The sequence below is a fragment of the Cohnella zeiphila genome (assembly GCF_014212055.1).
Classification (GTDB): domain Bacteria; phylum Bacillota; class Bacilli; order Paenibacillales; family Paenibacillaceae; genus Cohnella; species Cohnella zeiphila.
This window is the reverse complement of record NZ_JACJVO010000046.1, coordinates 1-57,671: the sequence shown is the minus strand read 5'-3', so window position 1 is coordinate 57,671 and position 57,671 is coordinate 1. Positions and strand designations below refer to the sequence as shown.

The following is a 57,671-nucleotide window of genomic DNA, read 5'->3' as shown; positions in this document are numbered from 1 at the left end:
CCGGTGATAGCCGTCTTCGAGCCTGCCGACGATCGCCACGTCGTCCAGGGCGTCGCGGCTTCCGCTTAAATCTTTAAGGGCGAACGTTCCGTTATCTTTCATCGCGTACGTATTCATTCCCACGCCCGCCAGCAACGCGATCGCCCCCGCCAGGACGGGAAGAGCCGCGTGCCTTTTCAACTTCGTCCACATCGCGAATCCTCCTCTCTTAGGCGATCGATCCTTTTCTCATGATTCGAAGACTGTGCCAGACAAACCAGCCGCTGAACGCCAGAAGCGCCAAGCTGCTCGGGTACAGGCTTCTGGGCAAGGTTGTGTAGGCGACTTCGTCCAGGCGGAAGGAGACCGCTCTGTACAGAACGAACGCGGCGACCGCGATCAAGGCGAAGCCTCCGAATTTCCGGCTTCGCTCGCATAGGGCGCCGTAGTAGAAGCCGGTGGCGATCGCCAGAAGCATGCTGCAGGACGATAGGATCCGGCTGAAGTTCAGAGGCAGCAGCAGGCGGAAAAATTCCGAACGCGCAAAAGCCAGGAACAAGCCGTTGCGCATGGCAAGCGAGCCGGCGGGATACGCCTTCGCTTTGGCCGCCACGAGCTCGTATCCGAGCCGAATGCTGACGATCTGCGCGGCGATCAGAAGCAGCAGGCACGTCGCGAAAACGATCAGCTTGCTGAAGTAAAGCGATTCCCGCCGGACCGGCAGCGTCAGATACGTATAGACGCTTTTGCTTCCCCAATAGCCGGCATATACGGATTTCAGGAAATAGGCGCATAAAAGAGCCAGCAGCAGGAGGAATAGAAGAGGGCAGCCCGAGGCCGCGTACAAATCTTCGTAACGCGCATGATTCGCGAAGGAGCCCGCGTCTCCCGCCGCCGAATTCAGCAGAAGAAGCGGAACGAGAACGGCGCCGGCGCACAGCAGGGCGACGAAAGCCATCCACCTTCCGAATTCCGCGTTGAGAAGACGATACAAGCCGCTCAAACGAATCCCCCCAATTGTATGAATAGGATAGTACAAGGCAGTCGCAGCGAATCCGCATCATCTGTCTTTATCGCCGTCCGCCGGGCCGTCAGTCCCAGAACTCGCTGATCAGCTCGACGACCGATTTGAACGACAGCTGAATCTCTTTGGCGGATTCGACGAACGACTTGACGAGTTCACGCGTCAGTTCGGCTTCGATCCGGCCGAAGATCTCGTCGTCCACGTAGATGACGCTGCCCTGCGTGCTGCTCGTGCGCACGAACCCTTCGTCCTCCATGAGCTTGAACGCTTTCTGCACCGTATTCGGGTTAATGTTCAGCTGCGACGCGACTTCCCGCCGGGATGGCAGTCTGTCTCCGGACTCCGCCCGGCGGAGCAGGATTTGCCTTTTCACGTACAAGACCGCCTGCAAATAAACCGGGTCCCGGTTGTTCAGCTTCAGTTCATGGAAGCTCAGCATGCGCACAATCACCCGCCTTCCCGCATGATTGTATTATGCATATAGTACAATGAAGCTGTCAATGGTCCATTATACATGCGGCCCCTTGCGCTCCGCTCCATTATGGCGCGATGGCCCTAACCGTCTTGAGGTCAAATATGCTATACTTCTTCGTCGCCGAGAGCGATAATGGAAATAAAACCGTTCACGTCAAAGGAGGATTCGACGATGTCCGCAAGCAGCCATAAGCCTGCCGGCTACCAAAGCGTTACGCCTTATTTTACGGTTCGGGACGCCGAGGGGATGATCGCTTTTCTGCGGCAAGTGTTCGAGGCGGAGGAAATAAGCCGCCATGCGGATGAAGACGGCCAAATCGTACATGCCGAAGTCCGCGTCGGCGATACGATCGTGGAAGTGTCGGCCGGCAACGAGCGGTTTCCGCCGCGCGGCAATTCGCTTCACGTGTTCGTCGAAGATACGGATGCCTGCTGCCGGCGGGCGATCGAGGCGGGGGCTTCCTCGCTCTACGAGCCGGAGGACATGCCTTATGGGGAAAGAAGCGGCGGCGTAGAGGATCCGTACGGCAATCAATGGTTCATCGCGACTTTCCTCAAGGGAGAGGGTCAGGGATACTGACCTCCGAAGTCCGCTCGTTCGGCAGAGAGACTGCGATCCGTCGGGAATGCGTTCTCTTTTTCTTGCGATCGATCCAATCGTCAACAAAGAGTGTATAATCGAAGGCAGACCACCCGAGCGGAACGGAGGAGCGCGAGTGAGGACGAGCGGTGAGAACGCGACGATCGGCCGGCGGCTGGCCGCCTTCCTGTGGGATTACGCGCTGATATCCGGCTATCTGGTCTGCCTGGTCGGACTCTCTTATGCGGCGAAGCCGCTGCTGGTCCCGTTGTTCGCGGGCAGCCCGCTGAAGGCGGAGGCCGTCGGCTTCGCGTTTATTACGCTGCCGGTGTTTCTATATTTCGCGATCTGCGAAGCATCCAGAGCGCATGCGTCCTGGGGCAAGCGGAAGACGGGCATTCAGGTGGCCGGCTCGGACGGAGGGCCGATCGGCCTCGGGCGTTCCCTGGGAAGGTCGGCGCTCAAATTCGCTCCTTGGGAGCTGGCCCATTTTACCGTCTGGCACCTGACCCGCCCCTCCGCGGTTCCCGATGCCGTCGTGAACGGCTTGCTCATCGTTGTCTACATCCTCGTTTTTGCCTACTTGCTAAGTCCCCTTTGGAGCCGGAAAAGGCAGACGATCTACGACCGGATCGCCGGAACCGTCGTCGTCACGCATGGCGCCCCTTCGAATCGAAAATACAAACGTCCTTGAAATTGACGAGCCGCGAGAGAAGACCGAGCAATTGGTCGCGCGCTTCCTGCGGCAGCGGCTCGATCAGTGCGTCCTTCACGGTCTTCGCGGCGGCGCGCGCCTGCTTGACGAGCGGCGGCGCGTGCTCCGTCAGCCGTACGATCGTGGCGCGGCGGTCGTTCGGGTCCGGCACCCGTTCCAGCATGCGTTCCTTCTCCAGCGCGTCGACGAACTGGGTGACGGTAATCGCCTTGATGCCCATCGCCGCGGCCAGATCGCTCATTCGCATCGGGCCCGAATCGGAGACGGCGATCAGGAGATGCAGCCGCGGTCCGGTTAGAAAAGAAGGGATATCCATAGACGAAAGCCGCGTCTCGAATTCCCGCTTCAGATAGTGGGAAGTGCGCAAAAGCGCGTCCAGCACGTCGATCTCGCCGTCTCCGGCCGGAACATCGGAAATAGACATGTCAATTCCTCCTTGACGTGCGCTTATATACTACGTATACTTACAATCAGTAATATTTTAATAAGGTTGCTTAATTTAAACATCCTGCACAACCTTGATTGTACACCACGTCAGGATCGTTGGAAAGCGACAAAGGGAGGGACCCACGTGTCCAAAGGCTCAAGCAGGCTTCCGCTCGCGGTGGCCGGGCTGATGCTCGGCATCCTGATCTCCTCGATGGACAACACGATCGTCGCGACGTCGATGGGAACGATCGTATCGGATCTGGGCGGGCTCGACCGCTTCGTCTGGGCGACGTCCGCCTACATGGCGACGTCGATGGCCGGCACGCCGATTTTCGGCAAGCTGTCGGATATGTACGGGCGCAAACGGTTTTTCGTGTTCGGAGCGGCTGTGTTTCTCATCGGCTCGATTCTGTGCGGGCTCTCGGGCGACATGGTTCAGCTCTGCCTTTACCGCGCGCTGCAGGGCGTCGGGGGCGGGGCCATTACGCCGATCGCGCTGACGATTCTGTTCGATCTGTTTCCGGCGGAGAAGCGGGGGAAGGTGTCGGGCTTGACGGGGGCCGTATTCGGGGCGTCGAGCATTTTCGGCCCCATGCTCGGCGCCTTCGTCACGGATTCCCTCGGATGGCGCTGGATCTTCTACCTCAACGTGCCGCTCGGCGTCATGGCGTGCCTGTTGGCCGTCCTTTTCTATAAAGAATCGGTGGAGCGCGCCAGGCAAAAGATCGATTGGCTCGGCGCGGGAACATTGATCGGGGCGGTCGTCAGCCTCCTGTTCGCGCTGGAGCTGGGCGGCGGAACGTATGCATGGAACTCCGTCTTCATTCTCGGCCTATTCGTCCTGTTCGCCGTCCTGCTGGCCGCCTTCCTGCTCGCCGAGAAGAGAGCGGAAGCGCCGATCGTCTCGTTCCGGATGTTCCGCGATCGTCTGTTCGCGGCGAGCAACGCGGCGGCATTGTTTTACGGCGCCGGCTTCGTGATCGCCACGGTCTATATTCCGCTCTTCGTTCAAGGCGTCTTCGGCGGATCGGCGACCCGATCCGGCGTCATTCTGATGCCGATGCTGGTAAGCGGCGTCTTGTTCAGCCAGCTCGGAGGCCGGCTGACGGCGAGAATGAGCTACCGGAGCCTGATGCTCGGGTCCGCGCTTCTCTACTGCGGCGGCATTTGCGCGCTCGGCACGCTGGGGCCCGATACGCCCCGGCTGACGGTTACGGCCTATATGATCGTGACCGGCATGGGGGTCGGCTTATCGATGTCGGTCCTGGCGCAGTCGGCCATTCATTCCTTCGACATGCGCCGGCGGGGCGCCGCCACCTCTTCCGTCATGTTCCTGCGCTCGCTCGGCATGACGGTCGGCGTAACCGTCTTCGGCATCGTACAGCGCAACGAATTCGCGGGCAGGCTGGCGCAGACGTTCGGAGGCGCGAACTCCGTACCGGACGGTACCTCGCTCGATCCGCGAGCGGCGCTGACGCCGGACAAACGAGCGCTGCTCCCGCCGCAAACGCTGGACGGCATCGTTCAGGCGCTCTCCTCGTCGATCGCGCGCACGTTCCTCTGGGCGCTGATCCCGGCCGCGCTCGCGCTCGCCGCCGTTCTGCTCATGCCGGGCGATCGGGTTCGGGCCGCGCGGGAAAAGACGGTCGACTCCCGCGGATAAGCCATCTCCTTGGGATAGCGAAGCTTATCCGATCGGCGGTTCGGCAAGAGCCGGACGGCAAGCCGTCTCATCCGGCGTCATCGACGCGGACGAGACGGCTTTTTTGGCATGCACGGGCCTTGATCTTTGGGATTTGCCGCAAATTATACGCAACTGACCGCGATTCGAAGAATGCTGGAAGCAAGCGCCACAGTTTGTAACCAAGCCATAATGAGCGGCCGATATTTTTCGTAAATCCGCGGAATTATTTCAGACTATTTGCGCAAAACGGATTGACCGTTTGCTTATTTTTGCGTATATTATGCTTATCATTTGCCGCAAATTGCATTCATTTTTACGATGGTGGGGGAGACAACTTGAACAAACGAATTCGAGTGGCGCTCGTCGGTTTGGGAGATATGGGGGCCGGACACCTGTACGGCTTCGATAGAATTCCGGAGTGCGAGATTACGTGGGTGGCCGATTCGCACGAGGCCAACCTCGCGCGGGCAATGGGATATCTGAAGCACAACAAGCCGCAGGTGTGCGGCACGCACGAGGAGCTTCTGGCACATGCCGACGATTACGACGCGGTCGTCATCTCCGTTCCGAACTACTTGCACCGCGACGTTGCGCTTCCTTTTATCGCTTTGGGCAAGCCGGTGTTTCTGGAAAAGCCGGTTGCGCCGACGCTGGCCCAATGCGACGAAATCATCAAGGCGGCGGACGAGCGCGGCGTTCCCGTGCAGATCGGGCTCGTCTACCGTTACTCCAACGTGTATGTCCGCATGGCCAAGGAATTGGAGCAGGGCCGGTTGGACGACGTGACGATGATGTGGTGCAAGGAGTTCCGCGATCCGTTCCCGCCCGTGGACTGGTTCTACGACGAGACCAAATCGGGCGGAGCGCTGGTCGAGAAGGACTGCCATCACTTCGATATCTTCAACTGGATGATTCGGGCGAAGCCCGTCCGGGTGTTCGCGTCGGGCGGTCAGCATGTCATCCGCAAAGGCGAAGACGCGGTCATCACGAACCATTACACGCACTACTCGCCCCGCACGATGAACGCCAGCACGATCGTCGATCACGCCTGGGTGACCGTCGATTACGACAACGGAAGCAAAGCGATGCTCGGCCTCTGCATGTACCTGAAGCCTTACAACCTGATGGACGAAGGGCTCGAGATCGGCTTGATCGGCCGCAACGGCGCCCAGATGGTGGCCAAGAAGGACAAGACGCTCGACATCTTCGGCGGCGCCGACTTCACCCGGGAGCATATCGACCTGGACATCGTGAGCGATTCCGTGGACGGAGGCCATACCGGGAGCCAGAAGCAGCGCTACGCTTTTCTGAATACCGTCCGGACCGGAGAACGTCCGTTTGCGGACCTTCAGGTCGGCCGCGACGCGCTGCTGATCGCCCTAGCGGCCGAACGTTCGGTCAAGGAAGAACGCTACGTTTATTTGAACGAACTGCGGTAATGCCCGAGGAATAAGGGGGGAGGGGAAAAGAGTGATTAAAAGGTGGAGGGAAGAAGGGGCGTTCCTGCTGTTCATCTCGCCGTGGATCGTCGGCTTTCTGGCCTTCTTCGTCGGTCCCGCGTTTACGAGCCTGATCTACAGCTTCGCGGATTACAATGCGATCACGGCGCCCCACTGGATCGGATTCGGCAATTACGAGAAGCTTTGGTCCGACGAAGTGTACCTGCACAGCTTGCGCAACACGCTGTACTTCGTGTTCATCGGGGTTCCCGTCACCGTCGGCTTTCAGATTCTGCTGTCGCTTCTGCTCAACATCGAACTGCCGGGAATCCGCACTTTTCGCACGCTGTATTATTTGCCCTACCTGGTTCCGCCCGTCGCGACCGTCGTCATCTGGCTCATCCTGTTCGGCTCCGGGGACGGCGTCGTCAACTCCATCCTCCTTTGGTTCCAGGGGGCCCGGATCGACTGGATGGGCAGCGAAGGCTTGATCAAGCCGGTCATCATCACGATCGGCATGTGGATGTCCGGCGGTTCGGTGCTCGTCTTCCTGGCCGGGCTCAAGGGGATTCCGAAGCCGCTGTACGAAGCGGCGAGAATCGACGGCTCGGGGCCGATCCGGACGTTCTTCAACATTACGCTGCCGATGCTGACGCCGACCATCCTGTTTACCGTCGTCATGCAGATGATCTACTACTTCCAGATGTTCACGGAAGCGATGCTGCTCAGCAAGGGCGGACCGGACTACGCTTCGCAAACCTACATGATGAATACATACCAAGTCGCGTTCCGCGATCTCGACTTCGGCTATGCGATGGCTCAGTCGTGGGTTTTGTTTTTTATCATTCTCATCATTACGGTCGCCCTGATGAAGTCCTCGAATCGCTGGGTCTATTATGAAGGCGACGAGAAAGGGGGCGGCAACAGCTGATGCGCACGGCCAAAATCGTCAATCGCTCCACGCAATACCTGTTTCTGCTCATCGGCCTTCTCCTCTTTATCGGTCCGCTCCTTTGGCTGATCTCCACGATGCTGAAGACGCAGGACCAGACATACGTTTTCCCGCCGAAGCTGTTTCCCCATCCGTTCACGCTCAGCGCTTTCTCCCGGCTGTTCGAGACGATGACGCTGATGCCGAGATGGATTCTGAACTCGTTCATCGTGTCCGGCATCAACGGGATCGGTACCGTTCTGTCGAGCTCGCTGATCGCTTTCGGGTTCGCCCGGACGAAGTCGCGGATGCGCCCGGCGCTGTTCGTCATCGTGATGGCGACGCTCATGATCCCGTCCCAGGTGACGCTCATCCCGATGTACATCATGTTCAGCAAGATCGGATGGTACGACACCTGGCTGCCGCTTACGGTTCCCGTTCTGCTGGCGAGCCCGTACTTCATCTTCCTGTTCCGCCAATATTTCCTCACGCTGCCGCGAGAGCTCGACGAAGCGACTTACGTGGACGGAGGCGGTTACTGGACGATCTACCGAAAGGTCATTTTTCCGCTGTCCGGTCCCATTCTCATCACGGGCTTCATCTTCTCCTTTGTCTTCACGTGGACCGACTACTTCACGCCGCTTATCTTCATCCAGTCCGAGAAGCTGCAGATGATGAGCGTCGGCTTGCAGCTCATCATGGGCAAAAACTCGCAGGATCTTCCGATGATGGCCGCGGGCTCGTTCCTTGCTCTGCTGCCGATCGCCGTTATTTATTTCACAGCCCAGAAGTACTTCGTCGAAGGCGTCGTCATGTCGGGAATCAAATAAGAAAAAGGGGAGAGTGCATCCATGGCGTCCAGAGGATTCGCAATCCGAGCGAAGTGGTTGTTCCCGCTGCTCGGAGCCAGCCTGGCATTGACCGCTTGCGGAGGGAACAACGACAAGGGCGCGGCGACGGGCTCGCCGTCAGCTCCTTCCGCATCGTCCGCTTCCGAATCCGCGGGTTCGGGCGATCCCACGTCGCTGAAAGCCAAGCTTACGTTCATGCAGTGGGGGACGCAGGAGGAGGTCAATCAGACCAAAGAGCTGCTCAAGCTGTTTAACGCGAAGTACCCGGACATTCAGGTCGACGTCGTGTCCAAGGATTGGGAGACGTACTGGACTGCCATTACCGCCCAAGCGGCGTCCCAATCGCTGCCGGACGTATTCAAGATGGATGAAGCGTATCTCGACAAGTACGCCAAGCTGGGCGCGATGAAGGATCTCACGGATCTGATGGCCCGCAACTCCTTCGATGCGTCCGAGTTCGAGCCGAACGTCATGAAGAAGCTTCAATCGGGCGGCAAGCAATATGCGCTCCCCCGCGACGCGAATACGATCGTCGTGTTCTACAACAAGAAGCTGTTCGCCGACCCGAAGACGAATCCGCAGGGCGCCCCGGTGCCGACGGGCGAGATGACGTGGGACCAGATGACGGACATCGCGAAGAAGATGACGCTCGACAAATCCGGCAGAACGGCCGCGGATCCCGGCTTCGACGCTTCGAGCATTTCCCAGTGGGGGCTGATGATGGACGCCGCGGGCTCGGCCGACTCCGTTCTCGAATCCCAGCTCTGGTCGAACGGCGCCAAGCTGGTGAACGACGACGAATCGTTCGCGATGAACAGTCCCGAAGCGCTTGAGGTGCTGACCCGTTTCCGCGACCTGATCACGCAGCAGCACGTCGTGCCTACTTTCGGCCAGGCTCAATCGCTGTCCAAGGATCCGTTCCTCTCGCTCACCACGGGCAAAGTCGCCGTCAGCTTCGGCGGAAGCTGGAACACGAGCGAATACAAGACGGCCGGCATCGATTTCGAAGCGATTCTGCCGCCCAAATTCAAAGAAGAGAAGACCGTCGTGCAGGAGACCGGCTACGCGATCGGACCGACGACGAAGGAAGAGCAAGCGGCGTGGACGCTCGTCAATTGGCTGTCCGGTCCGGAAGGCCAGATCGCGCTGGCCGAGCAAGGCCAATCCGTTCCCGCCAACAAGAAAGCGTCGGACGCGTTCCTGGCGAAAGACGAAGGCTACGACAAGCAAGTATTCATCGATTCCCAGAAGTACGCGATCCCCGTGCCGTTCTTCGACGGAAAGGAGAAGCTGCTGTGGGACATCATCCCGCAGAAGCTGGCGAATCCGTTGTCCGGCAAGGGCGATCTTCAGAAAGCCATAGAGGACATCCAGAAAGCGTACGGCAAGTAATGCGTGTTTTTAAACGATCAGGGGAGGTTGCAACCATGCAACAGAAGACAGTCGTCAAGGCCATGATTCCGCTCGCTGCACTGGGACTCATCTTATCCGCATGCTCCGGCAATAACTCGAATTCGAACTCCGGCTCGTCCGCTTCGTCGTCGCCGCCCGCATCCGGCAGTTCCGGTCCGTCCGCAAGTTCGTCATCAAGCCCGTCCGGCAGCCCGTCCGCCAGCCCTTCGGCATCGGCCGACGAGCCGTCCGGCAAAGTGACGTACATGATGTGGGGGACCGAGGAGGAGGTCAACCAGACGAAGGATCTGCTCAAGAAGTTCAACGAGAAGTATCCGAAGGTTCAGGTGGACGTCGTCTCCAAGGACTGGGGAACCTATTGGACCGCCATCACCGCGCAGGCCGCTTCAAAGAGCTTGCCGGACGTCTATAAGATGAGCTACGCTTATGTAGACAAGTACGCCAAGCTCGGGGCCATGAAAGATTTGACCGATCTCATCGCCAGCTCCGGGTTCAACCTGAACGATTTCGAACCGGGCGTGCTCGCCGCCCATCAATCCGGAGGCAAGCAGGTGTCGCTGCCGCGGGATTCGAACACGATCGTTCTCTATTACAATAAGAAGATGTTCGCGGATCCGAAGACGAATCCGCTCGGGGCGCCGGTTCCGACGAACGACATGACCTGGGACCAGCTGATCGACATCGCGAAGAAGATGACGATCGACAAGAGCGGCAAGACGGCGGCCGATTCCGGCTTCAAGCCGGATCAGACGACCCAGTGGGGCTTCGTCATGGACGCGGCCGGTTCCGCCGATTCCGTGCTGGAGCCAGAGCTGTGGTCGAACGGGGCCAAGATGGTGAACGACGACGAGTCGCTGGCGCTGAATACGCCGGAGGCGAAGGAAGTGCTGCAGAAGTTCGCCGATCTCGTCGCCGTCGATCACGTGACGCCGTCGTTCAGCCAGAGCCAGACGCTGTCCAAGGATCCGTTCCTGGCGCTGGCGACAGGCAAAGTCGCCATGAGCTTCGGCGGCAGCTGGAGCGCGAACGAGTACAAGAAGGCGGGCATCGAATTCGACGCGGTGCTGCCGCCCAAGTTCAAGGAGACGAAGACGGTCGTTCAGGTGGCGGGCAACGCCATGAGCCCGAATTCCAAGAACGAACCCGCCGCCTGGGCGCTGCTCAGCTGGCTGGCCGGACCGGACGGGCAGATCGCCCTTGCCGAGCAAGGCCAATCGATTCCGGCGAACAAGCAGGCGGCCGCGGCTTACCTGGCCATCGACGACGGCTACAACAAACAGACCTTTATCGAAGCGCAGAAGTACGCCATCACCGCTCCTTTCTTCGACGGCAAGGATAAGCTCATGTGGGAGATCGTGCCGCAGAAGCTGCAGCAGCCGCTGTCGGGCAAAGGCGACATCGACAAGGCGATCGAGGAGATCAAGAAGCTTTACGGGAAGTAAAACAGAGCGAATCTGACCAGTAAGGGAGGATGCGGAGAAAATGGCGATATCGAACCTGACGCGGCGATGGCTGCAGGCGGGATCGGCTGCTATTCTCGCATCCTCTCTGGCCGTTCAAGGAGCGGCGGCTTCGGCTGCCGCTCCTTCGGCCGGAGAGGATGCGGGATTCAATGGAGAGCCGGGGCAATGGAGCGGCATTCCGAGCGCAAGCGTGGAGCTTGCGCAGACGCTGGAGGAAATGAAAGCGGTTCAGCAGGACGGCAAGCTGAAGCTGCTCGTTCGCGGTCCGGGCTTGGACCGCAAGGGCATCTGGTACGTCGACGCCGACGGAGACGAGAAGACGGGGCTTCCCGCGCCGTATTGGGCGAACGGCGGCGGCATCGATCTCAAAATCTCGCAAGGAGTCGTATGGAAGGCGACAGGCGGCAAATGGGTGCGCGCGGGAACCGCGGAGACGAAGACGGCAGGGGACGTCATGGAGGCCGAAGCGGATCTGGACGCGCTCGGATTCGGCGGCGGCTCCGTCGCCATGAGAGCCGCGTTCATGCTGGAGGGCGATCAATATTTGCCGGCGCCGGGCAAGACGATGCTGGTCGTTCCGCCGCCGGCCGGATCGGCGTTCGGGCCCGACGTTCAGGTGACGGTGGACGCCGAGGCGGACGATTGGAGCTCCGTCGAACCGGCCGCCCGATCTGCCGACGGCAAGACGACGCTTTATGCCGCCGAGGAGGGAAGCAGCCTCGTGCTGCTCGTCACCGGGAAGCTCGCGGAATTCAACGATATTTATTTGGATACCGACCGCAGCGGCGATACCGGCTACGGGGACGTCGGCTGGCCTTCCTTCGGCGGAGACTGGCTTGTCGAGAACGGCGGGCTGTACCAAAGCACCGGAGCCGGCTGGAATTGGGGGCCGGCGGACGGCACGGGCATCGAGTACAAGCAGGCGGGAAGCGGCGACTCGAGCACGGCGGAGTATCGCATTCCCCTGTCGCTGATCGGGCTGGCCGCTCCCAAGCCGATCGCCGTCGGCTTTACGTCGAGCGGCGTAACCGTTCCCGCCGCGGACGTCCGGCCGCCGCTGGTCGCGCCTTCCTTGCCCAAATTGACGGCGGACGGGGACCCGTCGGAGTGGGCATCCCTGCCGGTAACGGCCGAAGGTTCGGGCAAGGTGAAACTGCTCAAGGCGTTCGCGGACGAGAAGGTTCTGTCCGTCATGGCCGGAGCCGAGTCGTTCGACCAGGAGACCAACCTGTTCATCGATTCGGATAACGACGCGGACACGGGCTACAACGGCTGGGAGTACAAGCGCACGGGCGCGGACTACCTGGCGCAGAACGGCAAGCTGTACCGGTATACCGGTCCCGGCTGGGCATGGGAGGAGCTTGGCCCGGCCGAATGGAAGGTGTCCGGGCAGGCGGACGCCGAAGGGCTGAAGAGCCTTGAGGTTCGGGCCGACCTATCGGCCTACCCGAACGCGGGAGCTTCGATGCGGGTGGCGATCGGAGTCGGTTCCGATTATGCGCCGGCCGTCGACTCCGAGGGCGAGTATGCCTTGGCGACGGGGAGAGGCGGCGCTCCGGTCAAGATCGACGGCCAAGCGGACGACTGGGACAATATCGACGCCGCGGCGAAAGGAACGGGAGAGAAAGTCAAGCTGAGCGCGGCGCAGACCGCCGACAAAATTTACTTGCTCGCGGAAGGCTCGGTCGATACGCGCAACGTCTTCTTCCTCGATACGGACGCCAGCGCCAAGACCGGCTTCAAGAAGACGGATTGGACAGGCACCGGGGCTGACGCGAAGATCGAATACAACCAGCTGTATCTTTTCGACGACAAGACCGGAAAGTGGAAGGAAGCGGGGCCCGTCAGGGCTGAAGTCCAAGAGGGACGCGCGCTGTTTTATTTTTACCGGGATCAGCTCGGCCTGAAGAAGACGGGGACGCTGTCCGTCGGTTACGTCGGCCGCGGCGCTTACCGTCTCCCCGCGGCTGGCCAGGGGCCGCTCGTTCTCAAATCTTCCGTCCCCGCCGCTTCCGGCAGCGCGTTCGTCCCCCGGGAAACGTTCGGCGTGCTGGACAACCCGTTGATGGGTTGGGTAGGCTGGTCGGGCAGGGGAAGCGAGGAATCGAAGCTGGCGCAGCCGCACAAGCTGGTCTATGCCAATATCTCCTGGCAGGCTCTTGAACCGGAGAAGGGCAAGTTCGACTGGGCGGGCATCGAGAAGGAGTTCCAATTCGCCAAATGGAAGGCGGAAGGAACGCGAATCGTTCTCCGCTTCGTGCTCGACGATCCGGGCGATCCGGACATGGACATCCCCCAATGGCTGTACGACGAATTGGTACAGGCGGAAGGGGAAGACGGCGCCGGCAAATGGTACGATACGCCCGACACGGTCGTCGGCAAAGGATTTGCGCCAAATTATGCAAGCCCGACCTTGATCGCGGAACACGAGAGGGTGCTGACCGAGCTTGGCAAGCGCTATGACGCAGATCCTTTCGTAGCGTTCATCGAGATCGGAAGCCTCGGGCATTGGGGCGAGTTCCATAACTGGCCGGAGGAAGTGTCCGGCGCGTTCCCGAAGCTCGCGGTATCCGACCAATACGTGGAGCAGTACCTCCACGCATTCCCGCATAAGCTGATCGGCATGCGCAAGCCGTTCCCGATCGCCGCCGACAATCGGCTCGGGCTGTTCAACGATGTGTTCGGCAGCAAGGGATCGACGGACGAATGGGTGAACTGGACGAAAGAAGGCTGGAACGAGATCGGCTCCTACGTCAATGAGGGGCAGGATCCGGAAGCGGTGCAGAACGCCTCCAAAATGCCGGACTTCTGGAAATACAACTTTTCGGGAGGAGAGTTTTATAACGGCGACCCGCTTCTCTCCTTGACGGACGATACGATCATGGAGACTTTGCGCCAAACCCGGGCCAGCCATACGTCCTGGCTGGGGCCGTCTTCGCCGGCGCCGTTCGTGCTCGGCAAGGACATCGACGAAGAAGTGCAGGCGAACATCGATCTGGTGCTGGGCACGATGGGGTACCGTTTCGTGCTGGAGTCGGTGTCGCATGACGGCAAGAGCCGGCCGGGCAGCTCGCTGTCCGTTCGGATGACCTGGAACAACAAAGGCGTTGCGCCGTTCTACGAGGAGTGGCCGCTGGCTCTCGCGCTGATCGACTCCCGCGGCAAGCTGGTGAAGGGCAGCGTACAGTCTGTCGATGGCGCGGATCTTCCCGATTGGCTGCCCGGACGGCAGGAGCTGAAGGCAAGCTACAAGCTGCCGGCCGGCCTGGCCGCAGGCAACTATCGGCTGGCCGTGGCGATTCTGGACCCGGCGACGGGCAAGCCCGGCATGCATCTTGCCGTCGAAGGGGAACGCAGCGACGGCTGGACGACCCTCGACCGGCTGCAGATCGTGAAATAACGGACCTCCGGGAAGCCGGATCGGCCCCAGGAAGGACCCGAGCGCCGATCGCCTCAAGCGATCGCCGGCGCCCGGGTTTTCTTTTGCGGCGGGAAGCTCCCTCAAAGTTGACATGGTTGTGACCGTTCCGCTATGATGAATGTAAACGTTTGGCGCAAATAGACAAAACAGATATCCAAAGGAGTGAGAGACGTGACAACGTTGAAAGACGTCGCCCAGCACGTTGGCGTCTCCATATCGACGGTTTCTCGCGTGGTAAACAATGAGGCTACCCGCTCTGTCAATCCGGAGACCCGGCGCAAGATATGGGATGCCGTCACGGAGCTCGGCTACCAGCCCAACAAGTGGGCGCGGCAATTGGTCAAGGGCGGCCAGAACGCCCCGTCGGTCGCGGCTCGCGTCGGCTGCATCGTAGCGGTAACGCAGAACAAATACAACCATCCTTATTTCTCCGGCATTCTGGAGGGAATCGAGAAAGGGCTCGTCGATAACGGCTACGAGTTGGCTTACGTGCAGACCGGAGACGATCTGCGCAACCCCGCGACGCTGCATCGCATTCTTCACGAGAACGTCGCGGACGGTCTTATTCTCGTCGAGGGCCTGGAGCCTTCCCTTTACGAGATGCTGCGCAAGTCCGTTCCCTATCTCGTCGGCGTGGACGTGTCGGACCCCGGCATTCCGCGCGTAACCTATGACCGGGTGGAGGCGGCCAAGGCCGCCGTGCAGCATCTATTGGACCAAGGGCACAAGCGCATCGCTTTTATCGGAGGTTCCGGCTTGTCTCAGGATATGGTGAAAGAGAAGCGCTACAGAGGATACCGGGAAGCGCTTCGGGAAGCGGGGATCGAGGCGCTGCCCGAATGGATTCTGAACTCGCATTGGGACGTGGAGACGAGCTACCAAATCACGAAGGAGCTTCTTCAGAGCGGGAAGAAGCGGCCGACGGCCATCTTCGCCGCCAGCGACATGATGGCGATCTCGGCCATGCGGGCGGCGAACGAGTGCGGCTTGCGCATTCCGGACGACCTGGCGTTCGTCGGCATCGACAATATCGAGATGTCGGCTTACAGCTCGCCGCCGCTCACGACGGTTCACATCCCCAAGTTCGAAATCGGCAGCATCGCCGCCAAAACGATGATCGACTACATTCACGGCAAGTACCCTCTTCCGGTCAAAATCTCGGTGCCGTTCGAGCTGAAAGTCCGAGCTTCCTCGGTGTCCGAGTCCAAATCATAGAACGGCCAGCCGAAAGCGAGCCGAACGGTCCCATGGGTTTTCGTCCCGAGGGATCGTTCTTTTTTGTCGGCGCAGTTTTCCCGAAGAGCCGCTTCCCGGTGCATGATCGCCCTGTCTCCCGCGGATATTAACGGCGTGGTGATTATGGTGGAACGGGGAGCATACGCCGGTGGAGGAACGCGAGCTCAAAGGATGGAAGGCGGGGCTGCCGCTTCGAAGAAAAGCCAGGCCGCCGAAGCTGAGGAAGCAGGATATTACGGTCGTCGATACGAGATCCGCGCGCAAAGCCGTGGTGGCGACCGCGCTCGGCAACGCCATGGAGTGGTTCGACTTCGGAATTTACTCTTATTTGGCGGTCACGATCGGCAAGGTGTTTTTTCCGGCCATGAGCGGTCCGGTTCAACTTGTGTACACGTTCGCCACGTTCTCCGTCGCCTTTATCGTACGTCCGTTCGGAGGCTTGTTTTTTGGAAGGCTCGGGGACCGGTTGGGGCGCAAAAAGATATTGACGGTCACGCTGCTGATGATGTCGCTCGCCACGCTGAGCATCGGGCTGATTCCGAGCTATGCGTCCATCGGCGCGACGGCATCCGTCCTGCTGCTCCTGGCCCGGCTGGTGCAAGGATTCTCCACGGGCGGCGAGTACTCCGGCGCGATGACATTTATCGCGGAGTCGACGCCGGATAAGAAACGGGGATTTCTGTCCAGCGGCCTGGAGGTGGGGACGCTAGCCGGCTATATTGCCGGCTCGGGACTCGTGACGCTGCTCACGTACCTGCTCGGGGAGAGCGGCATGATCGCCTGGGGGTGGCGGATTCCGTTTTTCGTGGCGGCGCCGATCGGCCTTGTCGGTCTCTACTTGCGCAACCACTTGGAGGAGACGCCCGCTTTCGAAGCCATGGAGCAGTCGAAGGAAAGCCGGAAGTCGGCTCCGCTCAAGGAGATGCTGTCGGTCCATTGGCGGGCGCTCGCGATCGGCATGGTGCTCGTCTTCTTTTACAATGTCGTCGATTACATGGTGCTGTCCTACATGCCGTCCCATCTCACCGCGGTGCTGGGGTACGGGGAGACGAAGGGGCTTCTGCTCATTCTGATCGTCATGTTCATCATGATTCCGATCGTGCTGGCGATGGGCTTTTTCAGCGACCGGGTCGGCAACAAGCGGATTATTCAGGGAGGCTTGATCGGGCTGCTCGTCCTGTCCTTGCCGGCCTTCCTCTGGATCGGCAGCGGAAATAACGGCCTCGTGTTCGCCGGCCTGCTTTGCTTGGCCGTCTTCTTGGCTTGCTTCCAAGGAACGATGCCGTCCCTGCTGCCTGCCCTTTTCTTTACGGATGTGCGGTACGGGGCGCTCGCCATCACGTACAACGTATCCGCTTCGCTGTTCGGCGGCACGACTCCGCTCGTCATGGCCTGGCTGATCAATCTGACGGACAATCGGCTCGTTCCGGCATATTTCCTGGTCGGCACCTCGATCATCGGGCTGGCGGTTGTGACCATGTATGTAACGGAGACGTCCGGACGGGCGCTGCGCGGCTCGGCGCCGGCGGTGGAGGAGAAAAAGGAGATTCCGGACATTCTGGAAGAGCCGGAAGAAGCGATGTGGTGGTACGAGGAGCAGGTACAGCTCGAAGAAGCAGGCTCCCATCCGGAGTCCGACCGATAGCCGGCGCGGCACGCCTTGTTTTTCTCTTGCGGAAGCCAATGGTTGCTGCGGCTTCAGTGGCACCGGGGCGTGCCGTTTTTTTTCGGCTGCAAGGCCGAGTATTTGACTAATATACTATAGGGGGGTATACTATAAAAAGCGAGTGGATAAATTCGTCAGACGAGGAGCGTTGCGGCAATGAGGAAAAGATGGACTTTATACGGGATCCTGCTGTTGGTCGTTCTTGCTTTAAGCGCATGCGGAAAAAATACGAGCGATTCGGGCATGTCCGACATGGAAAGCATGGAAAGCATGAACCATTCCGGGTCCGGAGAAGTTCCCGCAGGGTTGAAGAAGGCGGAACATCCGGCCTTTCCGGAAGGCAGCCGCGCGATCATCAAAGCCGAACATATGGAAGGTATGAACGGAGCGAAGGCGACGATCGTGGGCGCCTACAGCACGACCGCGTATGTCGTATCGTATACGCCGACGACGGGCGGCAAGAGGGTGACCGGCCATAAATGGGTCATTCACGAGGAAATCAAGGATGCCGGAGACAAGCCGTTCCAACCCGGGGACGAGGTCGTTTTGCAAGCCGATCACATGGAAGGAATGGACGGAGCGAAGGCGACGATCGATTCCGCGGAGCAAACGACGGTTTATATGGTCGATTACATGCCGACCACGGGTGGGGAAATGGTGAAAAATCATAAATGGGTGACGGAGAGCGAACTTTCGAACGAGAGCGATGCCGCCGGCGGCGGCAAAATGTCAGGTATGTAGTCTAAACGGCCGATTGCGGCGTCACGTATGAATATTCGTACGGTCTCCTCGGGTTCGATTCCCGATGGGGACCGTTTTTTCGTTATCGCGAGAAAGTCACAAAAACGGCAACAAGGGCACATTACTGCATAGTCAGACTTGAGATACGAAATGTATCCTATTGGTGCATGACTTGTCAGGAACCGATCAGAGAGGAGATGAAAGGATGAACGGGAAGTTCAAATGGCTGAAGACGCTCGGCGTCGCAAGTCTGCTTCTCGGCGGCTTGAACGGGCTGCTCGCGTCGGCGGACCGGGCTGGGGCCGCGGCCGGAGACGGAACGGGAACCGCCGTTGCGTTCGACAGCTCGGGCAAGTTCAAGGACACGTTGGATTCGCTCGACCATGTGTTCAAGGCGGCGGGAGTCGCCGCGGCGGACGGGAAGGTAACGGGTCCGGGCGATCTGTATTACTATGCGGGCGATACCGAATTCAAAGGAGTGACGGTTGATGTAAACGCTGTCAAGTGGTCTTTGAATTACACCGGGTCCGACGGATTGAAAGTATTTGAGGCGAGCTACGACAGCGCGACGGGGACGTTCACGGACGGCGCCGAGGTGACGATGGTGCGGAAGCTGAAGCCCGACCTGCTGACCGACCGGAACCAACTGATCGCCAGCTACGTATCGGGTCCGATCGAGGCGGGGACCCGCTACCTGCATGTTCGCCTGCCGGAGTCCAGCTATTTTATCGATTCCTCCAGCTACGGCAATTTTGCGGTCGATACCATTACGATGACGAGCAAAGCTTCAGCCTCCGCCGCCAACGATTACGTGACGGATTCGTTGAAGGACTTCTCCGGCTTGGCGCCGGGAGCCGATCCGAGCAATTTGAATGCGGTCGGCCTGACGGACCCGGGACTGATCTGGGACGCCCGGACGTTCGGCAACCTCAGCTACGTCGAGCGTAAGGACGCGACGCTCGAGGATCGCGCGCTGACGTACGAAGTGCCCGAGGGGAAAACAGCCAAGAGCGTTTATGCGGAGGGCTACTTCAATTTTGTTCCGTCGGCGTACTTCCAAGTCTGGGCGTCGGCGGACGGCGCGAGCTACACGAACGTGACGCAGAGCGGCTCTTACCACCTGCCTTCCGTGGCCTACGACAGCAACTGGCTGCCGGTGACGGTCGACATTCCGAGTCTGCCGGCGGATACCCGGTTCGTGCAGATCCGTCAGCTGGCCTTTACTTCCGGCGAGCTGTACGGCATGAAGCATCCGCGGATGACCGGAATCGCCATCGGCTACGGCGAGCCGGCGGACGACGGAGGCTCGGAGGAGACGCCGGGTCTAACGACGATTAAGCAGGCGGGCGGCCCGGTCTCGATCAACGGCGCCGTCGAATTGGATGACAGCGGCAAGCCGACGGGCGAATGGCAGGGAGCGAACGCCATCACGCTGGCGGGCATCACCGATGCGAACGGCGACGATCACGGCGCGAAAATTTATTTCCAATACGACGCCGACAATCTGTACGTAGGCGCGCTTATTCAAGATCCGACACCGATGATCAACGAGAATACGGGCAGCGGGATTTGGGCCGGAGACAATCTGGAGCTGTTCGTCGGAACGGAGGATCTGGATTACAGCCAGCATCCGGAGCTGAAAAATACGATGCTGCCGAGCGACGTTCAGGTCGTCCTGAGCGGAAGCGTCAGCAACGGTCCGCAATCGTACGTATACCGCAATTCCGCGTTTATGTATCCGCCGATTCCGCTCGAGGCGGCGAAGGAAGCGAGCGGCTTGGGCTATACGCTGGAAGCGGCGATCCCGCTTAGCGAGCTCGGCATCTCGAATCCGTGGGACGGCAAGAGCATCCTGCTGAACGCGGTGCTGAACGACGGCGGATCTCCGAGCCGGGGCCAGTGGGGATGGACGACGACCGGGGAGACGCTCAAAAAAAGCAGAGGCCAATGGGGCACGGCCCGTCTGGAAGCCGGTTCTCCTCCGGCGCAGAACATTACCGCCGAAGCGAACGTCGACGAGTCGAACCGGATTACCGTGTCCGGCCGGACCCTCGACGTCGCCGGGAAAGACGTGACGCTCCGGGTGACCGATCCGAACGGCGCGACCGCTTACGTGGATCAGGCTCCGAGCGACTCGGATGGGCAATACGCCTTCACGTTCCCAATCGTCGGCGACGCCTACGCGAGCGGGTCCTATACGGCGGCGGTCGGCGGGGACGGCGTCGTCCGGCCGACGAGCGTAACGTTCGAATTTACGCCAGGGGATGAGGGAACGGAGCCGAGCGGCGGGCTGCAAGCGACGATTAGCGGCCCGGATACCGCGGCTCTCGGCAGCGAGATCCGGCTTCAGGCGGGCGTGCAGGGCGCCGGGGACCGGAAATTCAATATGATGCAGGCGGAAATCCATTACGACAAGGAAAAGCTTGCGTTCGATACCGATCCGCAGGACGGCAGCCGCCTCGCCGCCGATGTCGTGACGCCGGCCGTTCCGGGACTGAGCGTGCTGGACGCCGCGATCAAGCCGGATTCGGGCGCCATTCTGGTGCTGCTGGGCAGCACGGATCCGAACTTCGCGGCGCAAGGGCCGTTGTTTACGGTACGCGCCAAGGCGAAGCCGGACGCCGGGACCGGGGACACGGTCGTCACGATGCAGAACTTTCAGCTGTCCGACGAATCGGACGTAGCGGCGGCTGCGGACGGCACATTCTCGATCCGTCTGACGGCAGCCGACCATTCGGCGCTGGCGGCCGCCATCGAAGGCGCCAAGACGACGCTTGAAGGAGCGGTGGAGGGCGGCGGCGTCGGCCAATATCCGGTCGGCAGCAAAGCCGCGCTGCAGAGCGCCATCGACACGGCGCAGGCGGTTGCGGACCAGGCAGATGCCACGCAGGAAGAGCTGGCTGCCGCGCTCGCCGCGCTGAATCAAGCGGTGGCGGCGTTCCTCGGCAGCGTCAATCCTCCGGTCGTCTCCGCGGACAAGACGGCGCTGGAGCAGGAGATCGCAGCGGCGCAAGCGATCGTTCAAGCAGCCAAGGAAGGAACCAAGGTCGGGCAATATCCGAAGGCGGCAAGAGATGCGCTGCTCGCTGCGGTCGGGCAGGCGAACGGCGTGCTGCAGAGCCCGAGTGCGACGCAGACGGTTGTCGATCAGGCGGTCGCGGCGCTGCAAGCGGCGGTTCAAACGTTTAAGACCAAGCTGATTGCGCTTGTGCCCGGAGAACTCCGGCTGACGATCCGGGATCTGTCGGTCCTGGCGAAATATTACGGCATGAAGTCGGACGATCCGCATTGGACGGAGATCGCCCAGGCCGATCTGTTCGACGAAGGCGAGATTACGATCCGTTCGCTAGCGGGAATCGCGAAGATGATCGTCGACGATTGGCTGAACGAATAACCGCGGCCGAAGTCCGCAGCCTGCCCTCCGGGGCGAAGCGCGAAGGCGTTCCGTCCCGGCGGATGGGGCGGACAGCGGAGAGGAGAGGCACGGCATGGTGAAAAAAGCGCTCGCACTGCTGCTTCTGCTGGGCTTGGCGTTCTCGGCCGGACGGACGGCGGGAGCGTACGCGGAAGGCAAAGCTTCCGTCACGCTGTCCATCGACCGAACGAACTCGGCCGTCGGCTCAACTCTGAAGGTGACCTTGACCGGACGCTCTTTGTCCGACGTTTACGCGTACCAAGCCGTGCTCCGATACGACGACAAGCGTCTCAAGCTGAAGGGCGCCGCCGGTCCGTCGGACGGCTATGCGATCGATCCGATCGTGAAGAACGGCGAGATCACGATCGCGCATACGAAGGTCGGCAATCGGCGAGGAGACAGCGGCACGCTGACGCTGGCTACGCTGACGTTCGCGGCGGTGGCGCCCGGTCAGGCGCAAATATCGCTCGCGGAGACGAAGCTGGTCGATTCCGGCTTGAACGTCGCGACGGTGGCGGGAGGCGGCCGTGTGGGCGCGGCGATTGGGGGCTCCCAGGCCTTAAGCGACATCGCCGGCCACTGGGCGGAAGCCGCCATTCTCCGGGCTGCTGCGCTCGGCATCGTGCAGGGCGGCGCCGACGGCCGCTTCATGCCGAATCGCCCGGTGACGCGGGCGGAGTTCGCGGTCATGCTGGCCCGGGCCCTGCATCCGGAAGCGGGAGCGGGAGCTGGAAGCGGGCGCGTGTTCCGGGATTCGTCCGCCATTCCGTCCTGGGGGAAGGAAGACGTCGCCGCCGCGGCGGGAGCGGGCTGGATCGGCGGCTATGCCGACGGCCGGTTCCGTCCGGCCCAGCCGATCACGCGCGCCGAGCTCGCGGCGATGGCCGTTCGCTCCTCGGGCGGGAGGCCGGCCGGCACGGAGAAGCTAGCAGTTTACGCCGACGCGGATCGAATCGCCGCTTGGGCGCGCCCTTCCGTTGCGATCGCCACTGTGAGAAAGCTGTTGAGCGGAAGAAGCGGCGGGGTGTTTGCGCCCGACGGAGCGACGACCCGCGCGGAAGCGGCGGTTGTTCTGCTGCGAATGATCGATGCGAAGACAAGCGAAGGAGGATAACGATATGAAGGCAAGCAAGCGGTGGAAGGCATGGCTGTTGGCCGTCGCCTGCTCGTTGGCGCTCCAAATGGCCGCCGTCGGAATCGGCGGCGCCGGCGCGGCCGAGGCTTCGGATGCCGGCACGACCTACTACGTGGATTCCGCAGCCGGCAACGACAGCAACAGCGGGACGAGCGCCGGCCAGCCCTGGCGAACGCTGAGCCACGTCAGCTCCGTGGGCGGCGCGGGCTTGTTCCGGCCCGGCGATCAAATCCTGCTGAAGTCGGGCGGCGTCTGGAATTCGTCGTTCGACGTGACGTTCTCCGGCAGCGCGGATGGGCAGATTACGATCGGCTCGTACGGAGGAGACGCCAAGCCGATCATTAACGGCGGCGGGGGAAGCTACGCGGTCCGGATCGAGAACCGCCAGTACGTCACGCTGCAGGACATCGAGATCACGAACTACAATGCGGCGAATTACGACGATTACAAGTCGGATTTTTACCGGCGGTCCGGCGTCTGGGTCATCTCCCATCACGAGGGCCCGATGAGCTCCATCGAGCTCAAAAGCCTGGACATCCACGACGTGACCGGCATCTCCGTCAGCGGGGAAGACTGGGTGACCGACACGGACGGGGAGACGGTCAACAAGAACGCCAACGCGGCCATCCAGGTCAACGCCTGGGAGTGGGAGCCGAACGTCGCCGCGGACAAACATGCGTATTTCAACGGCCTGACGATCGAGAACAGCTACATTCACGATATCCGCACGATCGGCATCAACGTCGACGGCTACATGAACGATACGGCGCTGTACCATAAAAATATCGTCGTCCGCAACAACACGATCGACAAGACGGGCTCGGACGGCATCGTCATCGGCGTGGCCGAAAATCCGCTCATCGAGAACAACGCCGTGTACGACGTCGGCATCAACTCGTACGACTTTAAATGGATCGCCGGCGTCTGGGTTTGGAAAACGAACGGCGCTACTTTCCGTCATAATGAAGTGGCCCGCGTGCATTACCTGAACGCCGCGCAGACCGACTCCTCGGCGTTCGACACGGACATTCAGGCGCAGGGCGACCATATTTTCGAATACAACTACTCCCACGACAACGCCGGCGGCTTCGTCATGGACATGGGCCAGCTGCAGAACGGCACGAACTATTACCGGTACAACATCAGCCGCAACGACCGGCACTTCCGCGCGTCGGGCAACACGGTGGAAGTGCACGACAACGGCGTTTTCTACAACAACGTGTTCTACAACGACAACGGCGACGGCATCCTGCTGTCGGACAATCCGAAGTCGACGTACATCAACAACATTTTCTATACGGCCAAAGGCAGCAAATCTTACCCGGCGGGGCCGGCTTTCTACAACAACGATTTCTACGGGTCGACGCCGCCGAGCCAGGGCGTCCGCAACCTGAGCGTCGATCCGAAGTTCGTCGATCCGTCCGGCGGAGACGGCATGGACAAGGCGAACGGCTTCCGCCTGAGCGCCGACTCGCCGCTGATCGGGGAAGGCCGCGTCGTGGACGGGAACGGCGGCCTGGATTTCGGGGGGAACCCGCTGTATACGGGCTCGCCCGACATCGGAGCGTTCGAAGATCCGGCCAGCACGAAAAGCGATTCGACGCCTCCGGACGCGCCGGCCGGCCTTCAAGTCAAGGGGCGGACCGACACGACGGTGACGCTGGCGTGGACCGCGTCCGAGAACGGCGTGCCGCTGGATGCCGACATCTTTAACGCGGCGACGGACGAGAAGCTGGCGTCGGTCATGATGGGCAATTCCGTTACGTTGACGGGGCTGAGCGCCGACACCGATTATTCGTTCTATGTCGTGGCCCGGGACTTGTCGGGCAACGAATCGGCGCCGAGCAGTCCGGTCGCGGCGCGGACGACGAGCGCGGCCGTCGTCGTGGACGACGCCGACGCGGCCAAGGCCGGCACGTGGACGGCGGCCGCCGGAGGCTACCGGGACGGATATGTTTTCGCCGCGAAAGGAAGCGGGACGAAGACGGTCACCTGGACGCCGAACCTGGCGCAGGACGGCTATTACGGCGTGTATATCTGGCTGCCTCCTCGAGCCGGCAACGAGAGCCGGGCGACGAACGCCGCCTTCCGCGTGCAGTTCGACGGAGGATCGAAAGCCTATACCGTCAACGAATATACGTCGGCAGCGGGGCAATGGGTGCTGCTCGGCAACCACAAGTTCAAAGCGGGCACGGAAGGTTCGGTTGCGGTATCCGATTTGGCCGACGATAAAGTGGTGGCGGATGCGGTGAAGTTTCAATATTTGGCCGATTTCGGACCGGACAGCATCTCCAAGGTGGCGATCATGGCCGACAAGCCTCAGCTCAGAGTCGGAGACAGCACCTCTTTGTCCGTTGTCGGCTCGGACGAGAGCGGCCGGACGGTCGATCTGCGGGCTGAGGGCGTTGCGATCGCCTATTCCAGCGACGCTCCCGCGATCGCGACCGTATCGGGGGAAGGGATCGTCGCCGGGCAAGCGGCCGGAACGGCTCATATTCGAGCTGTCGTGACCCTAGGCGGGAGACAGCTCGCTTCGAACGATGCGACCGTCATCGTCGGCAGCGGGCTGACGGTGACGGTGCCGAGCTTCACGGACGGCTCGGGGGCGCCGATTGCGGCACTGCAGCCGGGCGGCATCGTGAAGGTGTCGACGACGATCGTCAACTCCACGGACGCCGACCGGAGCGTGACGCTTATCGCGGGCGTGTACAATGCCGACGGGCTGCTGCTCTCGGACACGGAGAGCGCGAATGTCAAGAGCTTTACGACCGGTACGCTGACCGCTACGCTCGTCCTACCCGCCGATCTTGAAGGGGCGAGCATACGGGCGTTCGTATGGGACGGCAAAGGCACGATGCATCCGCTTCTTCGCAAGACGGAATTTTCGGGCTGACGGAGTAAGGCACGGCCGTACCACGGCCGCGGCGCCTGCAATGGCGGAGTCGCGCAAAGGAGGAAGCTCGCCGGGGGCGGCGAGCGTCAGGCGGTGCCGCTATGCTGGCCGGGCGAAGTTTGCGGGAGCGGTTAACGGATCGCGGTTCCGCTAAAATATCCCGCGGCTTCGTTTCGGGCGTCTGGTTCGGAATATTCGAGAAAGGAGGGGGCAGAATGGCGAAGCCCGCACCAAAAAATCCGCCGCATTCGGATGCCGGAAGATCGTCGGCGACAACGCTCACCTCTTCGGCCCCGCCGAACCGCCCCGACGGAAAACCGCCGGCTCCGCCGCGCCCGGCTGCCGGAACGACGCCGGTACCGCCGAGGCCCCGCAAGCGGCGGCTGCGGGGGGCCGTACTCGCGGCCTCCGCATTGCTGCTGGCCGCCGTCGCGATCGCGGCGACGCCGGGAATTCGCCATCAAGGCGGCGAGGCGGACATCGTCGCGACCGTGAACGGCGAGCCGATCGCGCGGCAGGAGCTGCTTCAGGCGATGCGGGAGCAGAAGGCGAAGACGGCGGCCTATTACCGGGCGCAGCGCGGCGCCGATGCCGGGCCGGACTTCTGGACGGCGCCGCTTCGGGGCGAGGCGCCGATCGAGAAGCTGAAGCGGGATGCGCTCGCGCAGACCGTGCGGCTCAAGGTGCAGCAGATGATGGCCCGGCAGGAAGGGCTGACGGACGACATCTCCTATGCGTCGGTCCAGAAGCGGCTGAAGGCGGAAAACGAACGGAGAGAGAAGGCGGGGAGCGGTCAGTCAGACGTATACGGGCCGCGGCAATACAGCGAAGCGACTTATTACAGCTTGCTCAATTCCAATCTCTTGGGCGATTTGAAGACCAAGCTCGAAGGGAAGATGACCTGGACGGACGATCAGCTTCATTCGTACTATGAGGCGCACCGAGCCGATTTCGCGGACCGGGACGCCATTCGCGCCGATACGGCGACGGTCTCTTTCTCTTCCGGGTCGGGGCCGGACGAGGCCGATGCGGAGAAGATCGTTCGCGAGATCGCGGACGGCATCGATCAGGGCCGCTCCCTCGCCGAGGCGGCGAAAAGCTATGAAGGCGAGGCGATTGTCGGGACGGTCTCGATCGATGCCGATACGGCCCGGGAAATCTCGCGGAAGATGCCGCTGCTTGCGTCCAAGCTGCAGAGGCTTCAGGCCGGGCAGAGCACCGGCCCGTTCCTGGAGAACGGCGCCTACGTCTGCGCGGTCGTCGTTCAGCGGACGAAGGGCGAGGTCCGCCCGTTCGAAGCTGTGAAGGGCGTCATCGAGGCGCGGCTTGCCGACGAGGCGTACGAGGCGCTTATCGATCGATCCGTTGCCGCCGCGAAAGTCGAGATTCGCCCGAAGCCGTATGGCCGATTGAATTCCGGGACCTTCTAGCGCTATCGGACCGGCCCGATTATTACCAGAATCGGGCCGTCTTTATTAATTCCTTGCGCTGGTCTATAATTACTCTTGCTCAAGCAAGCAACGCGACACGGAAGCCTAGCGCGAGGTGGTTGCCATCGTTCGAAGGAAACGTACGCTACGCTACAAGTTCATCGTCGGATTCATTATCGTAACCGTTCCGCTGATCGTCTTTTTGTTTTACAACAACGACTATGCGATGAACGTCGTGCGGGAACAGGTGTCGCAATCCAACGGAAGCTGGATCGCCACGCAAGCGGCGAAAAAGGATATCGCGCTGGAACAAACGCTCAGCTATCTGCTCAAGCAAGCGACGGGCAATACGTCATACTGGAATTTGTTAGCGCTCTCAACCTACCCGGAGAGCAGCGGGGACTACTTTTTCGCGAAGCAGTCCCTGCTTCAATCGTTCGAACAGGATCAGGACGCCTACAAGGAAGTGGATACGTTCTTCATCTACCTGGATAAGCCCGAGAGGCTCATTACCAGACAGCGGACTTACGACGAGATCGAACGATATCACCGCGTGCTGGACGGGTATCTGGCCGATCGGAAGACGAGGCAGGTGCACCGGTGGGACATGATCCGGGAGGGAAATACCTACTATCTAGTCCGTTTGGAGCAAGTGTCGGATTCCGATGTCTATATCGGGGCTTTGATCCAGGCCTCGAAGCTCGTCGACGAGCTGCCGACCGGGGCGGAGAATCCGGAAATGGAGGAGCTGCTCGTTTCCGGGGACGGCGTTCCGCTGACGAAGTCGTCGCTGACCGCTCAGGACGTGGAGAAGATCGAGAGAAGCTTGCGGGAGCCTGGAGACGAGGCGTATCGCAAGTTCAAGCGTTCCTCCGACGGAAGAGGCTATCTGGCCGTAAGCGCGGACTTCGCGCAGGCCCCGATCCATATGGTTGCGATCGTTCCGGAGGAGACGCTGCTGAAGCAGCTGTTCTATTTCCAGTGGGCGATCTACCTGATTCCCGTTCTCGGGGTGATCGTCATCCTGTTCTATTCGTTCTTCCTGAAGCGGACGCTGCTGCGGCCGATGCAGGCGCTCATCTCCGGGATGAGAAGAATCAAGTACGGCGATCTCGGCGTCCGGCTCGCGGAAGAGTCCACGTTCGAATTCGCTTTTCTCGCCGATACGTTCAACGGCATGGCCGGCCAGATCAATCGGCTGAAAATCGACGTATACGAGGAGATGCTCAAAAAGCAGGAGGCGGAGTTCAAGCATCTGCAGGCGCAGATCAATCCGCACTTTTATCTGAACTCCCTGAATATTATTTACAGCCTGTCGGCCCTTCGCAAGAACGATCTGGTCGAGAAGATGACCGAGCATTTGGCCGACTACTTCCGTTTCATTACGCGGGCGCACCGGGAGTTTATCACGCTGGCCGAAGAGATCGGGCATGTCGCCAATTACCTGGAGATCCAGAAGCTGAGATTCCCCGACAAGCTGGCGTTCCGCATCGATCTGCCCGAGCGGTATGCGGGCTGCGCCATTCCTCCGCTGGTCGTGCAGTCTTTCGTGGAGAATGCCGTCATTCACGGCATGCCGGAGGGGGAGAGCCTGTTCGTCATTTCCATCGCGGTCTCGGCCTCGACGGACGGCGGCGAAGGCTGCGAGATCGCGATCGCCGATAACGGCTGCGGACTCGCGCCGGAGAAGCTGAAAGCGCTTCAGGACGACGGAGATGGCTTGGCTGCGGGACAAGGAGACGGACGCGGAGAACAGGGAGCCGGCGGTCTCGGCATCTGGAACGTCAGGCGGAGACTCGGCCTGGTCTACGGGAATCGCGCCGGCGTCCGGTTCTTCGCCGGGGAGCCGTGCGGGACGGTCGTCCGCGTCCGAATTCCGGTCGAACACGAGTATGAAGGAGGGGGCGGCGATGTTTAACCTGCTGGTCGTGGACGACGAGAAATATGCCGTCGAAGCGATTCTGAACTGTATCGATTGGCCGTCCGTCGGAGTGACCGGGGTGTTCAGCGCGTATGGGGCGCGGACGGCGATGGAGGTCATGAGCCGGAACGCCGTCGACATTGTCGTCTGCGATATCGAGATGCCCGGCAGCAACGGTCTGGAGCTGCTGGAATGGATCAACGAGCACTCGCCCGGCTCGCTGACGATCTTCTTTACCGGGCATGCGAATTTCGCCTACGCGCAGCAGGCTGTGCAGCTCGGCGGCTTCGACTACCTGCTGAAGCCCGTGAAGCACAAGCAGATCGCCGAAGTCGTCTCCCGCGCGTGCGAGAAGCTTCGGCAGGAAAGGGAGCAGAGGCAGTACGCGGAGCGATACGAGAAATACGCCCGTCTGTGGGAGACGCAGAAACCGCTGCTGTGGGAGAAGTTCTGGCAAGACATCCTGGGCGCGCGCGTCATGATGCAGGGCGACCGGCTGACGCAGGCGATCGAATCGTACGGCTTGCCGATCTCTCCGCGCACGCGGGTCCGGCCGATTCTGCTCAGCGTCGAGCAATTCCGCGAAACGTTCAGCGAGCGGGACGAGAACATCTTGGAATATGCCCTGTGCAAATGCGCGGAGGAGATGTTCCTGGACGGCCGGCCCGGGGCGGTCATCCGGGATGCGGGAGGCGCTCCGTTCGTTCTGCTGTACGAGGACGAGGAAGGCCGCGAGCCGGACGACCGGGAGCTGAAGAGCATCTGCCAAGCTTATATGCGGGCGGCGTCCGAATATTTCTACTGCCGTCTGTCCTGCTATGTGGGCGAGCCGTCGGCCGTCGGCGTTTTGACGGAAACTTACGACGCCCTGCTCGAGATGGAGCGCGGCAACGTGGCGGATGGAGAAGCGGTCCTGTTCTTGCGGGAACGCGGCTTCGGCCGCTCCGTTCCGGTCAAGGAGCAAGCGCCCGTCCATATCGATTGGGCGGAATGGACCGTGCTGTTCGAGTCCGGCAAAAAGGCGGAGCTGACGGAGCGTCTGAACGCCGCGTTCAAGGAGATGGCCGATTCCCCGGCGACGGGCGAATGGCTGGAATCGGTCTACCACCTGCTGCTGCATATGGTTTATCACGTTTCCCATCGGAAAGGCTGGTCGGCCCAAGAGGTGGTCGGCAGCAAGCTGCTCGCCGGCGAAAGCTTCGCCACCCGGTCTCCTTCCCGCCTGAAAAGCTGGGCGGAACGGCTGCTCGCGACCGGCATGGATTACTTCGGCCAGCACGAAGGAGACCATCTCGCCAATATCGAGAAGGTCAAGAAGTACGTACAAGAGCATATCCGGGACGTCAACCGGGAGGACCTGGCCGCGCACGTCTATTTGAACTCCGCCTATCTGTCGCGCCTGTTCAAGAAGGAGACGGGGCAGTCGCTGATGGATTTCATCATCGTGACGAAGATGAACCAGGCCAAAATCCTGCTGACCGAGACCAACGAGAAAATCAGCGATATCGGCCATTCCTTGGGCTACGAGAACTTCTCCTACTTCGGCAAAGCGTTCAAAAAGACCGTCGGCATCACTCCGCAAGAATACCGCAAGCGGTATCAGGGCGTCATCGGCTAGCCGGTCCGTCCCGCGCCGCCGAACCCCCCCGCCTGCGAGCAGGAGCGGGGGGTTTGTCATAATAACGTCATGTCGGTCACGTTTATTCCTATCGAACGAGAGCTTTCTTTTTTTACAATATCGTTGAAAGCGCCAACAATAGGCCGATTCGAAAGCGGGGTGAGGGAACTGAACGCGGAAAGGAAGAGCAGTCGCTTGACATTCGGCCGCAAAGTCGCGAAAAACCGCTATTTGCTGCTGATGATGATGCCCGGCGCCATCTACTTGCTGATCAATAATTATTTTCCGATGTTCGGGACGGTCATCGCCTTCAAGAGCGTGAACTACAGCGTGGGGATCCTCCGGAGCCCCTGGGTGGGCTTCGACAACTTCAAGTTTCTGTTCCGAACGTCGGACGCCTGGACGATTACCCGCAATACGCTGCTGTACAACGCTTTGTTTATTGTCGTTACGCCGATCATCGCCGTCACGTTCGCCATTCTGCTGAACGAAGTGCGCAACCGGCTGGCGGCCCGATTCTATCAGAGCATCATGTTTCTTCCGTACTTCCTGTCGGCGGTCGTCGTCGGTTACCTCGGCTACTCGCTGCTGAGCACGGAATTCGGCTTCATCAACACGAACCTGCTGAAGCCGCTGGGCGCGGACGCGATCGCCTGGTACAGCGAGCCGAAGTATTGGCCGTTTATTCTGCCGATCGTCTACATCTGGAAAAACATCGGGTACTCCACGGTCATCTACTTGGCGGCGGTCATCGGCATCGACAACGAATACTACGAAGCGGCCCTGATGGACGGCGCTTCCAAGTGGCGCCAGGCGATCAGCATCACGCTTCCCCAGATCCGGCCGATCATCATCATTCTGGGGTTGATGGCGGTCGGGCATATTCTCAACGCCGATTTCGGCCTGTTTTACCAGGTCCCGCTGGACGCCGGAGCGCTGTATCCGACCACGAACGTCATCGACACCTACGTCTATCGCGCCCTGCTTACGCTAGGAGACATCGGCATGTCCTCCGCGGCGGGGCTGTACCAGTCGGCCGTCGGATTCGTACTCGTGCTTACCGTCAACCTGGTCGTTCGCAAATTCAGCAAGGAAAGCGCCTTGTTCTAAGAAAGGAGCGACGGATCGATGAACGCATCCGCGCAGTCGTCCCCGGCGGGAGTATCCGTGCCGGCCGCAAAGCGAATCAACGCGATCTCCCCAGGTTCCAATGCCGTCATCAACGTGTTCTTCATTCTGTACTGCTGCGCCTGCCTGTTCCCGATTCTGCTCGTTCTGTCCGCTTCCTTCTCGGACGAGAACGCGATCGCGCTGCACGGCTATTCGCTGATACCCCGCGTATGGAGCACGGCGGCGTATCACTACCTCGCTTACGATCTTCACCGGATCGCGACGGGCTACGGCATCTCCATCGCCACCACGGTGATCGGAAGCCTCGCCGGCATGATGATGACGGCTCTCTACGCTTACCCGCTGTCGAGAGCGGACTTCGCCTTCCGGGGCTTTTTCTCCTTCTTTATCTTCTTCACCATGATCTTCGGCGGCGGTCTCGTTCCTTGGTATCTGGTGTACACGAACCTCTTCCATCTGAAGGATACGATGTTCGCGCTCATCGTGCCGGGCCTGCTCATGAACGCGTTCCTGGTGCTGACGACGCGGACGTTCTTCCAGCAGACGATTCATTCGTCGATTCTCGAGTCGGCCCAGATCGACGGCGCCGGAGAGTTCCGGATCTTCTTCCGTATCGTGCTGCCGCTGTCGCTTCCGGTCATGGCGACGATCGGCTTGTTCTACACGCTGGCTTACTGGAACGATTGGTTCAACAGCCTCGTTTTCATCAACAAGGACAGCATGGTCAACCTGCAGTACATGATGTACAGGGTCATGCGCAACCTCCAGTTCCTGCAGGCCAACGCCCAGAGCTCTTCGTCGGTCGGGGCCGAGGAGATCGCGAAGATTCCGAACGAGACGGTCCGCATGGCGATGTGCATCGTCGGTATGGGTCCGATCGTGCTGGCGTATCCGTTTTTTCAGCGCTACTTCGTCGCCGGTCTGACGGTGGGCGCGGTGAAGGGCTGACCTGGAACAGCGGGTTTGGGGAAAAGAGAGGCGGGCGATTCGCATGGCCGTTTGGTCGATCAACCGGCGCAGAGACGGATTTTTACGCGACGGGAAGCCGGTTTTTTATTTGGCGGATACCGTATGGAGCGCGTTCTCGAATACGTCGCTCGAGGAGTGGGAGCAGTACCTGAGCTACAGGCGCCACCAGCCGTTCAACGTGCTGCAAATCTCGATTCTACCGATATTGCACGATACGAGCGATACGAATGTGAACGGTTGTCCTTTTCGACAGCATTCCGACGGCTCTTGGGACTTCTCCCGAATCAACGAACCGTTCTTTGAACGGGCGGAGAAGATGGTCCGGATGGCGGAGGATGGCGGCTTTACCTGCCTGCTGGTCGTGCTGTGGGCGAATTACGTTCCGGATACGTTCTTTTCCCGCAATAACCCGAGCCATATCATGCCTCTAGAGTTCGTCAAGCCGTATACGGAATACGTGGTCCGAAGATTCGCGGCCTACAGTCCCGTCTACGCGATCAGCGGGGACACCGACTTCGGCTCGGATCGGACGGTACGCCATTACTTGACGTCGCTTCAAGCGGTAAAGGACATAGCGCCGGACGCGCTGACGACCCTGCACCTCATGGGCGCCGCCGAGCTGAACGTCGAAGAGTTCCTTCGATCGGACCTGCTCGATTTTTATATGTACCAGTCCAGCCATGACAAGGATTCGCAAGAGGGAGCCTATCGGCTGGCGCAAGCGTTCTACGCCAAGCGGGAGAAGCGTCCCGTCGTCAACGGCGAGCCTTGCTACGAAGGCCACGGGCACGGCAACAAGTACGGCCGGTTCGATGCCTTCGACGTGCGGAAAGCGTTCTGGTGGAGCGTTCTGTCCGGCGCCAAAGCGGGGTTCGCCTATGGTGCGCACGGACTGTTCTCCTGGCATCGGACGGGCGCCGCGTTTACGAGCGAAGCCTGGTCGAAGATTCCGTACGATTGGCGAACGGCGCTGCGGATGGAGGGGGCGTGGGACGCAAGCTATTGCAGCTGGCTCTTCGAACGATACGGATTGTACGACATCGAGCCGGCCCAGGATCTGCTGCTGACTCCGTACGAGCAAATCCGCGCGGCCGCCTCTCCCGGCCGGGATCGACTGGCGGTCTACATTCCCTATAGCAACGAGTTGCTGCTTGACGCGGATCTGAGAGATTTCTCCGTGGAGATGGTCGAGCTGGACGGGAAGCGGATCTGGAGGCCGGAGCTCGAGTTCGCGGACGGAAGAACGCGGATTCGAATGCACGATTTTAATGCGGACGCCGTTCTGTTCGCCGCGCGGCCGCCGTCCGGAACGGAATAGGCCCCGATCGTTCGTTTCTCTTGCAGATCGGGGATCGGTCATATTAACGTTAGTTCGGTCATCTTCGTTCCTATTCGATGCAAGCGCTTTTCTTTTACAATGGGGCTGGAAACGCCGTCATTTCATTCAATCGGGAGGGTTCGTATGAGAAGCATCGGTAGAAAAGGATTAGCCGCGTGGACGGCAGCTTTTGCGGTGACCGTCATGCTGACGGGCTGCAGCGGGAAAAGCGGAGGAAACGATTCGAACGCAGGAAATGCGGGAGCCGGCAGCCCGTCGGCAGCGGACAGCGGCGGCAGCCCGTCCGCGAGCGCAAGCGGCAGCGCGAGCGCGAGCGCCGGCGACAGCGGCGCCTCCGACGCGTCGAAGCTGGCCCCTTATAAAATTACCTGGTACGTTCCCGGAGCGGCCGCACAGAAGGATCAGGCTCTGGTCAACGAGGAAGTGAGCAAGTATCTGAAAGACAAAATCAACGCTTCCTTCGACCTGGAAGTGATCGACTGGGGCAGCTGGGACGACAAGATGAACCTGAAGTTCGCGTCCAGCGAGCCTTTCGACCTCATGTATACGGCCAACTGGAACGGATTCGCCGCCAAAATCTCGCAGGGCAACATCATCGACATCTCGGATCTGATCGACAAGTACGCGCCGGACGCCAAGGAAGTCATCGATCCGCGGCTGCTGGAAGGCTCGATGGTCAACGGCAAGCACTACAGCCTCCCCGTCAACAAGGAAATCGCCAGCCAGTGGGGCGTCCTGCTCCGCAAGGATCTCGTGGATAAATACCAGATCGATATCTCCGCGATCAAGACGCCGGAGGATCTGGAGCCGATCTTCGACACGATCAAGCAGAACGAGCCGGGCGTGACGCCGTTCTACTTGAACAAGGACATTTCGATCCTCAACATTTACAACACGAACACGTTCGCCCATTTCGACGGGGGAGCCGGCACCTTAATGAAGGGGACGACCGATTACAAGCTGGTGAACGCTTACGATACGCCGGAGATCAAGGGCGGCTACAATCTCATGCACAAGTGGTACCAGAAAGGCTATATCAACAAGGACGCGGCGACGCTTCAGGATTTGAGCGGCGGTCTGAAAGCCGGCAAAGCGTTCGCTTATCCGGAACAGCTGAAGCCGGGCAAGGACGCCGAAGTCAGCACGGCGACCGGGCAGCAGTGGGTGCAGGTGGAGCTGACGCCTCCGATCATCGGCACCGGCGATACGCAAGGGTCGATGGTGGCCATCTCCCGGACGTCCAAAGATCCGGCGCGGGCGATGATGTTCCTCAATCTGCTCTACACCGACAAGTACCTCGTCAACCTGATCGCATTCGGCATCGAAGGCAAGCACTACGTCAAGGTCGACGACAACACGATCGATTTTCCGCCGGGCGTCACGGCCCAAACTTCCGGCTATAACCTGAACCAGGCCTGGCTGTTCGGGAACCAGTTCAACGATTATTTGTGGAAAAACGAGGACCCTCAGAAGTGGGAGAAATTCAAAGACTTCAACAGCAAGGCGCAGATGGACCCGCTGCTCGGGTTCGTGTTCGACCCGACGAACGTCAAGACGGAAGTCGCGGCCATCACCAGCGCCGGCAAGGAGTTCAGCTCGGGGCTCGGCTCCGGCACGCTGGATCCGGAAGTGTACTTGCCGAAATATATCGACAAGCTCAAGGCGGCCGGCATCGATAAGGTCATCGCCGAGGAGCAGAAGCAGGTCGACGCTTGGCGGCAGACGCAGCAGCAATAAGGGGAGCCTACGCGACTCGCGAAAGGATGGCTTGGGAGCATGGAGAAGAGAGTTCTGACGGAGGAGCAGATCGCGCAGTTCCTCGAGCGCGGTTGGGTGAAGGTGGAGCAGGCGTATCCGCGGGAGCTGGCCCTTGAATGCCAGCAATACATCTGGGATCAGCTTCGCCGCTTCGGCGTCGACCGGGCCGATCCGAACACGTGGCGACAGCCGATGTACAACTTGCGGGAGGCGTATCGGGGAGGCGCGTTCGACCGCTGCAACACGGAGCGGATGGCGGACGCGATCGAAGACCTGATCGGCCGCGACCGCTGGATCGACCGCGGCGTATACGGCAAAGAAGAAGTCGTCGGCACCTGGGGCTGGTGGCCGGTCAACTTCTCGCTCGGCGCCGAGATGCCGTGGGACGTGCCGACGGAAGGCTGGCATTGGGACGGAGGACACTTCCGCCATTACGTGGACAGTCCCGATCAAGGCTTGCTTTGCTTGTGCATCTTCTCGGAGATCGGCCCGCGAGGCGGCGGCACCTTGGTCGTGGAAGGCTCCCATCGCGTGGTGGCGCGGTTCCTGGAGAAGCATCCGGAAGGGCTCGAGCCGCAGGAAGGCATCGATATGCTCAATCTGGAGCATCCCTACTTGGCGGAATTGACCGGGCAGGCGGGCGCGGAAGTGGCGGCGGGGGTCGACCGCGTCAACCGCTTCATGAACAATTGGCATACCGACGCGGACGGCTTCAAGCTTCGCGTCGTCGAGACGACGGCATCGCCCGGAGACGTCATCCTGTGCCACCCGTTCCTGTACCATGCGGCTTCCCAGAACCACTCCGGCGTTCCGCGCTTCATGTGCAATCAGAAGACCCCGCTGAAGGAACGGATGAACTTCGACCGGGCCGATCCGGACGGCTATTCTCCCGTGGAGATCAGCATCCGCGAGGCTCTTGGCCGGCGGTAAGACGCGAGAATCGGCGGCAGATGGCCTGAGAATGCTCATTGTTAACACGGTTTCGCAACTTCCTTTACTCGGTCGCGATCGCGGAGAGGAGCGGCGGCTCAACTTCGCGCCGGGTCGCAGAGGGTTCAACTTCAACGTGGAGAGCAGCGGCGCAGTCGGCCGCTGCTTCTCTTGCTTTCGTCAACCCTCCGTCCCCCTCACGGTGACTTTAATTGGCAATCGAGCATCTTCAGCGGTCAAAACTGCAAAAATGCAGGTTTTTTCCCCGAAATCAGTTCAATAAGACGAAAAACCTGCAAATGTGCAGGTTTTTCGGGCGTCAACGCCTGATAAAGGGGTGAAGATGGCCAAAAAGATGCACTTTTGCAGGAATTGTCCCAGGCTTATGACTTCCTCCAGGAAAACCTGCACATTTGCAGGAATTTCTCGCCGTTACACTCCCATCACTCCAAACACCGGCATCACCTCAAACTCCGGCATCTCTCCGAACTTCCGCGTCACTCCGAACTTACCATAGTAAACTCGGTTCGATCCGCCCTAGTTCATATTTCACAATATGTTTGCCGGTCGCGCCGGCCGTTCCGGTCAGCCATCCCTTCTCGCAAAGTTCTTGCAGCGTCCGAACGGCGGTGCGATGGTTCATATCCAGATAAGTCTCGACGTCGATCGGACGAATCGGGCGCGCGAGCCGGTAAGCCAGACGCACGATTTCCTTTTCCGCCAATGGCTTCAGACCGTCGGGAGACCCTTTCGGTTGATAGCGGCTTAGCACCATCCGCAGCAGCATGACGCACAGCTCGGGACGGTGCGCGACATCGTCGTAGGCGAAGGAGACAACCTGAAAACCCAACGCGGCCAGGAACGTTTCCCGGTTCAGCTCCCGGCAGTACTTTTCCCTGTCCATATCCCGGACGTGCGGCCCGAAGCCTTTGATCTCGATGACGATTCTCGCCGCCGGGGTTAGCCAGGCGAAGTCGCAGAAATAGGAGCGGCCTCGCCAATCGAGCACCTCGAATTCCGGATGCAGCTCGTCAAAGTTTCCTTGCAGCGGCCACCATACGTTGCGGCAGAACAACTTCTCCGCATCCTGATGTCCGCGTTCCAGCCGCCCCCGCCGCTCCCCCGTCCTTTTCTGCAAATGGTACCGGACAAATGCTTGGTGCGCCTCTTCGAAGTTCATCTCCGCCAGCTCCTCTCTTTCGCAACTCATAGAAAAAGAACGCCCCGTCTTCATCGCCAAGCTTCGCTTGGGAAGAATTCCGGGACGTTCTTCGTCTCTGCTCCTATTATAGAACGCGATCGTGCCGGCGGTCCATTCCCGAAAATCAGGACTCCGCGAGGCCGGTCAGCCGCTCGCTCAATTGCCACAGCCGCTTCCGGAAGTCGCGATCGTAAGCCTGAGGATCGGCGCTTGATTCGCGTTTCTTGTCGTAATACTTTCCCGTCTCGTCAGCAAGCTCGGGAGCGGTCGCCAGCCGGACGACGCAGTCCGCGCCCGATTGAACGCTGCCGAATCCGATCGGAATGCTCTCGCGGACCATCTTCGTATTGAGCAGGGAACCGGGATGGAGGCAGTTGACAGCAATCCGGTCCGCCATCAGCCGCTCGGCCAGCTCGAACGTGAACGCAACGAGCGCCAGCTTGCTTCGCTTGTATGCGTCGAACGGATCGTAACCGCGTTCCAACATAAAGTTGTCCAGCCCGATCCGCGACTGGCCGATAGAAGCGACATTCACGATGCGGGCGGACGCGGAAGATCGCAGGATGGGCAGCAGCAGAAGGGTCAGCAGAAACGGTGCCAAATAATTGACGGCCATCCGCAGCTCGTAACCGTCCGGGCTTAGCGCTCGGCGCTTGTCGCTCAGCTTGCCCGACCCGATGCCGGCGTTGTTGATCAGCACGTCGAGCCGTTCCTCTTGAGCAGCCAATTCCTCAGCCAAGCGTCGCACTTCCGACAGGGAGGAAAAATCCGCCACATAGCGGCGAAGCCGGTCATTGCCGGTTCGCCGCGCGATTTCCTTCCGTACCGCCTCGCATTTATCGGGGTTGCGTCCGTGCAGAAGAACCGTAGCGCCCAGCCGGGCCAGATCAGTTGCTGTCTTTTTGCCGATGCCGTCCGTCGCTCCCGTGACCAGCACGACTTTTCCATCCATCGACGAAGCCTCGGTCATGGCTTCAAGACGCAGTATTCGAGCCCGCGGCACCGGGATGCGTAGGCGATCGCTTCTTCGATCCGCGAGAGCGGGTACGCAACGGGGCGGAACGCGTCCAGCCTCAGAAGCCCGGACCGGATCATCCGCGCCACTTGCGCCGGCGCTTCCCGCGGGTACATGGACGAGCCCTTGATGTCGAGTTCCTTGACGATCGCGTTCAAGTAGGACACCGGTACCGGCGCGATTACGCCGCCGAGAAAGACGGCCGTCCCCCGCTGCTTCAGCCGCGACATGCCGGCTTCCAGCAGCGCGGAGCTGTTCACGATGCCCACGGCGTCCACGAGAAGATCCGCTTCTTCGACTTCTTGGGCGAGCGTCGCGGCATATTCCTCTTCGGCGCCCGGAAGCGGCACGGCGACAATCCGCCGCGGATCGAGCGAAGCCAGCGATTGCAAGACCCCGGCGTTGCGGCCGACGGCATAAATCTTGTCCGCTCCGAGAGCCAAGGCAACGAGAACGGAGGCCGTCCCCAGGTTGCCGGTCGCTCCCGTCACGACGACGGATTGACCCGCCCGAAAGTCACCCCGGAGAAACGCACCGTAAGCGATGCAGGAATAGTACATGCAGGCGAGCTGTTCGTCGGCATAGCCGCCCAAATCGTCGATCGGAGTGACGCTTTCGATCGGATAGACCGTCTGCTCGGCGAACGTCCCTTCTTTCCATTGCTCCAAGAGATGGCCGCAGTTCGGCGTCATCCCGATCCAGCCTTTGAGAATCCTCTCCGGAGCATCGGCGTTGTTGCGGTCTGCGATCAGGGGGCTGCAGAACACTTTCTGTCCGGCCCGCAGTCCGGTCACGTCGCCCGCGACCTCTTCCACGGTCCCGATCGCGCACAGTCCCGGCGTATACGGGACGGGCAGCGGGAACGGAAATTGCCCTCCGACGACCATATGCGTAAACGAGAGAATCGGCGTCGCCAGAACGCGGACGCGGATGCTGGAGGGCTTTAGCTGCGGAGTCGGGACGTCGGCGATCTCCAACCGAGTGCCTGGTTGATGCAAAATGGCTGCTTTCAAGGGGAATTCCTCCTTCGACTGTGGGAATGTGTCCATCATAAAGGGGACTTGTTGAAGGAGGAAGGCGGGCGTTTATCGCAGGAGCGCGGATCGTGGGAGTGGGAGTACCAGTTAAGGAGAAGAACGGCAAGTCCCCGTTTCTCGCCGAGCGTCCCCCGCGCAAGCTCGACGACCTGGCGCATGAGCCGGCTCGTCGCGGCCAGTCGCCTGGAAAGACAAGCGGCTGCGGTTTTTTTTTGGCAGGGGCGACTTCTTTGACTTCATGGTCCACTTGTATTGCTTTAATTAAATGGTTCTCAAGCCATTGGACAATACCGTTACGATCAACGACGGAACGCTGTATTTACCAGTTCGACGTGCTTCAGAAGAAAGGTTATATTCGCAAAACCGAAGTCGTCCAATCCGAGAACCGTCCGGAGAAAACGATTCCCGAGGACAAGAAAGAAGCGGTGCGGCTGCTCACCGGCCACGCTTATTCTTCCATTAAGAATGACGTCGAGTGGCTCCGCAAGCTGCCGTCGACCGTTCTCCGCAAAAGCGAAGCGGCGGAATCGCATTAAGCCGGGACGGACTCCCATCCGGGTCGGAAAGCCGGGAAGCCGGCCCCCGTCACTCGGATCGAGAAGACTATGCGCAAATCAATGGACCGTCTTGACCAGTCCTCCGTCGATGATGTAATCCGCCCCCGTAATCATCGCCGCCCGGTCGGAAGACAGGAAGACGATCAGGTCGGCGACTTCTTCCGGTTCGGCGAACCGGCCGAGCGAGATGCCGCGATCCTTGGCGAACTCCCGAATGTTCTCTTCTCCATCGGGAAGCCGGCCCGCCCACATGTCCGTTCGAGTCGGGCCCGGGGCCACCGTGTTGATCCGCACGCCCCGGCTCGCGAATTCTTCGGCCAGATTGCGGGACAGATTGGTGACGGCGGCTTTGGCGGCGCTGTAAGAAATAATGTAAGGATTCGGCAGCTTGGCGTTCATGGAAGACACGCTGACGATCGAGCCGCCCCGCTCGGTCAGCAGGGGCAAGGCGGCGCGGGTCATCCGCACGACGCTCATCAAGTTGACGTCGAGCATCTCCGCCCACTCGGAATCCGCCAGCGCCAGGAAGCCGGCTCCCCCTCTGGGGTCGGTCGCCCCGATGTTGTTGACCAGAATGTCGAGCCTTCCGAACCGGGAAGCCGCCGCTTCGGCCGCCTGCCGCGCGCCTTCCTCCGTCGCCGTATTGGCGATGACGGGAAGCACGCCGTGCGAAACGGCCAATTCGCTAAGCCCGTCCGATAATTGTCTCGCGGCCGCCGCCACGTTCGCCCCCGCTTCGGCGAGCGCCCTGACCGTCGCCAATCCGATGCCGCGGCTTGCTCCCGTCACGATGGCCGTTTTGCCCGTTAACGTTATGTTCATCTTGAATCCCCTCCGTGAAGCCATTATGGCGGCGCGGCCGAATGTTGAAAAGTACGCATTTTTTCCCGACTTAGTCCGGTTTTTCGTACCATGGGCCAAGAAGCCGCCCTGTTCACGGAGCGGGACGAATGTTATATTACCGGAATAGGAAGAGACGGCGGAACCGGCGGGAGGAGACGGGAATGAACGAGAGAAGAAGCGATTCGGCGGAGACGCAAGGAATTTTGGCGATTCTAAGGGCGATCGGCGGCAAGTGGAAGCCGTTCATTCTGTTTATTCTGCTGCAGGAAGGGACGAAGCGGTTCGGGGAGCTGCGGCGTCTGATCCCGGAGGTGAAGCAGGGGATGCTCGCCGCGCAGCTGCGGGAGCTGGAGCAGGACGGCCTGATCGACCGGAAGGTCTACCCGGAGGTTCCGCCGCGGGTCGAATATTCGCTGTCCGAGCACGGCCGGACGCTCGGTTCCCTGCTGACCGACATGTGCAGCTGGGGCTTTGCGCATCTTGAATTTCTGAAGGAGTCGCCGGGACAACGGCCGGGACGCGGGAACTCGTAACCGCGGCTCCGGATGTCGGCCGGCGTTGCCTTAACTATCGCCTGAAAAAAACGCCTTCGGCGCCACCTGCGCCGAAGGCGTTTTTCACGCTGCCTGAGATTAATTTTTCACGTAAACCCGGAAGTAATCGAGGCTGAACTTAGCCGGAAATGTGCTCGTCGTCGGGTTGGAATTGGGATCGCCGCCTATCGCGAGATCGATGAGAACCTGCGGCGCCGGTCCGAACCAGTTGAAGTTCGTCCCTTTGACCAGCGTGCCGTCCACCCACTTCTGAATTTCTCCTTCTTTCCAGACGAGCGTGTACAGATGGTAATCGGCGGAGAAGTCGGTCCCCGGATGCCATACCCACTGGTTCGTCATAATGTTGTAGTAGTTGTCGCCGACGCCGGAGCCGTGGTCGTACCCCGTCCAATCGTATTGATTCTGCGTCGGGGAGTTGAAGAACTCGAAGATATCGATCTCCGAAGCGGTCGTTCCCGTTCCGCCGGGGGAGTACAGCCAGAAAGCGGGCCAAGTGCCGGTCCCGTTCGGAATTTTGGCGCGCAGCTGGAAGATGTACGTCTTGCCGTCGGACGGATAGAACGTCTCCTTCGTCGCGATCTGGCCGCTGCTGATGCCCCCGTCATAGACGCCGCCGAGATTGGCCAGCGCCGTCAAATCCAACGTGTTCGCGGTCAGAACGTGGTTGTTCGCGTTGATCGGCTGGTATCGCTGCCACTCGTGGTTAATGACCGTCGTGCCGGCGATGCCGTAGGCGTTGAACGAATTCGCAAGCGAAGTCAGGCTGTTCACGTTCCGGGAAGTGCCGAACGAGTAGTCTCGATACAAGGTGTACCCGGCGAGACTCGGGCCTTCGGAGGAGACCGGCGTCGTGCCGTCGGAGACGATGAGCTGCGGCGCGCTCGAGCCTTCTTTGGAGGAGAAGACGACTTCGTCTCCGGAGGTCGATTTTAGGATGATCGAATACGTTCCGTTGGCGGACAAGAGCGAGCCCACATGGAAGGAGTAGACCGTTCCCGCCACGAAGGTCGTGCTTTTGGAATCCAGCAGGCTGCCGACGTCGGGCCGGTTGTTCCAGGCCAGGTTCGATTCCGTCCACGAATTGTTGCCGGTGCCTGCATAAGCGCCGACCGTCGCCGTTCCTCCCGTCACGCATTTGACTTTCAGAATGGCGTCAGTGATCGTGCCCGCTCCGCTCACTGTAAACTTCAGATACGCTTTCTTGTCCTGCGCGCCGTAGACATTCAGGCCGGTCGTCGAGCTGCCCATAAACGTCGTTCCCCACATCCAGGCATCGTCGGACGCGTTCGAAGCCAGCGATTTCGCGTTCGCCTCCCGACCGAGCGGGATCAGCAGAACGGAGAACGCCAGGACCGCCGTCAGGATCGCCTGTAAAGCGGTTTTGAACCTTCCACCCATAACCGATTCCTCCTTTGCGGATTTGGTGTTGCCGGTGCAACGCCAGTATAGCGCAAGGCGGAAAATGCTTACAGGATGGAAATGTGACTCTTTTAACGTTTTGATGACAACTTTCCGGTTCGCGGCAGGAGACGACGGAGACGCGCTTAGGTCTCCGTCATGATTCCGCCGTTGACGTGCAGCACCTGGCCGGTAACGAACGAAGAATCGTCCGAAGCCAAATACACGTAGGTCGGGGCCAGCTCGAACGGCTGCCCGGCCCGCTTCATCGGAGTCTCCAGTCCGAACGTCTTCACGTATTCGGCGGAATAGCTGGAGACGATGAGCGGCGTCCAGATCGGTCCCGGCGCGACCGCATTGACCCGGATTCCCTTGTCCACCAATTGCAGCGACAGCGAACGGGTGAACGAGACGATGGCGCCCTTGGTCGAGGAATAGTCGACGAGAAGCGGAGCGCCGGCATAAGCGGTGACGGACGCGGTGCTGATGATCGTGCTGCCCGGACAAAGATGGGGAAGCGCCGCTTTGGTCATATAGAAGTGCGGGAAAATGTTCGTGCGGTACGTGTTCTCCAGCTGTTCGTCGGAAATGTCGAGGATGCTGGTTTGCGGGAACTGGACGCCCTGATTCAGGACCAGCGTGTCGATTTTTCCGAAGTGGGTAAGTGTTCTATGAACGACTTCGGCCGAGAAGGCCGGGCGCCGCAGATCGCCTTCGATCGGCAGGCATTGCCGTCCGTATGCGGCCACCATCTCCGCGGTCGCCATCGCGTCTTCGCGTTCGTACAAGTAAACGATCGCCACGTCGGCGCCTTCCTTGGCGAAGGCGATCGAGACGGCGCGGCCGATGCCGCTGTCTCCGCCCGTGATGATCGCGACTTTGCCGGCCAGCTTGCCGCTTCCCCGGTATTCGGGATTATCCGAGATCGGTACGGGATTCATCAAGTATTCCAGACCCGGCTGCCGGTTCTGGTGCTGGGGCGGGAACGTAATCGGCACTTGCTTGCATTGGGTCATCTGACTGTAATACGGATAAGTCGGAATCACGCGGTTTCCTCCATTTTCGTCGTTTGATCCAGGATATTCGCCTAGCCGGACGTTGGTGACGGGACGGGAATGCCAGAGGAGCTCGGCGGGGCAATCTAGAAGCGGCGGCAATTCATGGCGCGTTTGCGCCGAGGAGGTTTTCCAACGATGACACTGATTACGAACCGGCCGGCCCAAGACCGGTATGCCGCGGGGGCGATCGCCCCGACGCTTGGACAGTTCCTGTACGATTGCTTGAAAAAAGAAGGGATCACGGACGTCTTCGGGATTCCGGGAGATTACAACTTCAGCCTGCTGGATACGCTGGAGAGGGAATCGGGTATCCGCTTCGTCGGCGGGCGCAACGAGCTCGGGGCGGGGTACGCGGCGGACGCGTACGGACGGCTTAGGGGAATGTCGGCGCTCATCACGACGTTCGGCGTCGGCGAGCTGAGCGCCTGCAACGCCGTAGCCGGCGCGAGCGCCGAGTCCGTTCCGCTTATCCATATCGTGGGGACGCCGAAGTCGGCCGACCAGAAGGCTCATAAGCGGATGCATCATTCGCTGCTCGATGGCGATTACGGGCGGTTCCGGCGCATGTACGGACAACTCTGCGCCTATACGGCCGATCTGACGCCCGAGAACGCGGAGCTGGAAATTCCGGCGGCCATCCGCATCGCCAAGCGGATGCGCAAACCGGTCTACTTGTCGGCGGCGACCGATCTGGTCGACAAGCCGATCGTCCGGCATGCCCAGCCGGCGGAACAGCCCGCCATGACGAATCCGAACGCGCTGCAGGCCGCGCTGGCGGCGATTCGCGGGCTGCTCGGCGGCGCGGATTCGGCCGTGCTGCTGGCGGACCTGATGACGCTTCGCTTCGGCTGGAGGCAAGCGGCGCGCCGCTTGGCCGAAGGCTGGAACGTGCCGGCGGCTTCGCTTCTGCTCGGCAAAAGCGGGTTCGACGAATCGCATCCGAACTACATCGGCCTATACGGCGGAGCGTTCGGGAGCGAGCAGGTGCGGAGCGCCGTCGAGAGCGCCGGCTGCATCGTGGCGGCAGGCCTCGTCTGGACGGACCTCAATACGGCCAACTACACGTCTAAGCTCGATCGGCTGCGCCTGATCGACATTCAGCCGGAATCGGTGCGGGTCGGGGAGGCGCTGTTCGAATCTGTCATGGCGGATGACCTTCTCTCCGCTTTGTCCGGAATCGGCTGGCGCAGCGCAGCCGTTCCGCCTTCCGTCACGTTCCCGTACGACGCGCCGTTCGGGGAGCCGGATCAGCCGGTCTGCGCGGCCTCGTATTATCCGCGCTTTCAGCGCATGCTGAGGGAACGGGATATCGTGGTGGTCGAGACGGGCACTTTCTCTTACGGCATGGCACAGCTTCGTCTGCCGGCGGGGGCCGATTACATCGGCCAGCAGGGCTGGCAAAGCATCGGCTATGCGACGGGCGCGGCGTTCGGCGCTTGCATGGCGGCCCCGGACCGGCGGGTGCTGCTGTTCGTCGGAGACGGCTCGCTGCAATTGACGGTTCAAGAGATCAGCTCGATGCTGGCGAACGGCTGCCGGCCGATCGTGTTCATTCTGAACAACGACGGCTACACGATCGAGAAGTATCTGAACGTCAAGACGTCCGGCCAGGCGTACAATCAAATTCCTTCCTGGCGGTACACGCTGCTGGCCGAGGCGTTCGGCGGACAAGCTTTTACGGCGCAGGCAAGGACGAACCGCGAGCTGGACGAGGCGATCTCGGCCGCCGAGCGGGAGCAGGCGCATCGGCTTAGCATCATTGAGATGATCGTCGCCGATCCTTTGGACGCGCCGGAGTATGTGCACAAGCTGCGATCGCACCTGACGGAGCAGGAACGGCTTATGAACGGGTGAAAAAAGGACGCGGATCTTACGGGCGAGGGGCGGCCCGCAAGATCCGCTTTTTTTCGCGTGCCGGCGTATGTTATACCTGATAGAGAAGGGAGGGGAAAACGTGAAAGTCAAAAGAATCGTCGCCAATATCGAGACGGACCGCGTGGCCGACGCCCGGCGTTTTTACGGAGACGTTCTCGGCCTCGAGCTGCTGATGGACCACGGATGGATCAACACGTACGGCAGCGAGGAACGGATGGGCGTGCAGATCAGCTTCGCCTCGGAGGGCGGCTCCGGCACGCCGACGCCGGACTTGTCCGTCGAAGTCGACGACGCGGATGCCGCGCTGGAGCGGATGAAGCAGGCCGGATTCCCGGTCGAGTACGGTCCCGCGGACGAGCCGTGGGGCGTTCGGCGCTTCTTCGTGCGGGATCCGTTCGGCAAGCTGGTCAACATACTCGCCCATCAGCCGAACGGATGAGCGCAAGCGGCGGAGAGACCTCCTACCGGGTCTCTCCCCGCGAATCCGCCGGGCGCAGCGGCGGTACGACCGCCAGCCATCCGGCCCAGAAGCAGGCGCAGGCCAGCGCATAGACGCCGGTCAGCGAGAGCGCGTCCTTCAGAATGCCGGCGCAGCCCATGGACAGAAGCATGGCGCCGGTCATGAGCGGCGTGCGGATGCCGGTTACCCGGCCGATGTACGCCGGATCCGTCTGCCGCATGACGAGCGCGTTGTTGCCGATGAAGATGGCCGGCTGCAGGAACGCCAGGACGAACTGTGCGGCCATCGTCAGCCACAATACGGCAGACCGGCCGGTGACGAGAATGCCGGCCCCGTTGACGAGCAGGCCGAGCGCGAGCAGCCTTGCGGGTGCGACTTTGGCGGCCAGCAAGAACGTCGCCATTCCCCCGATCATCTCTCCCACTCCGTAAGGAACCGTAATCCACGGCAGGTTTTCCGTAGACAACCCCAATCGTTCCGTCACGACGAACATCCCGAGCGGCGAGATCAGCCCGACTCCGAATCCGACCAGCGCAAAGCAGAGACTCAGACGAAGAAGATCCGGCTTCCTCCATACATAGCGAAGGCCGTCCGCCATATCGCTCAGCAGGGAAGACCGAACTGGGGCTTCCGCCGCCTCGCGCATAGCCGGGTCCGCCGGAATGAACCGCAAGGCAAGCGCGGACAGCAGGAACGCTGCGCCGGTCAACAGCAGCGCCGGCTTCATGCCCCATTGCCCGTAAACGAACGTGCCCAATACCGGTCCCGCCGTCAGAAAGACGGACATGATTATTTGCAGCATCGACATGCAAATTTGCGCGTCCTCGTCCCGAACGTGCTGCTTGAACAGCTTCATGCCGGACGGCTGGGCAAACTGCGACAGGATCGAGGAGACGAGCGTGGCGGCGAACACGGCCTGCCAGGAGCCGGCCGCGAACTCTCCGAGAACGGCAAACACCGATATTGCGCTTAAGATCTCGCACCGGACGACCGTCTTTTTGGGACGCCACCGGTCCGCGAACACGCCGCCGATGAACGAGAACGCGAAGATCGGAGCGTATTCGGCGACGGAGATCATGGAGACGGCGAAGGCGTCGCCTCCCGTCCGCTTCATCGCCTCCAGCAGAACGGCCAGATTGCGGACCCAGATGCCGAATTGGGAGAAGACGTTGGATAACAGGATGGAAGCGACATAACGGTTTCGCAGCAGCGACAGGGAACGGGACATTCGAATTTTCTCCTCCTTGGATCGTCGTAGGGACCATCTTACGGCCTCCTGCAAGGGGAGAGTCAACTCCGTTAAAAGAGGTAGAAATTTTCAAAAAAGAGGGATAGAGAAAAAGGAAATTCCCATGGAAAAGAGGGATAGAAATTTGGCGAATCGTGTGATTAATTAGGGGGTGAATCGCAGCTAGCGCGGCTGTGCGATTTCATCAAGCGGAGGTGTTGGCCATGAGTACGCCGTATTTGGGGGAAATCCGAATGTTCGCGGGCACGTTCGCTCCGCAAGGCTGGGCCCTGTGCGAAGGGCAGCTTTTGAGCATTTCGACGAACTACGAATTGTACATGCTGATCGGCACGCTCTACGGCGGGGACGGCGTCACAACTTTCGCTCTGCCCGATCTGCGGGGCCGGGTCCCCGTCCATTACGACGATTCCGAAGATTCGCTGGGACTTGCCGTCTCGGGGGGAACGGAGAACGTGACGCTTCTGGCGGACGAGCTGCCGGCTCATACTCATCCGCCCTATGCCTCCATGTACAACGGGAACGCTCAATCGCCGAGCGGAGCGGTCTGGGCGGTCTCCCCGAATTATGCGGACGGATCGGCTGGCGCTCCCGTCGCCATGAACGGGCAGCTGCTGGCGAACGCGGGAGGCGGATGGCCGCATAACAACGTCATGCCTTCTTTGCCCATCTCTTTCATTATTTCGCTGGATGGCCTATTCCCGTGACCGGACAAGGAGGAATTCGATGAGTACCCCGTATTTAGGCGAGGTTCGCCTGTTTCCCTACGTGCGCATCCCGTCCGGATGGACGCCTTGCGAAGGGCAAGTGCTCCAAATTCTCGACAACCGGGCGCTTTTCTTCGTGATCGGCAGCGCCTATGGAGGAGACGGCCACACGACATTCGCCCTCCCGGATTTGCGGGGGAGGGTTCCGATCCATGCCGGAATGGCCTTCACGCCCGGAACTTCCGGCGGGGAAGCGTCTCATACGCTGCTGGTGAATGAAATGCCTGCGCATACGCACCAGGCATCGGCTTCCTCCGATCCGGCGACAACGGCCGATCCGGCGAATGCGGCTTGGGCGCAGGCGTACAGCCCGTATGCCGAGGCCATGTTATTGACGCCGATGAATCCGGGAGCGATCAGCCAGGCGGGCGGCGGCCAGGCTCATGAGAACATGCAGCCTTATCTGGCGCTCGTTTATTGCATGGCGACAACCGGAAATTATCCGGAATGACGAGGGGGGCTAAGCGATGGCCAATGCTTTTATCGGGGAAATCAGGGCGTTCGGAGGTTCGACCGTGCCGAACGGGTGGGCGCCATGCAACGGCCAGCTGCTGAACGTCGACGATTGCCCGAAGCTGTTCGCCGTAATCGGCAACACCTACGGCGGTGACGGTAAAACGGAATTTGCGCTGCCCGACTTGACGGCGCAGGCGCCGATGGGGGCGGGAAGCGGCGAAGGTCTAACCCCCCGCCAGGCGGGACAGGCGGTCGGAGAAGCGACGGTCGCGCTGCAGATCGCGGAGATCCCTTCCCACGGCCATACGGCCATGGCCGTGAGCGAGATCGGGGACTGGACCGATCCGACGAACGGCTTCTGGGCGGAAGGAGCCGCCGTCGGCAGACCGCCTGAGCAGCCGCTGCTGTACGGAGGCGTTCCCAACGTCGGAATGTCGCCGGAGGCGATTGCGACGGCCGGGGGCAATCAGCCCCACAACAACATGCAGCCGTATGTGGCAATGAATTTCATGATCTGTCTGGAAGGCGACGTTCCGACCCCGGCCTGAGCGCAGGCGGGGAGATTGGCATTTTCAAGAGGAGAGATTCGAATGAAGCAAGCGGGAGAGAAGCCGAGAGAGAAGATAGGAGGCTTGTGGATCCGAACGGCGTTCCTGCTGCTGCTGGCGGTTGCGATCGGTTTGCCGGCCATGTCGTCCGGAGCTTTGGCGGCAACGACGGGAACGGCGGACGGCACGTACGATTTCGGCGGGGCTTTCGGACCGGACGCCGGCGGATACAAGACGGTCGGCGACAAGTTTCTGATCAGCAGCGGCTTCGAGCATGACGGGAGCGGGACGAAAATATGGTCGGCCGATCAGCAAAACGCGGGTGATCTGGGGAACCTTGTGATTAAAGCGGAGAACACGTATGTCAACCGGGGATTTACGTTCAAGGATTTGGGAATCAGCGCGGTTGACAGCAGCGCCGGGCAAGTTCTGAGCTTCTTGAATATCCAATTGTTTGACAAAAGCGGCAACCCGATTGATTCGTTTAGCAACTATAGCAGCGGAAAGTCGACGATAACCCTGTCGACCGGCACGCTTCAACTCTCGGCGCTGCTCAATTCGGGGGCTCGCTATGATTATAAAAACGTCGTTACGATTGTTATCGTATGGCAATACGCGAGCGGAATCGCGCCTTCCAATTTGAACTTCGACAATATCACCGTCGCGAATGTGAAAAGCGCCTACTTCGTCACCTATAATGCCAACGGCAGTACGGGCGGCAGCTTGCCGACGGACAATAACGATTATTCGGCGGGCGATACGGCAACGGTACAGAGCGCCGGCTCGCTGACGAAGACCGGCTACACGTTCGCGGGATGGAACACGGCGGCGAACGGAAGCGGGACGGGCTACTCGCCGGGCGCAACCATGACCGTCAACGGCAACGTGACGCTGTTCGCGCAATGGACGGCGATTCCGACGTATACGGTGACGTATAACGGCAATGGGGCCACGGGCGGCACGGTGCCGACGGACAGCGGCGCGTATTTGTCGGGCGCGACGGCGACGGTGAAGGACGCCGGGACGCTGGTCAGGGCCGGTTACGCGTTCGCGGGTTGGAACACCGCGGCGGGCGGAGGCGGAACGAGCTATGCGGCGGGGGCGCCGCTGACGATCGGTTCGGCGAACGTGACGCTGTACGCGCAGTGGACGGCGCTGCCGACATATACGGTAACGTATAACGGCAACGGGGCCACGGGCGGCACGGCGCCGACGGATGGCGGCGCGTACCTGTCGGGCGCGACGGCGACGGTGAAAGGGGCCGGGACGCTGGTCAGGGCCGGTTATGCGTTCGCGGGCTGGAACACCGCGGCGGGCGGAGGCGGAACGAGCTATGCGGCGGGGGCGCCGCTGACGATCGGCTCGGCGAACGTGACCCTGTACGCGCAGTGGACGGCGCTGCCGACATATACGGTAACGTATAACGGCAACGGGGCCTTGAGCGGCACGGTGCCGACGGACAGCGGCGCGTATTTGTCAGGCGCGACGGCGATTGTGAAGGACGCCGGGACGCTGGTCAGGGCCGGTTACGCGTTCGCGGGCTGGAACACCGCGGCGAGCGGAGGCGGAACGAGCTATGCGGCGGGGGCGCCGCTGACGATCGGTTCGGCGAGCGTGACGCTGTACGCGCAGTGGACGGCGCTGCCGACGTATACGGTAACGTATAACGGCAACGGGGCCTTGAGCGGCACGGTGCCGACGGACAGCGGCGCGTATTTGTCAGGCGCGACGGCGACGGTAAAAGGGGCCGGGACGCTGGCCTGGAGAGGGTACTCGTTCGTGGGCTGGAACACCGAAGCGGATGGCAGCGGGCAAACTTATTCGGAAGGCTCCGGGCTGACGATCGGCTCGGCGAACGTGGTATTGTACGCGAAGTGGACGGCGCTGCTGAGGTATACGGTGAAGTACAACGGCAACGGAGCGATGGGCGGCAGTGCGCCGACGGACAGCGGCGTGTACTATCCGGGGGATTCCGCGACGGTACAAGGTGCAGGGACGCTGGCCTGGAGAGGCTACTCGTTCGCAGGCTGGAACACCAAAGCGGACGGCAGCGGGCTAGCCTATACAGACGGCTCCGCTCTGCCGATCGGCTATGCAAGCGTGATGCTGTATGCGCAGTGGACGGCGTTGCCGACGTACACGATAACGTATGACGGCAACGGGGCCGCGAGCGGCAGCGCGCCGACGGACAACAACGATTATCTCGCGGGCGATTCGGCGACCGTAGAGGACGCCGGGACGTTAACGAAGCCGGGCTATGCATTCGCGGGCTGGAATACGGTCGCGGACGGCAGCGGCTCAAGCTATGCGACCGGCTCCGCGCTGGCGATCGGTTCGGCGGACGTCGTGCTGTATGCGCAGTGGACGACGCTGCCGACGTACACGATAACGTATGACGGCAACGGAGCGACGAAAGGCAGCGCGCCGACAGATAGCGTCGCCTATCTGTCCGGTGCGACCGCGACGGTGAAAGATGCCGGGACGCTGGCGAAGACCGGCTACTCGTTCGCCGGATGGAACGCCTCAGCGGATGGCAGCGGCACAAGTTATATGGTCGGCTCTGAGCTGCAGATCGGTTCGGCGGACGTCGTGCTGTATGCGCAGTGGACGACGCTGCCGACGTACACGATAACGTATGACGGCAACGGAGCGACGGAAGGCAGCGCACCGACAGATAGCGGCGCCTATCTGTCCGGTGCGACCGCGACGGTGAAAGATGCCGGGATGCTGGCGAAGACCGGCTATACGTTTGCCGGGTGGAATACGGAAGCGGACGGGAGCGGGACGAGCTACGCGGCCGGCGCAACCGTGACGGTTACCGGCAACGCGACATTGTATGCGCAATGGTCTGAAACGCCGACAGAGCCGGCCGGACCGATAAGCAGCCCGATTCCGTCCATACGCTGGGCGATCGTGGAAGCCGGGACGGACTCCTCCCTGCGAGAACAGGCGCCCATTGCCCGAATCGTCGAAGCGGACGGCACCAGGACGGATGAGGTCGACCTGGATCTTCAAACCGCCGATTCCATTGTCGAGCTGGCGCGAACGAACGGCAAAGATACGGTTCGGGTCATCGTCGGCGAGCTGCCCGGCGATCCGGCGGACCGAGTGTTGGTCCGCTTCGCGAAGGAAGTTCTGGATCGCTTGAGTCAAGCGGTGTCTGTGGAGATCGATGCCGCGAATGCGACGCTTTCCTTCTCCCGAGCGGCGCTGGCCGCTTGGCAGGGGAACGAGCTTCGCATCGCGCTGGCGCCCGTACTCGAGGCCGACCGGCAACAAAACTTTATCAGCCGTGCCGCCGAGTCGGAGGCGCTGAAAGAGGCGGCGGGCGAACAAAGCGCGCAGTGGATCGGAAGCCCGACGGCCATCGGGACCGGCGCGGATGCCCTGCCGGCCTGGCTGCTGTTCCCGCTGCAGGAGAGCGGCTTGCCGTCCGACGAGGCCGAGCGTTCCGCCTTCCTTTCCTCCTTGTCCGTTTACGTCGAGCATGAAGACGGCGGGGGCGAACTGTTAGCCGGGAAAATCAAGTACGATGACGACGGTCAACCCGTGGGCGTCGAAGCGGAGAGCCCTCTGGAGAGCTCCGACACGTTCGCGATCGTGAAGCTGCCGGAGCAGCGGCATCTGCCTTACATGAAGGGTTTCTCGGACGGCACGTTCCGGCCCGACGCTCCGTTGACTCGGGCCGAAGTGGCCGCGATGCTGGATCGATTCCTTCGGATGGAAGAGACGGCGGAAGCCGAACCGAACCGCCGCTTCGCCGACATCAAGCCCGGCTATTGGGCGGCGGAGGCGGTCGCGGCGGTAAGCAGAGCGGGCCTGATGACGGGGGATGCGAACGGCTTGTTCCATCCCGATGCCGGCGTGAGCCGGGCGGACATGGCGGCGATCGTCGTCAGGTGGAAAAAACTCCCGACCGACGGCCAAACCTCCTCTTTTACCGACACCCAGGGTCATCGGCAGGAAGCCGGCATCGCCGCGGCGGCCGAAGCGGGGTATCTGACCGGAGACGGCAGCGGAGCGTTCCGTCCCGATCGGGTGCTGACCCGCGCGGAAGCGGTCGCTCTGTTCAACCGACTGGAGGGCAGGGGACCTTTAACCGGCGTCTCGAAGCAAACCTGGTCGGACGTTCCGCCGAGCCATTGGGCATACGACGAGATCGAGGAAGCGACAGTGGCGCATACGGTCAAGCGCGGGGATAACGGAACGGAAGTTTATTCGGATTGAACCGCACCTTGGGAAGGACTGCCCGCGGCATTTCGCGGGCGGTCCTTTTTTCGCGAGAAAGGGGCTAGGCCAAAATAAGGGTGCAGGAAGAGGGGCTCGAAACGCAGCAGCCGGTAACGAAACTTTACGTTCTTATTCGACTCCGGAGAGGCCGATTTGCATTTTAACGAATCACGGCGATCTTATTTGCCCCTTGCGGTCCGGAAAACGGAGCCTGTCTGCCGAATAAGGTTCACTGGGTTCGTTACGTTTCGCAAAGCGTTGTTTTCATCGAAATAACGTCGCTTGGATTCGTTAGGTTATCGCTAGGTCGGACCTTGGGCGCTGCATCCGAAAAGGCAAACGAACGCCGGTTTCCCGGCCTGTCTTACGCCTCCCGGTTCCCGCATACAAAGGCACGGAGCAGCCGCTCAGCCTTCCGCCCCGTAGTGCCGCTGGACGGCCTTGCGGCTTTTGAGTCCGAGCTTGCGGTAGATGTTCTTGCAGTGGGTTTTGACCGTTTCCAGCCGAATCGACAGCTCGTCCGCAATGGCGGCGTTGGAACGGCCGGCCACGATCTGCTGCAGCACTTTGTATTCCTTGCCGGTCAGCTTCTTCCGGGCGAAGCGGTCCTTATCCACGAACAGCTCCTGCTCGCTGCGCAGCTCCAGCAATTGGCCGTAGAAAGCTTGAATGTCCGGCGATAAGGATCTCCTCGTCCTTGCCAGCCTCTCGAACTTGGCGAAGAGCGAAGCCGCGGTGTCCCATTCGTCGAGAAAAAGCTGAAAGTAACCTTCCTTGGCGCCGATGCCGAGGGCGGTTTCGAGCTTGCGAAGCGCCGTATTTCCCCTGCCGTTCCCATCGTAAAGCACGGACAGGAGCAGCTGGATTTCCGCGATGTAATAGTGCAAATACCAGGATTCGGCGAATTGCAGCAGCCGCTCCCCGAACGCGATCCCTTGCCTGGGCTGGCCCAGTATAACGAAAGCGCGAAGCAGCGTCAGGTACTCGAACATGCAGCGGAGGTCCAGAACGCCTTCCGGGTCGAGCTTCTGGTTCCGCAGCCATTTTTTCGCCAGGGGGAGCTGTCCCGTCCTCATCTGAAGGCGCGCCTGACAGGCGTCCAGAACGGCCGTCCCTTCTTCCTCCGCGTTCTTCTCCAGCAGCTTCCGGGTCTCGTCCAGCAGAACCTGCGCGGCCTGGTGCTCTCCGTATGCGCATCTCAATTGGATGAGCAGCAGGGAAGACGGCATGATGATGCCGGGATCCATCAGATCGAGACCGATGCGCCTGCCGCCCAGCAGCGATTTCTCCGCTTCGCCCAGCCGGTTCCTCTCGTAGTAGCACTCTCCGAGAATCGTCTGGATAATGCCGTAGCCTTGGTTGACGCCGTTCCACAGCGGTTCGGCATACCCGTAGATGGCGATGGATTGGTCGATCGCTCCCCAATAGCCGACATTGCTTTTGAGCAAAGAGCTTCCGTACGGTTCGAGAGTGTTGGAATGGTTATAGAGATAGCCCGGACCGTTCAAGCGCGCCGCCGCTTCATGCATCAGTTGCAGGCCCCTTTCCGTTTCCCGGCGAAGCAGCAAAATGCGGGAACGAATGGTCGCGATATAGCCGCGCAGATCCTCTCCGGTCGGAGCGAAGGCGTAATCTTCCTCCGTCATGCCTGCTTCCGCGAGGTCCAGCACCGTCTCCGACGCCGAGATGCGATGAACGGCGACCAGCAGCCAAGCATAGAACATGGCCAGCGACGGCCGGCCGCTCATCTCGGAAGCGGGAAATTGTTCCATCAGACGAATCAGCGTCGAGCGCGAATGCGACAGGGTCGCGGCGATATCGCCCAGCAGCAGTTCCGCTGCCCGCTCGTAGTCCGGGATCAGCAGCGCGTGCTGTATCGCGTCGACCAGCAAATGCTCCTCCTGGGCCCAGCGGCTGATTCGTTCGTGCATCGTCAAGGGGGCGCTTTTGTCTTCTTCCTTCAGCCGCTCGCGCAGGAAAAAGGCGAACAGCGGATGATACCGGTACCTGCCGTCGTTGCTTCGGTGCAGGAACAGATTCGTCTGCAAGAGCCGTTCGAGGCCGAGATGGCAGGAAGCGTCTCCGGTCAGCCGCCGCGCCAGCTCCGCGTCGAAAAAGTCGGGAACCGACGTAAGCAGCATCAGACGCTGAAGCTCTTCCGGATGCCGCAAAAAAACGTTGTTCAGAAGCACGCCGCGAACCTCGGAGGGGAGCGCCGCAAGCGCCGCCGATTCGTTCATCGGCTCGGCCCGGATTCCGTCCATCAGGGAGGCGAATCGCTCCACCGCCAGCGGCCAACCGTCCGTAAGCTGATGCAGGGATTGCCAATCGTCCGCTTGGAGCTGCGAGCCGGTGCGGCCTCGAACCCCCTGCCGGATCTCGGCCAGGTTCAGCTTCAGATGATCCAAGGAGACGGTGAACGGACCGGGGGAGAGACGGAGTAGCCGGTCGGAGAACGGCAGGCTCTCCCTGCTTGCGATGCAATAGCGCACGTTCGCGCCCGCGCGCTCGATCAAATAAGCGATACTGTCGTGGATGGCCGGCTCCCGGATGGCCTCGTAACGGTCGAAGATCCAGCGAATCTCTTCATTCCGCTCCCGAAGCGCCGCCGCGAGCTTGTCCAGCAGTCCCGGCGGCAGGGAAGCCGGCGGCTCGGGAAGCTCGGATGCCCATTCCTCCCCCAGGAACGGCATCGCTCCGAGCAACCGTTTGAACCACCGGCGAATGTCGTTGTCCTCCGGTTCCAGCGACAGCCAGCCGACCGTGCAGCCGGGTTCGAGAACTTCTTTCCAGGCTTCGAGCAGCATCGTCTTGCCATAACCGGGCGGGGCGACAATCGCGAGCAAGGGACGGCGCGCTTCCCGCTTCAGCAGTTCGAGACAGCGGGCGGAATAGGAGGCGGGGATGGTCGATAGGGAAGATGAGGCTTGCTTAGTGGGCATTCCGGACCTCCTGGCGGTGCTGCCAAATCGTATTGCTATTATTATAACTCCGAAACGCCGCTTCGTCTGTAAAATAGAGGGAAACCGATGTCGAAACGGGAGGAGAGAGAGCGAACGAAGGCGTCCCTGCGCGAAGCGGTCGGATCGTTCGATTGACTCGTTACTGCGGGGCAGGCTATGATTAGTAGCGTATTTTATTTAGTGAATCAGTAAACGAGTAAGAGGAGGCCGGCGGCCGATCATGAAAATACCGACGACGCTGAAGCACAAGCCCGTCATTGTGGCGGAAAATTACGAGAGCGTGGACGGAAGGTACGCGAACCATTCCGATGCCAAAGGTCTTTCGCTCGGATTGGCCCAATGGAACGACCGGGGAAAAGTCGATATTTCCGCCAAAGTGTGGCGCTACACGGGAGAGAAATGGTCGAGGCAGTCGGAGGAGCTTCCGCTGCATCGCGTTCTCGATCTGGCCATTCTGGTAGCGAGAAGCCTGGAGCACTTCCGCGAGGCGTACCGCTATCCGAAGCTCTACGATCCCGAGCAGCCGGCCATCGACCGGATCGGCCTGCAGGGCGATGCGATGACGGTTGCCGTTTGCACGGACAACGACAAGATAGACGAAGACGTGAAGCTTTTCAGCCAGGCGCTGAACGACGACGGAGAGCTGATCGGGGAGCGGCTGCGCACGCTGTCCCGCCTTTTGCGGGAAATGGGCTACTGACTTAGGACGGTATTGCGCGCAAGGAACAAGCATTTCCGGTTCCGAGCGGGAAATTCTCCCTTTAAATAGCCGATCAAGCCTCAAACGACGCGATAAGCGGGAAATCCTCCCTATAATTGTTCGGTTTTGCCGCTCTAAGGCGGTAAAGGTGGAAATAAAGGGAGGTTTTCCGGTTCGC

Annotated in this window: 44 protein-coding genes (1 of these 44 running past the window's edge); 32 read left to right on the top strand and 12 right to left on the bottom strand. The window is 60.8% G+C overall.

What is annotated here, in order from left to right; all coding sequences use genetic code 11:
* The 3 genes from H7C18_RS30710 to H7C18_RS30700 form a co-directional block, all read right to left on the bottom strand.
* Positions 1-192: the beginning of a hypothetical protein gene (locus H7C18_RS30710; RefSeq protein WP_185132948.1), read on the bottom strand. Its footprint begins 1,134 nt before the window's first position; only the first 192 of its 1,326 coding nucleotides appear in the window; it begins with the start codon at positions 190-192; its stop codon lies beyond the left edge, outside the window.
* Between the two features lie 16 nt (positions 193-208).
* The gene (locus H7C18_RS30705) at positions 209-982 is read right to left on the bottom strand and encodes a hypothetical protein (RefSeq protein WP_185132947.1); all 774 of its coding nucleotides are present in this window, start codon (positions 980-982) and stop codon (positions 209-211) included.
* A gap of 88 nt (positions 983-1,070) precedes the next feature.
* Complete coding sequence (locus H7C18_RS30700) at positions 1,071-1,442, bottom strand: GntR family transcriptional regulator (protein WP_185132996.1); 372 nt, start codon at positions 1,440-1,442, stop codon at positions 1,071-1,073.
* 207 nt (positions 1,443-1,649) lie between these two features.
* Here H7C18_RS30700 and H7C18_RS30695 point away from each other — a divergent pair, with 207 nt between their 5' ends.
* Positions 1,650-2,057 (top strand): VOC family protein, encoded by a 408-nt coding sequence (locus H7C18_RS30695; protein ID WP_185132946.1) that lies wholly within the window; start codon positions 1,650-1,652, stop codon positions 2,055-2,057.
* Between the two features lie 136 nt (positions 2,058-2,193).
* Positions 2,194-2,751 carry an RDD family protein gene (locus H7C18_RS30690; protein ID WP_185132945.1) on the top strand — a complete coding sequence of 186 codons (558 nt, stop codon included), beginning with the start codon at positions 2,194-2,196 and terminating at the stop codon, positions 2,749-2,751.
* On the opposite strand, the gene H7C18_RS30685 is transcribed toward H7C18_RS30690, so the two are convergent.
* Complete coding sequence (locus H7C18_RS30685) at positions 2,708-3,196, bottom strand: MarR family winged helix-turn-helix transcriptional regulator (RefSeq protein WP_185132944.1); 489 nt, start codon at positions 3,194-3,196, stop codon at positions 2,708-2,710. The two genes, H7C18_RS30690 and H7C18_RS30685, sit on opposite strands and share 44 nt — an antisense overlap.
* Before the next feature lie 147 nt (positions 3,197-3,343).
* Between H7C18_RS30685 and H7C18_RS30680 the strand changes: the two genes are divergently transcribed.
* The 21 genes from H7C18_RS30680 to H7C18_RS30580 all read left to right on the top strand — a co-directional run bounded on the left by H7C18_RS30680 (position 3,344) and on the right by H7C18_RS30580 (position 36,585).
* A complete protein-coding gene (locus tag H7C18_RS30680) occupies positions 3,344-4,864 on the top strand; it encodes an MDR family MFS transporter (protein ID WP_185132943.1) in 1,521 nt (506 codons plus the stop codon).
* Positions 4,865-5,220: 356 nt separating this feature from the next.
* A complete protein-coding gene (locus H7C18_RS30675; RefSeq protein WP_185132942.1) occupies positions 5,221-6,324 on the top strand; it encodes a Gfo/Idh/MocA family protein in 1,104 nt (367 codons plus the stop codon).
* Between the two features lie 31 nt (positions 6,325-6,355).
* Entirely contained in the window at positions 6,356-7,255 is a 900-nt protein-coding gene (locus H7C18_RS30670; protein WP_185132941.1) for an ABC transporter permease subunit, read from the top strand.
* Positions 7,255-8,085, top strand: a complete 831-nt coding sequence (locus H7C18_RS30665) for a carbohydrate ABC transporter permease (protein WP_185132940.1) — start codon at positions 7,255-7,257, stop codon at positions 8,083-8,085. Before H7C18_RS30670 ends, H7C18_RS30665 begins: the two co-directional genes overlap by 1 nt.
* 21 nt (positions 8,086-8,106) lie before the next feature.
* Positions 8,107-9,498, top strand: coding sequence for an ABC transporter substrate-binding protein (locus H7C18_RS30660; RefSeq protein ID WP_185132939.1), 1,392 nt, complete (start codon positions 8,107-8,109; stop codon positions 9,496-9,498).
* A 35-nt stretch (positions 9,499-9,533) separates the two neighbouring features.
* Positions 9,534-10,961, top strand: a complete 1,428-nt coding sequence (locus H7C18_RS30655; RefSeq protein ID WP_185132938.1) for an ABC transporter substrate-binding protein — start codon at positions 9,534-9,536, stop codon at positions 10,959-10,961.
* A gap of 40 nt (positions 10,962-11,001) precedes the next feature.
* On the top strand, positions 11,002-14,382 hold the full coding sequence (locus H7C18_RS30650; RefSeq protein WP_185132937.1) for a DUF4832 domain-containing protein: 3,381 nt from the start codon (positions 11,002-11,004) through the stop codon (positions 14,380-14,382).
* Between the two features lie 192 nt (positions 14,383-14,574).
* Complete coding sequence (locus H7C18_RS30645; RefSeq protein WP_185132936.1) at positions 14,575-15,618, top strand: substrate-binding domain-containing protein; 1,044 nt, start codon at positions 14,575-14,577, stop codon at positions 15,616-15,618.
* 205 nt (positions 15,619-15,823) lie between these two features.
* Positions 15,824-17,284, top strand: coding sequence for an MFS transporter (locus H7C18_RS30640; RefSeq protein WP_238358085.1), 1,461 nt, complete (start codon positions 15,824-15,826; stop codon positions 17,282-17,284).
* 177 nt (positions 17,285-17,461) lie between these two features.
* Positions 17,462-18,046 carry a YdhK family protein gene (locus H7C18_RS30635; protein ID WP_185132935.1) on the top strand — a complete coding sequence of 195 codons (585 nt, stop codon included), beginning with the start codon at positions 17,462-17,464 and terminating at the stop codon, positions 18,044-18,046.
* Between the two features lie 205 nt (positions 18,047-18,251).
* The gene (locus H7C18_RS30630; protein ID WP_185132934.1) at positions 18,252-21,440 is read left to right on the top strand and encodes a sugar-binding protein; all 3,189 of its coding nucleotides are present in this window, start codon (positions 18,252-18,254) and stop codon (positions 21,438-21,440) included.
* 94 nt (positions 21,441-21,534) lie between these two features.
* Positions 21,535-22,575: an S-layer homology domain-containing protein gene (locus H7C18_RS30625; protein ID WP_185132933.1), complete on the top strand. Its 1,041-nt coding sequence runs from the start codon at positions 21,535-21,537 to the stop codon at positions 22,573-22,575.
* A gap of 4 nt (positions 22,576-22,579) precedes the next feature.
* On the top strand, positions 22,580-25,489 hold the full coding sequence (locus H7C18_RS30620) for a golvesin C-terminal-like domain-containing protein (RefSeq protein WP_185132932.1): 2,910 nt from the start codon (positions 22,580-22,582) through the stop codon (positions 25,487-25,489).
* Between the two features lie 215 nt (positions 25,490-25,704).
* Positions 25,705-26,919, top strand: coding sequence for a peptidylprolyl isomerase (locus H7C18_RS30615; protein WP_185132931.1), 1,215 nt, complete (start codon positions 25,705-25,707; stop codon positions 26,917-26,919).
* Between the two features lie 115 nt (positions 26,920-27,034).
* Positions 27,035-28,837, top strand: coding sequence for a histidine kinase (locus H7C18_RS35880; RefSeq protein ID WP_185132930.1), 1,803 nt, complete (start codon positions 27,035-27,037; stop codon positions 28,835-28,837).
* Positions 28,830-30,458: a response regulator gene (locus tag H7C18_RS30605; RefSeq protein WP_185132929.1), complete on the top strand. Its 1,629-nt coding sequence runs from the start codon at positions 28,830-28,832 to the stop codon at positions 30,456-30,458. The genes H7C18_RS35880 and H7C18_RS30605 overlap by 8 nt, the downstream gene beginning before the upstream one ends.
* 240 nt (positions 30,459-30,698) lie before the next feature.
* Positions 30,699-31,568 carry an ABC transporter permease gene (locus tag H7C18_RS30600; RefSeq protein WP_420481895.1) on the top strand — a complete coding sequence of 290 codons (870 nt, stop codon included), beginning with the start codon at positions 30,699-30,701 and terminating at the stop codon, positions 31,566-31,568.
* Positions 31,569-31,586: 18 nt separating this feature from the next.
* Complete coding sequence (locus H7C18_RS30595; protein WP_185132927.1) at positions 31,587-32,537, top strand: carbohydrate ABC transporter permease; 951 nt, start codon at positions 31,587-31,589, stop codon at positions 32,535-32,537.
* Between the two features lie 43 nt (positions 32,538-32,580).
* Positions 32,581-33,876, top strand: a complete 1,296-nt coding sequence (locus H7C18_RS30590; RefSeq protein WP_185132926.1) for a glycoside hydrolase family 140 protein — start codon at positions 32,581-32,583, stop codon at positions 33,874-33,876.
* Positions 33,877-34,020: 144 nt separating this feature from the next.
* Complete coding sequence (locus H7C18_RS30585; protein WP_185132925.1) at positions 34,021-35,634, top strand: ABC transporter substrate-binding protein; 1,614 nt, start codon at positions 34,021-34,023, stop codon at positions 35,632-35,634.
* Between the two features lie 39 nt (positions 35,635-35,673).
* Positions 35,674-36,585, top strand: a complete 912-nt coding sequence (locus H7C18_RS30580; RefSeq protein ID WP_185132924.1) for a phytanoyl-CoA dioxygenase family protein — start codon at positions 35,674-35,676, stop codon at positions 36,583-36,585.
* 508 nt (positions 36,586-37,093) lie between these two features.
* Here the strand turns inward: H7C18_RS30580 and H7C18_RS30575 are convergent.
* The 3 genes from H7C18_RS30575 to H7C18_RS30565 form a co-directional block, all read right to left on the bottom strand.
* A complete protein-coding gene (locus H7C18_RS30575) occupies positions 37,094-37,765 on the bottom strand; it encodes a DUF559 domain-containing protein (protein ID WP_185132994.1) in 672 nt (223 codons plus the stop codon).
* Between the two features lie 145 nt (positions 37,766-37,910).
* Positions 37,911-38,738: an SDR family NAD(P)-dependent oxidoreductase gene (locus H7C18_RS30570; protein ID WP_185132923.1), complete on the bottom strand. Its 828-nt coding sequence runs from the start codon at positions 38,736-38,738 to the stop codon at positions 37,911-37,913.
* Between the two features lie 14 nt (positions 38,739-38,752).
* Positions 38,753-39,814, bottom strand: a complete 1,062-nt coding sequence (locus H7C18_RS30565; protein WP_185132922.1) for a quinone oxidoreductase family protein — start codon at positions 39,812-39,814, stop codon at positions 38,753-38,755.
* Between the two features lie 92 nt (positions 39,815-39,906).
* Between H7C18_RS30565 and H7C18_RS30560 the strand changes: the two genes are divergently transcribed.
* Complete coding sequence (locus H7C18_RS30560; protein ID WP_185132921.1) at positions 39,907-40,374, top strand: hypothetical protein; 468 nt, start codon at positions 39,907-39,909, stop codon at positions 40,372-40,374.
* 78 nt (positions 40,375-40,452) lie between these two features.
* Here H7C18_RS30560 and H7C18_RS30555 read toward each other — a convergent pair whose 3' ends face one another.
* Positions 40,453-41,217: an SDR family NAD(P)-dependent oxidoreductase gene (locus H7C18_RS30555; protein WP_185132920.1), complete on the bottom strand. Its 765-nt coding sequence runs from the start codon at positions 41,215-41,217 to the stop codon at positions 40,453-40,455.
* 182 nt (positions 41,218-41,399) lie between these two features.
* Between H7C18_RS30555 and H7C18_RS30550 the strand changes: the two genes are divergently transcribed.
* Positions 41,400-41,771, top strand: coding sequence for a winged helix-turn-helix transcriptional regulator (locus H7C18_RS30550; protein WP_185132919.1), 372 nt, complete (start codon positions 41,400-41,402; stop codon positions 41,769-41,771).
* 99 nt (positions 41,772-41,870) lie between these two features.
* On the opposite strand, the gene H7C18_RS30545 is transcribed toward H7C18_RS30550, so the two are convergent.
* Positions 41,871-43,190: a glycoside hydrolase family 16 protein gene (locus H7C18_RS30545; protein ID WP_185132918.1), complete on the bottom strand. Its 1,320-nt coding sequence runs from the start codon at positions 43,188-43,190 to the stop codon at positions 41,871-41,873.
* A 146-nt stretch (positions 43,191-43,336) separates the two neighbouring features.
* Positions 43,337-44,236 (bottom strand): SDR family oxidoreductase, encoded by a 900-nt coding sequence (locus H7C18_RS30540; protein WP_185132917.1) that lies wholly within the window; start codon positions 44,234-44,236, stop codon positions 43,337-43,339.
* Between the two features lie 147 nt (positions 44,237-44,383).
* On the opposite strand from H7C18_RS30540, the gene H7C18_RS30535 reads away from it, so the two are divergent.
* Complete coding sequence (locus H7C18_RS30535) at positions 44,384-46,102, top strand: alpha-keto acid decarboxylase family protein (RefSeq protein WP_185132916.1); 1,719 nt, start codon at positions 44,384-44,386, stop codon at positions 46,100-46,102.
* A 100-nt stretch (positions 46,103-46,202) separates the two neighbouring features.
* Positions 46,203-46,562 carry a VOC family protein gene (locus H7C18_RS30530; protein WP_185132915.1) on the top strand — a complete coding sequence of 120 codons (360 nt, stop codon included), beginning with the start codon at positions 46,203-46,205 and terminating at the stop codon, positions 46,560-46,562.
* Between the two features lie 22 nt (positions 46,563-46,584).
* Here the strand turns inward: H7C18_RS30530 and H7C18_RS30525 are convergent, their stop codons facing one another.
* Complete coding sequence (locus tag H7C18_RS30525; RefSeq protein ID WP_185132914.1) at positions 46,585-47,811, bottom strand: MFS transporter; 1,227 nt, start codon at positions 47,809-47,811, stop codon at positions 46,585-46,587.
* Positions 47,812-48,035: 224 nt separating this feature from the next.
* Here H7C18_RS30525 and H7C18_RS30520 point away from each other — a divergent pair, with 224 nt between their 5' ends.
* From H7C18_RS30520 to H7C18_RS30505, 4 genes are read left to right on the top strand one after another with little or no spacing between them, the layout of a single operon-like run.
* Positions 48,036-48,536 (top strand): phage tail protein, encoded by a 501-nt coding sequence (locus H7C18_RS30520; RefSeq protein WP_185132913.1) that lies wholly within the window; start codon positions 48,036-48,038, stop codon positions 48,534-48,536.
* A gap of 19 nt (positions 48,537-48,555) precedes the next feature.
* A complete protein-coding gene (locus H7C18_RS30515) occupies positions 48,556-49,047 on the top strand; it encodes a phage tail protein (RefSeq protein WP_185132912.1) in 492 nt (163 codons plus the stop codon).
* A 16-nt stretch (positions 49,048-49,063) separates the two neighbouring features.
* Positions 49,064-49,600 carry a phage tail protein gene (locus H7C18_RS30510; RefSeq protein ID WP_185132911.1) on the top strand — a complete coding sequence of 179 codons (537 nt, stop codon included), beginning with the start codon at positions 49,064-49,066 and terminating at the stop codon, positions 49,598-49,600.
* Positions 49,601-49,642: 42 nt separating this feature from the next.
* On the top strand, positions 49,643-53,827 hold the full coding sequence (locus H7C18_RS30505; protein ID WP_185132910.1) for an InlB B-repeat-containing protein: 4,185 nt from the start codon (positions 49,643-49,645) through the stop codon (positions 53,825-53,827).
* A 410-nt stretch (positions 53,828-54,237) separates the two neighbouring features.
* On the opposite strand, the gene H7C18_RS30500 is transcribed toward H7C18_RS30505, so the two are convergent.
* Positions 54,238-56,772: a winged helix-turn-helix domain-containing protein gene (locus H7C18_RS30500; RefSeq protein ID WP_185132909.1), complete on the bottom strand. Its 2,535-nt coding sequence runs from the start codon at positions 56,770-56,772 to the stop codon at positions 54,238-54,240.
* Positions 56,773-57,013: 241 nt separating this feature from the next.
* Here H7C18_RS30500 and H7C18_RS30495 point away from each other — a divergent pair, with 241 nt between their 5' ends.
* Positions 57,014-57,493 carry a DUF6530 family protein gene (locus H7C18_RS30495; protein WP_185132908.1) on the top strand — a complete coding sequence of 160 codons (480 nt, stop codon included), beginning with the start codon at positions 57,014-57,016 and terminating at the stop codon, positions 57,491-57,493.
* Positions 57,494-57,671: the final 178 nt, after the last annotated feature.

What these genes read in the sequence shown, in the direction of transcription:
- H7C18_RS30700 (WP_185132996.1), bottom strand. Translation starts at nt 1,442, where the DNA reads ATGCTGAGCTTCCATGAACTGAAGCTGAACAACCGGGACCCGGTTTAT.
- H7C18_RS30695 (WP_185132946.1), top strand. Translation starts at nt 1,650, where the DNA reads ATGTCCGCAAGCAGCCATAAGCCTGCCGGCTACCAAAGCGTTACGCCT.
- H7C18_RS30685 (WP_185132944.1), bottom strand. Translation starts at nt 3,196, where the DNA reads ATGTCTATTTCCGATGTTCCGGCCGGAGACGGCGAGATCGACGTGCTG.
- H7C18_RS30665 (WP_185132940.1), top strand. Translation starts at nt 7,255, where the DNA reads ATGCGCACGGCCAAAATCGTCAATCGCTCCACGCAATACCTGTTTCTG.
- H7C18_RS30660 (WP_185132939.1), top strand. Translation starts at nt 8,107, where the DNA reads ATGGCGTCCAGAGGATTCGCAATCCGAGCGAAGTGGTTGTTCCCGCTG.
- H7C18_RS30655 (WP_185132938.1), top strand. Translation starts at nt 9,534, where the DNA reads ATGCAACAGAAGACAGTCGTCAAGGCCATGATTCCGCTCGCTGCACTG.
- H7C18_RS30650 (WP_185132937.1), top strand. Translation starts at nt 11,002, where the DNA reads ATGGCGATATCGAACCTGACGCGGCGATGGCTGCAGGCGGGATCGGCT.
- H7C18_RS30635 (WP_185132935.1), top strand. Translation starts at nt 17,462, where the DNA reads ATGAGGAAAAGATGGACTTTATACGGGATCCTGCTGTTGGTCGTTCTT.
- H7C18_RS30630 (WP_185132934.1), top strand. Translation starts at nt 18,252, where the DNA reads ATGAACGGGAAGTTCAAATGGCTGAAGACGCTCGGCGTCGCAAGTCTG.
- H7C18_RS30625 (WP_185132933.1), top strand. Translation starts at nt 21,535, where the DNA reads ATGGTGAAAAAAGCGCTCGCACTGCTGCTTCTGCTGGGCTTGGCGTTC.
- H7C18_RS30620 (WP_185132932.1), top strand. Translation starts at nt 22,580, where the DNA reads ATGAAGGCAAGCAAGCGGTGGAAGGCATGGCTGTTGGCCGTCGCCTGC.
- H7C18_RS30615 (WP_185132931.1), top strand. Translation starts at nt 25,705, where the DNA reads ATGGCGAAGCCCGCACCAAAAAATCCGCCGCATTCGGATGCCGGAAGA.
- H7C18_RS30605 (WP_185132929.1), top strand. Translation starts at nt 28,830, where the DNA reads ATGTTTAACCTGCTGGTCGTGGACGACGAGAAATATGCCGTCGAAGCG.
- H7C18_RS30600 (WP_420481895.1), top strand. Translation starts at nt 30,699, where the DNA reads ATGATGATGCCCGGCGCCATCTACTTGCTGATCAATAATTATTTTCCG.
- H7C18_RS30595 (WP_185132927.1), top strand. Translation starts at nt 31,587, where the DNA reads ATGAACGCATCCGCGCAGTCGTCCCCGGCGGGAGTATCCGTGCCGGCC.
- H7C18_RS30590 (WP_185132926.1), top strand. Translation starts at nt 32,581, where the DNA reads ATGGCCGTTTGGTCGATCAACCGGCGCAGAGACGGATTTTTACGCGAC.
- H7C18_RS30585 (WP_185132925.1), top strand. Translation starts at nt 34,021, where the DNA reads ATGAGAAGCATCGGTAGAAAAGGATTAGCCGCGTGGACGGCAGCTTTT.
- H7C18_RS30580 (WP_185132924.1), top strand. Translation starts at nt 35,674, where the DNA reads ATGGAGAAGAGAGTTCTGACGGAGGAGCAGATCGCGCAGTTCCTCGAG.
- H7C18_RS30575 (WP_185132994.1), bottom strand. Translation starts at nt 37,765, where the DNA reads ATGAACTTCGAAGAGGCGCACCAAGCATTTGTCCGGTACCATTTGCAG.
- H7C18_RS30570 (WP_185132923.1), bottom strand. Translation starts at nt 38,738, where the DNA reads ATGGATGGAAAAGTCGTGCTGGTCACGGGAGCGACGGACGGCATCGGC.
- H7C18_RS30555 (WP_185132920.1), bottom strand. Translation starts at nt 41,217, where the DNA reads ATGAACATAACGTTAACGGGCAAAACGGCCATCGTGACGGGAGCAAGC.
- H7C18_RS30550 (WP_185132919.1), top strand. Translation starts at nt 41,400, where the DNA reads ATGAACGAGAGAAGAAGCGATTCGGCGGAGACGCAAGGAATTTTGGCG.
- H7C18_RS30545 (WP_185132918.1), bottom strand. Translation starts at nt 43,190, where the DNA reads ATGGGTGGAAGGTTCAAAACCGCTTTACAGGCGATCCTGACGGCGGTC.
- H7C18_RS30535 (WP_185132916.1), top strand. Translation starts at nt 44,384, where the DNA reads ATGACACTGATTACGAACCGGCCGGCCCAAGACCGGTATGCCGCGGGG.
- H7C18_RS30525 (WP_185132914.1), bottom strand. Translation starts at nt 47,811, where the DNA reads ATGTCCCGTTCCCTGTCGCTGCTGCGAAACCGTTATGTCGCTTCCATC.
- H7C18_RS30520 (WP_185132913.1), top strand. Translation starts at nt 48,036, where the DNA reads ATGAGTACGCCGTATTTGGGGGAAATCCGAATGTTCGCGGGCACGTTC.
- H7C18_RS30515 (WP_185132912.1), top strand. Translation starts at nt 48,556, where the DNA reads ATGAGTACCCCGTATTTAGGCGAGGTTCGCCTGTTTCCCTACGTGCGC.
- H7C18_RS30510 (WP_185132911.1), top strand. Translation starts at nt 49,064, where the DNA reads ATGGCCAATGCTTTTATCGGGGAAATCAGGGCGTTCGGAGGTTCGACC.
- H7C18_RS30505 (WP_185132910.1), top strand. Translation starts at nt 49,643, where the DNA reads ATGAAGCAAGCGGGAGAGAAGCCGAGAGAGAAGATAGGAGGCTTGTGG.
- H7C18_RS30500 (WP_185132909.1), bottom strand. Translation starts at nt 56,772, where the DNA reads ATGCCCACTAAGCAAGCCTCATCTTCCCTATCGACCATCCCCGCCTCC.
- H7C18_RS30495 (WP_185132908.1), top strand. Translation starts at nt 57,014, where the DNA reads ATGAAAATACCGACGACGCTGAAGCACAAGCCCGTCATTGTGGCGGAA.